This is a genomic window from Streptomyces sp. NPDC051664, from assembly GCF_044453545.1.
Classification (GTDB): Bacteria; Actinomycetota; Actinomycetes; order Streptomycetales; family Streptomycetaceae; genus Streptomyces.
The window spans coordinates 1-53,895 of record NZ_JBITCU010000032.1 but is presented as its reverse complement, the minus strand read 5'-3'; the positions used below and the strand labels follow the sequence as shown (position 1 = coordinate 53,895).

54 protein-coding genes and 9 pseudogenes (1 of these 63 only partly in view) are annotated in these 53,895 nt (G+C 69.0%); 35 read left to right on the top strand and 28 right to left on the bottom strand.

Going from position 1 to position 53,895, the window contains the following annotated elements:
* On the bottom strand, nt 1-215 hold the 5' portion of the coding sequence (locus ACIA8E_RS34860) for an RNA polymerase sigma factor (protein ID WP_399304305.1). The gene continues 376 nt to the left of window position 1, outside the view; only the first 215 of its 591 coding nucleotides appear in the window; its start codon is at nt 213-215; its stop codon lies off the left edge, out of view.
* A gap of 494 nt (nt 216-709) precedes the next feature.
* Here ACIA8E_RS34860 and ACIA8E_RS34855 point away from each other — a divergent pair, with 494 nt between their 5' ends.
* Nucleotides 710-1,369 carry a histone protein gene (locus ACIA8E_RS34855; protein WP_399304303.1) on the top strand — a complete coding sequence of 220 codons (660 nt, stop codon included), beginning with the start codon at nt 710-712 and terminating at the stop codon, nt 1,367-1,369.
* Nucleotides 1,370-1,375: 6 nt separating this feature from the next.
* Nucleotides 1,376-2,329 (top strand): SRPBCC family protein, encoded by a 954-nt coding sequence (locus tag ACIA8E_RS34850; protein ID WP_399304301.1) that lies wholly within the window; start codon nt 1,376-1,378, stop codon nt 2,327-2,329.
* Nucleotides 2,330-2,813: 484 nt separating this feature from the next.
* On the opposite strand, the pseudogene ACIA8E_RS34845 reads toward ACIA8E_RS34850, so the two are convergent.
* A pseudogene (locus ACIA8E_RS34845) lies at nt 2,814-2,969 on the bottom strand (IS982 family transposase); the annotation flags it as partial.
* A 135-nt stretch (nt 2,970-3,104) separates the two neighbouring features.
* Nucleotides 3,105-3,527, bottom strand: coding sequence for a VOC family protein (locus ACIA8E_RS34840; RefSeq protein WP_399304299.1), 423 nt, complete (start codon nt 3,525-3,527; stop codon nt 3,105-3,107).
* Between the two features lie 829 nt (nt 3,528-4,356).
* On the opposite strand from ACIA8E_RS34840, the gene ACIA8E_RS34835 reads away from it, so the two are divergent.
* The gene (locus ACIA8E_RS34835; RefSeq protein ID WP_351306744.1) at nt 4,357-4,713 is read left to right on the top strand and encodes a DoxX family protein; all 357 of its coding nucleotides are present in this window, start codon (nt 4,357-4,359) and stop codon (nt 4,711-4,713) included.
* A 408-nt stretch (nt 4,714-5,121) separates the two neighbouring features.
* A complete protein-coding gene (locus tag ACIA8E_RS34830; protein ID WP_078879319.1) occupies nt 5,122-5,295 on the top strand; it encodes a CsbD family protein in 174 nt (57 codons plus the stop codon).
* A gap of 738 nt (nt 5,296-6,033) precedes the next feature.
* On the opposite strand, the gene ACIA8E_RS34825 is transcribed toward ACIA8E_RS34830, so the two are convergent.
* Nucleotides 6,034-6,465: a nuclear transport factor 2 family protein gene (locus ACIA8E_RS34825; RefSeq protein WP_399304297.1), complete on the bottom strand. Its 432-nt coding sequence runs from the start codon at nt 6,463-6,465 to the stop codon at nt 6,034-6,036.
* An 86-nt stretch (nt 6,466-6,551) separates the two neighbouring features.
* Here ACIA8E_RS34825 and ACIA8E_RS34820 point away from each other — a divergent pair, with 86 nt between their 5' ends.
* The gene (locus ACIA8E_RS34820) at nt 6,552-7,121 is read left to right on the top strand and encodes a PadR family transcriptional regulator (protein WP_399304295.1); all 570 of its coding nucleotides are present in this window, start codon (nt 6,552-6,554) and stop codon (nt 7,119-7,121) included.
* Entirely contained in the window at nt 7,108-7,926 is an 819-nt protein-coding gene (locus ACIA8E_RS34815) for an SGNH/GDSL hydrolase family protein (protein ID WP_399304293.1), read from the top strand. Before ACIA8E_RS34820 ends, ACIA8E_RS34815 begins: the two co-directional genes overlap by 14 nt.
* A 504-nt stretch (nt 7,927-8,430) precedes the next feature.
* Here ACIA8E_RS34815 and ACIA8E_RS34810 read toward each other — a convergent pair.
* On the bottom strand, nt 8,431-8,781 hold the full coding sequence (locus ACIA8E_RS34810; RefSeq protein WP_399304291.1) for a VOC family protein: 351 nt from the start codon (nt 8,779-8,781) through the stop codon (nt 8,431-8,433).
* 224 nt (nt 8,782-9,005) lie between these two features.
* Between ACIA8E_RS34810 and ACIA8E_RS34805 the strand changes: the two genes are divergently transcribed.
* Entirely contained in the window at nt 9,006-9,284 is a 279-nt protein-coding gene (locus ACIA8E_RS34805; RefSeq protein WP_399304289.1) for a hypothetical protein, read from the top strand.
* Between the two features lie 291 nt (nt 9,285-9,575).
* On the opposite strand, the gene ACIA8E_RS34800 is transcribed toward ACIA8E_RS34805, so the two are convergent.
* The 4 genes and pseudogenes from ACIA8E_RS34800 to ACIA8E_RS34785 form a co-directional block, all read right to left on the bottom strand.
* On the bottom strand, nt 9,576-10,883 hold the full coding sequence (locus ACIA8E_RS34800) for an MFS transporter (RefSeq protein ID WP_399304287.1): 1,308 nt from the start codon (nt 10,881-10,883) through the stop codon (nt 9,576-9,578).
* Nucleotides 10,880-11,488, bottom strand: coding sequence for an ArsR/SmtB family transcription factor (locus tag ACIA8E_RS34795; RefSeq protein WP_399304285.1), 609 nt, complete (start codon nt 11,486-11,488; stop codon nt 10,880-10,882). The genes ACIA8E_RS34800 and ACIA8E_RS34795 overlap by 4 nt, the downstream gene beginning before the upstream one ends.
* A 95-nt stretch (nt 11,489-11,583) precedes the next feature.
* Nucleotides 11,584-11,673: pseudogene (locus tag ACIA8E_RS34790) on the bottom strand (AAA family ATPase); the annotation flags it as partial.
* Nucleotides 11,674-12,006: 333 nt separating this feature from the next.
* Nucleotides 12,007-12,537 (bottom strand): GNAT family N-acetyltransferase, encoded by a 531-nt coding sequence (locus tag ACIA8E_RS34785; RefSeq protein WP_399304283.1) that lies wholly within the window; start codon nt 12,535-12,537, stop codon nt 12,007-12,009.
* 347 nt (nt 12,538-12,884) lie between these two features.
* Between ACIA8E_RS34785 and ACIA8E_RS34780 the strand changes: the two genes are divergently transcribed.
* Nucleotides 12,885-13,370, top strand: a complete 486-nt coding sequence (locus ACIA8E_RS34780; protein ID WP_399304281.1) for a MarR family winged helix-turn-helix transcriptional regulator — start codon at nt 12,885-12,887, stop codon at nt 13,368-13,370.
* A 391-nt stretch (nt 13,371-13,761) separates the two neighbouring features.
* On the opposite strand, the gene ACIA8E_RS34775 is transcribed toward ACIA8E_RS34780, so the two are convergent.
* Complete coding sequence (locus ACIA8E_RS34775; protein ID WP_399304279.1) at nt 13,762-14,412, bottom strand: FMN-dependent NADH-azoreductase; 651 nt, start codon at nt 14,410-14,412, stop codon at nt 13,762-13,764.
* A 160-nt stretch (nt 14,413-14,572) separates the two neighbouring features.
* Between ACIA8E_RS34775 and ACIA8E_RS34770 the strand changes: the two genes are divergently transcribed.
* Nucleotides 14,573-15,241, top strand: a complete 669-nt coding sequence (locus ACIA8E_RS34770) for a nitroreductase (RefSeq protein WP_399304277.1) — start codon at nt 14,573-14,575, stop codon at nt 15,239-15,241.
* A gap of 101 nt (nt 15,242-15,342) precedes the next feature.
* On the opposite strand, the gene ACIA8E_RS34765 is transcribed toward ACIA8E_RS34770, so the two are convergent.
* Nucleotides 15,343-15,939 carry a GNAT family N-acetyltransferase gene (locus tag ACIA8E_RS34765; protein WP_399304275.1) on the bottom strand — a complete coding sequence of 199 codons (597 nt, stop codon included), beginning with the start codon at nt 15,937-15,939 and terminating at the stop codon, nt 15,343-15,345.
* A gap of 265 nt (nt 15,940-16,204) precedes the next feature.
* A complete protein-coding gene (locus tag ACIA8E_RS34760; RefSeq protein WP_399304273.1) occupies nt 16,205-17,329 on the bottom strand; it encodes a phosphatidylinositol-specific phospholipase C1-like protein in 1,125 nt (374 codons plus the stop codon).
* Between the two features lie 459 nt (nt 17,330-17,788).
* On the opposite strand from ACIA8E_RS34760, the gene ACIA8E_RS34755 reads away from it, so the two are divergent.
* The 3 genes and pseudogenes from ACIA8E_RS34755 to ACIA8E_RS34745 all read left to right on the top strand — a co-directional run.
* Nucleotides 17,789-18,613, top strand: a complete 825-nt coding sequence (locus tag ACIA8E_RS34755) for an endonuclease/exonuclease/phosphatase family protein (protein ID WP_399304271.1) — start codon at nt 17,789-17,791, stop codon at nt 18,611-18,613.
* A 397-nt stretch (nt 18,614-19,010) separates the two neighbouring features.
* Nucleotides 19,011-19,766 carry a nitronate monooxygenase gene (locus ACIA8E_RS34750; protein WP_399304269.1) on the top strand — a complete coding sequence of 252 codons (756 nt, stop codon included), beginning with the start codon at nt 19,011-19,013 and terminating at the stop codon, nt 19,764-19,766.
* A pseudogene (locus ACIA8E_RS34745) lies at nt 19,694-19,861 on the top strand (oxidoreductase); the annotation flags it as partial. The gene ACIA8E_RS34750 and the pseudogene ACIA8E_RS34745, both read left to right, overlap by 73 nt.
* 105 nt (nt 19,862-19,966) lie before the next feature.
* On the opposite strand, the gene ACIA8E_RS34740 reads toward ACIA8E_RS34745, so the two are convergent.
* The gene (locus ACIA8E_RS34740; RefSeq protein WP_399304267.1) at nt 19,967-20,767 is read right to left on the bottom strand and encodes an IclR family transcriptional regulator; all 801 of its coding nucleotides are present in this window, start codon (nt 20,765-20,767) and stop codon (nt 19,967-19,969) included.
* A 144-nt stretch (nt 20,768-20,911) separates the two neighbouring features.
* Between ACIA8E_RS34740 and ACIA8E_RS34735 the strand changes: the two are divergent.
* The 4 genes and pseudogenes from ACIA8E_RS34735 to ACIA8E_RS34720 all read left to right on the top strand — a co-directional run.
* A pseudogene (locus ACIA8E_RS34735) lies at nt 20,912-21,040 on the top strand (5-dehydro-4-deoxyglucarate dehydratase); the annotation flags it as partial.
* A complete protein-coding gene (locus ACIA8E_RS34730; protein WP_399304265.1) occupies nt 21,037-22,332 on the top strand; it encodes a glucarate dehydratase family protein in 1,296 nt (431 codons plus the stop codon). The pseudogene ACIA8E_RS34735 and the gene ACIA8E_RS34730, both read left to right, overlap by 4 nt.
* Before the next feature lie 80 nt (nt 22,333-22,412).
* Nucleotides 22,413-23,843 carry an MFS transporter gene (locus ACIA8E_RS34725; RefSeq protein WP_399304263.1) on the top strand — a complete coding sequence of 477 codons (1,431 nt, stop codon included), beginning with the start codon at nt 22,413-22,415 and terminating at the stop codon, nt 23,841-23,843.
* Between the two features lie 205 nt (nt 23,844-24,048).
* Nucleotides 24,049-24,522: a carboxymuconolactone decarboxylase family protein gene (locus tag ACIA8E_RS34720; protein ID WP_399304261.1), complete on the top strand. Its 474-nt coding sequence runs from the start codon at nt 24,049-24,051 to the stop codon at nt 24,520-24,522.
* Between the two features lie 323 nt (nt 24,523-24,845).
* Here ACIA8E_RS34720 and ACIA8E_RS34715 read toward each other — a convergent pair whose 3' ends face one another.
* Nucleotides 24,846-25,238: a hypothetical protein gene (locus ACIA8E_RS34715; protein ID WP_399304259.1), complete on the bottom strand. Its 393-nt coding sequence runs from the start codon at nt 25,236-25,238 to the stop codon at nt 24,846-24,848.
* 1,287 nt (nt 25,239-26,525) lie between these two features.
* On the opposite strand from ACIA8E_RS34715, the gene ACIA8E_RS34710 reads away from it, so the two are divergent.
* Nucleotides 26,526-27,509, top strand: a complete 984-nt coding sequence (locus tag ACIA8E_RS34710; protein WP_399304257.1) for a phosphotransferase family protein — start codon at nt 26,526-26,528, stop codon at nt 27,507-27,509.
* 1,362 nt (nt 27,510-28,871) lie between these two features.
* Here ACIA8E_RS34710 and ACIA8E_RS34705 read toward each other — a convergent pair.
* On the bottom strand, nt 28,872-29,030 hold the full coding sequence (locus tag ACIA8E_RS34705; protein ID WP_399304255.1) for a hypothetical protein: 159 nt from the start codon (nt 29,028-29,030) through the stop codon (nt 28,872-28,874).
* Between the two features lie 31 nt (nt 29,031-29,061).
* Here ACIA8E_RS34705 and ACIA8E_RS34700 point away from each other — a divergent pair.
* The 3 genes and pseudogenes from ACIA8E_RS34700 to ACIA8E_RS34690 all read left to right on the top strand — a co-directional run.
* Nucleotides 29,062-29,376, top strand: a pseudogene (locus ACIA8E_RS34700) (hypothetical protein); the annotation flags it as partial.
* 13 nt (nt 29,377-29,389) lie between these two features.
* The gene (locus ACIA8E_RS34695) at nt 29,390-30,682 is read left to right on the top strand and encodes a methyltransferase domain-containing protein (RefSeq protein WP_399304253.1); all 1,293 of its coding nucleotides are present in this window, start codon (nt 29,390-29,392) and stop codon (nt 30,680-30,682) included.
* 212 nt (nt 30,683-30,894) lie between these two features.
* Nucleotides 30,895-31,038 (top strand): annotated as a pseudogene (locus ACIA8E_RS34690) (aminopeptidase); the annotation flags it as partial.
* Between the two features lie 4 nt (nt 31,039-31,042).
* Here the strand turns inward: ACIA8E_RS34690 and ACIA8E_RS34685 are convergent.
* On the bottom strand, nt 31,043-33,757 hold the full coding sequence (locus tag ACIA8E_RS34685; RefSeq protein ID WP_399304251.1) for a molybdopterin-dependent oxidoreductase: 2,715 nt from the start codon (nt 33,755-33,757) through the stop codon (nt 31,043-31,045).
* Nucleotides 33,754-34,575: an FAD binding domain-containing protein gene (locus ACIA8E_RS34680; protein WP_399304249.1), complete on the bottom strand. Its 822-nt coding sequence runs from the start codon at nt 34,573-34,575 to the stop codon at nt 33,754-33,756. The genes ACIA8E_RS34685 and ACIA8E_RS34680 overlap by 4 nt, the downstream gene beginning before the upstream one ends.
* A gap of 231 nt (nt 34,576-34,806) precedes the next feature.
* Between ACIA8E_RS34680 and ACIA8E_RS34675 the strand changes: the two genes are divergently transcribed.
* Complete coding sequence (locus tag ACIA8E_RS34675) at nt 34,807-36,432, top strand: PucR family transcriptional regulator (RefSeq protein WP_399304247.1); 1,626 nt, start codon at nt 34,807-34,809, stop codon at nt 36,430-36,432.
* Here the strand turns inward: ACIA8E_RS34675 and ACIA8E_RS34670 are convergent.
* Nucleotides 36,371-36,787 carry a molybdopterin-binding protein gene (locus ACIA8E_RS34670; RefSeq protein WP_399304245.1) on the bottom strand — a complete coding sequence of 139 codons (417 nt, stop codon included), beginning with the start codon at nt 36,785-36,787 and terminating at the stop codon, nt 36,371-36,373. The genes ACIA8E_RS34675 and ACIA8E_RS34670 overlap by 62 nt on opposite strands.
* Nucleotides 36,788-36,833: 46 nt before the next feature.
* Here ACIA8E_RS34670 and ACIA8E_RS34665 point away from each other — a divergent pair, with 46 nt between their 5' ends.
* The gene (locus ACIA8E_RS34665; RefSeq protein ID WP_399304243.1) at nt 36,834-37,769 is read left to right on the top strand and encodes a LysR substrate-binding domain-containing protein; all 936 of its coding nucleotides are present in this window, start codon (nt 36,834-36,836) and stop codon (nt 37,767-37,769) included.
* Nucleotides 37,770-37,905: 136 nt separating this feature from the next.
* Entirely contained in the window at nt 37,906-39,066 is a 1,161-nt protein-coding gene (locus ACIA8E_RS34660; RefSeq protein ID WP_399304241.1) for an NAD-dependent formate dehydrogenase, read from the top strand.
* Nucleotides 39,067-39,212: 146 nt separating this feature from the next.
* Here ACIA8E_RS34660 and ACIA8E_RS34655 read toward each other — a convergent pair whose 3' ends face one another.
* A complete protein-coding gene (locus ACIA8E_RS34655; protein WP_399304239.1) occupies nt 39,213-40,148 on the bottom strand; it encodes a MerR family transcriptional regulator in 936 nt (311 codons plus the stop codon).
* Nucleotides 40,149-40,245: 97 nt separating this feature from the next.
* Between ACIA8E_RS34655 and ACIA8E_RS34650 the strand changes: the two genes are divergently transcribed.
* Nucleotides 40,246-41,754, top strand: coding sequence for an alpha/beta fold hydrolase (locus tag ACIA8E_RS34650; protein WP_399304237.1), 1,509 nt, complete (start codon nt 40,246-40,248; stop codon nt 41,752-41,754).
* A gap of 131 nt (nt 41,755-41,885) precedes the next feature.
* Here ACIA8E_RS34650 and ACIA8E_RS34645 read toward each other — a convergent pair.
* Nucleotides 41,886-42,173 (bottom strand): annotated as a pseudogene (locus ACIA8E_RS34645) (response regulator transcription factor); the annotation flags it as partial.
* Between the two features lie 5 nt (nt 42,174-42,178).
* Here ACIA8E_RS34645 and ACIA8E_RS34640 point away from each other — a divergent pair.
* Nucleotides 42,179-42,619: a phosphotransferase gene (locus ACIA8E_RS34640; RefSeq protein WP_399304235.1), complete on the top strand. Its 441-nt coding sequence runs from the start codon at nt 42,179-42,181 to the stop codon at nt 42,617-42,619.
* On the top strand, nt 42,616-43,416 hold the full coding sequence (locus tag ACIA8E_RS34635; protein ID WP_399304233.1) for an enoyl-CoA hydratase-related protein: 801 nt from the start codon (nt 42,616-42,618) through the stop codon (nt 43,414-43,416). Before ACIA8E_RS34640 ends, ACIA8E_RS34635 begins: the two co-directional genes overlap by 4 nt.
* A 66-nt stretch (nt 43,417-43,482) precedes the next feature.
* On the opposite strand, the gene ACIA8E_RS34630 is transcribed toward ACIA8E_RS34635, so the two are convergent.
* On the bottom strand, nt 43,483-43,653 hold the full coding sequence (locus ACIA8E_RS34630; RefSeq protein WP_399304231.1) for a hypothetical protein: 171 nt from the start codon (nt 43,651-43,653) through the stop codon (nt 43,483-43,485).
* Nucleotides 43,650-44,087 carry a hypothetical protein gene (locus ACIA8E_RS34625; protein ID WP_399304229.1) on the bottom strand — a complete coding sequence of 146 codons (438 nt, stop codon included), beginning with the start codon at nt 44,085-44,087 and terminating at the stop codon, nt 43,650-43,652. The genes ACIA8E_RS34630 and ACIA8E_RS34625 overlap by 4 nt, the downstream gene beginning before the upstream one ends.
* Before the next feature lie 113 nt (nt 44,088-44,200).
* On the opposite strand from ACIA8E_RS34625, the pseudogene ACIA8E_RS34620 reads away from it, so the two are divergent.
* The 3 genes and pseudogenes from ACIA8E_RS34620 to ACIA8E_RS34610 form a co-directional block, all read left to right on the top strand.
* Nucleotides 44,201-44,758 (top strand): annotated as a pseudogene (locus tag ACIA8E_RS34620) (phosphotransferase); the annotation flags it as partial.
* A pseudogene (locus ACIA8E_RS34615) lies at nt 44,737-45,552 on the top strand (alcohol dehydrogenase catalytic domain-containing protein); the annotation flags it as partial. The pseudogenes ACIA8E_RS34620 and ACIA8E_RS34615, both read left to right, overlap by 22 nt.
* Nucleotides 45,553-45,819: 267 nt before the next feature.
* Complete coding sequence (locus ACIA8E_RS34610; protein WP_399304227.1) at nt 45,820-48,039, top strand: FUSC family protein; 2,220 nt, start codon at nt 45,820-45,822, stop codon at nt 48,037-48,039.
* On the opposite strand, the gene ACIA8E_RS34605 is transcribed toward ACIA8E_RS34610, so the two are convergent.
* The 4 genes from ACIA8E_RS34605 to ACIA8E_RS34590 form a co-directional block, all read right to left on the bottom strand.
* Entirely contained in the window at nt 47,967-48,503 is a 537-nt protein-coding gene (locus ACIA8E_RS34605) for a phosphate-starvation-inducible PsiE family protein (RefSeq protein ID WP_399304225.1), read from the bottom strand. The genes ACIA8E_RS34610 and ACIA8E_RS34605 overlap by 73 nt on opposite strands.
* 347 nt (nt 48,504-48,850) lie before the next feature.
* On the bottom strand, nt 48,851-49,270 hold the full coding sequence (locus ACIA8E_RS34600) for a DUF2267 domain-containing protein (protein WP_399304223.1): 420 nt from the start codon (nt 49,268-49,270) through the stop codon (nt 48,851-48,853).
* Nucleotides 49,271-49,323: 53 nt separating this feature from the next.
* Nucleotides 49,324-49,746 (bottom strand): DUF2267 domain-containing protein, encoded by a 423-nt coding sequence (locus tag ACIA8E_RS34595; RefSeq protein ID WP_383979465.1) that lies wholly within the window; start codon nt 49,744-49,746, stop codon nt 49,324-49,326.
* Between the two features lie 86 nt (nt 49,747-49,832).
* The gene (locus tag ACIA8E_RS34590; protein WP_383373669.1) at nt 49,833-50,264 is read right to left on the bottom strand and encodes an Hsp20/alpha crystallin family protein; all 432 of its coding nucleotides are present in this window, start codon (nt 50,262-50,264) and stop codon (nt 49,833-49,835) included.
* Between the two features lie 126 nt (nt 50,265-50,390).
* Here ACIA8E_RS34590 and ACIA8E_RS34585 point away from each other — a divergent pair, with 126 nt between their 5' ends.
* Nucleotides 50,391-51,068, top strand: a complete 678-nt coding sequence (locus tag ACIA8E_RS34585) for a type III effector protein (RefSeq protein ID WP_399304221.1) — start codon at nt 50,391-50,393, stop codon at nt 51,066-51,068.
* A gap of 110 nt (nt 51,069-51,178) precedes the next feature.
* Complete coding sequence (locus ACIA8E_RS34580; protein WP_399304219.1) at nt 51,179-51,709, top strand: DUF6368 family protein; 531 nt, start codon at nt 51,179-51,181, stop codon at nt 51,707-51,709.
* Here ACIA8E_RS34580 and ACIA8E_RS34575 read toward each other — a convergent pair.
* Nucleotides 51,615-52,103 (bottom strand): transposase, encoded by a 489-nt coding sequence (locus ACIA8E_RS34575; RefSeq protein WP_399304217.1) that lies wholly within the window; start codon nt 52,101-52,103, stop codon nt 51,615-51,617. The genes ACIA8E_RS34580 and ACIA8E_RS34575 overlap by 95 nt on opposite strands.
* Nucleotides 52,019-52,510 carry a hypothetical protein gene (locus tag ACIA8E_RS34570; RefSeq protein WP_399304215.1) on the bottom strand — a complete coding sequence of 164 codons (492 nt, stop codon included), beginning with the start codon at nt 52,508-52,510 and terminating at the stop codon, nt 52,019-52,021. The genes ACIA8E_RS34575 and ACIA8E_RS34570 overlap by 85 nt, the downstream gene beginning before the upstream one ends.
* Nucleotides 52,511-52,575: 65 nt before the next feature.
* Between ACIA8E_RS34570 and ACIA8E_RS34565 the strand changes: the two genes are divergently transcribed.
* The 4 genes from ACIA8E_RS34565 (at nt 52,576) to ACIA8E_RS34550 (ending at nt 53,859) form a co-directional block, all read left to right on the top strand.
* Nucleotides 52,576-52,731, top strand: a complete 156-nt coding sequence (locus tag ACIA8E_RS34565) for a hypothetical protein (RefSeq protein WP_399304213.1) — start codon at nt 52,576-52,578, stop codon at nt 52,729-52,731.
* A gap of 77 nt (nt 52,732-52,808) precedes the next feature.
* Nucleotides 52,809-52,976, top strand: coding sequence for a hypothetical protein (locus ACIA8E_RS34560; protein ID WP_399304211.1), 168 nt, complete (start codon nt 52,809-52,811; stop codon nt 52,974-52,976).
* A 326-nt stretch (nt 52,977-53,302) separates the two neighbouring features.
* Entirely contained in the window at nt 53,303-53,758 is a 456-nt protein-coding gene (locus ACIA8E_RS34555) for a Ku protein (protein WP_399304209.1), read from the top strand.
* Nucleotides 53,674-53,859 (top strand): Ku protein, encoded by a 186-nt coding sequence (locus ACIA8E_RS34550; protein WP_399304339.1) that lies wholly within the window; start codon nt 53,674-53,676, stop codon nt 53,857-53,859. Before ACIA8E_RS34555 ends, ACIA8E_RS34550 begins: the two co-directional genes overlap by 85 nt.
* Nucleotides 53,860-53,895 lie beyond the last annotated feature (36 nt).

Genomic DNA, 53,895 nt, shown 5'->3' with positions numbered 1-53,895 from the left:
GTCAGGAACACCTCTTGCACCACGTCCTCGGCGTCACCACGGCTCGCGAGCATTTGCACTGCCAAGCGGTACGTTGGCCCCTGATAGCGGCGCACCAGCACTTCGAAGGCGCGCATGTCGCCGTCACGGGCGCGGACCACCAGCGTGGCATCATCCAGTCCCACCTCCGGGGCCGGGGAGGCGGGCTGTGAACCGGCACCGGCAGACGACGTCACCTGCACAACCTTCCTGCGCCGGGCAGGCTCTCGGGCCCTTCTCACGGACCTGCTGGCATACCGACAGAACCCGCCTCGCAGTAGAAGGACACAACTTCCGCGCCCGCGTCACGGCACATCAAGTATCCGCCACACACTGGGGCCACTGCAGTGGTCGGCGCTGACGCCGGCGACCGGCAACCGCCGATGACACAGCGGCCGGCACCCGCATCAGGAGGCAGAACATTCCAAGATGCGACTGCCACGATACGGGTGAGACTGGTGAGTACAGGACCGGCATTGAGTGATGGCTCTCGCGCCGAGGCGACTTTCCGTCGTGGCCAGAATCGCCGGGCTGTAGAGGGCCGGCCGCGCCCGAAGTGAGCAGTAGGTCCCCCCTTCGTTGCGCTCCCCAAATCGGCAGTGGCCGCCGTCAGCAGAGACCACTGGCAGCCACAGAGCGGCAGTTTGCGCGGCATGGGCGGGCCCGCGGGAACGATGAAGGTGACGTGCGCATGGACGATCAGACCAAGGTGACTCTCGCCGCGGCTCTTGTCGGCGGATACGTGTTGGGCCGCACGAAGAAAGGCAAGCTCGCGCTGAGCGTGGGGACTTATCTGGCGGGCAAACGGTTCGGCCTTGAGCCGCGCCAGCTCGCTACCGAGGGAATGCGCAGGCTGGGGGAGATCCCGCAGGTGGCCGAACTGCAGGACCAGCTGAAAGGGGAGCTCCTCGAGGCCGGTCGCAAGGCAGTGACAGCTGCTGCGACTCGCGGCATGGGGACGCTCGCAGACACGCTGCGTGACCGCACCGCCGCCCTGGGCGAGAAGGAAGAGGCTGAGCCGGAGGAGGAGTACGAAGAGGAGGAACCGGAAGAGGAGGAAGAGGAGGAGGAGGAGGAGGAGGAGCCTGAACCCGAACGCCCGCAGCGCCGTAGAAGCTCCCGGAAGCCGGGTCGGCCTGAGAGGGGCACCGCGTCACGGCGAGAGAGGGCCCCGTCTTCCCGGAGCTCTTCCGGGGCGGCGTCGAAGGAGCCATCCCGGAAGAAGAAGTCCTCCGCGACGAAGCCGGCCGCGAAGAAGTCTGCGCCCAAGAAGCAGGCTCCCGCAAAGAGGGCGGCGTCCTCAGGGCGGCCCGAGAAGAGGACATCCAAGCGCGCCGATCGCCGGAGGTAACCCGTCATGGCTGGGAAGGAGACGAAGCAGCAGGAGGCGCAGGGGTCGGGGGCGGACGGACTGCGTGAGGCACTGTCGGGCTTCGTCGAAGCGCAGGTGGGACGGCTCGCGGAGAAAGCCGGCGACAAGCTCACGGACGTCACGGGGCAACTCACCGATGTGGCCGACAATGGCGGGTCACTGCTCAAAGTCGGCTCGCGTGTCCTCGGGGGCGAATCCCCCGTGAAGGCGTTCTTGTCCGAGAAGGCCAAAGGCCTCAAGGACAGTGTCGTGGGCAAGGTGAAGGAGGCGTTCGGCGGCGGCAAGGGCAAGTCCGGCAGTAGCAAGAGCATGAACATCATTGAAGTCCTCGATGTCGGCGTGCCCCTTCGCACGGCCTACGACTACTGGACCCAGTACGAGGAGTTCAGCAGCTTCACCAAGGGCGTTCGCAGCGTCTCGATGGGCGACGAGATGTCCAGCGACTGGAAGGTGAAGGTCGGACCCTCTTCCCGCAGCTTCAAGTCGACTGTTCAGGAGCAGATTCCGGACGACCGAATCGTCTGGTCCTCCGAAGGCGCCAAGGGGACGACCAACGGTGCCGTAAGTTTCCACGAACTGGCACCGACGCTGACGCGGATCGTCCTGGTCCTGGAGTACTACCCGTCCGGGTTCTTCGAGAAGACCGGAAATATTTGGCGGGCCCAGGGCCGCCGGGTTCGGCTGGACTTCAAGCACTTCCAGCGGTACGTCACTCTCACCGAGGAAGAGCCGGAAGGCTGGCGGGGCGAGATCCGAGACGGCGAAGTCGTCATGTCACACGAAGAAGCCCTGGAAGAGGAAGAGGCAGCACAGGCCGAGGACTCGGAGAATGACGGCGAGTACGAAGACGTGGAAGACGGCGATGCTGAGGATGAAGGAGAGGACGTGGAGGAAGACGAATGGGAGGACGAGGCCGCCGATGAAGACCGGGAGGAATGATCCCGGCATGCGCGACATCGGGCCAAGTGGCCCGCATGGTGACGGTCCGTCTCCTGCCTTGCCTTGTCGGCAGGAGACGATGCCGCAGTAATGAGCTGCAAGGCTGGAACGTATCCAGCGTCCGCGGCGGGCGGCGCATAGCTGGGGGGCTTGTCGGGGAACAGGTGGTGCTCGATCTGGTGGTTGAGACCACCGAGGGCTTTGTCTGTGACCCGGCTGCCGCGCACGTGCAGCGTCAGGAAGGTCTCCATGAAGGAGTTCGAGATCCGTCCCCCGTGACACCGTCGGGAACACCAGCCGTCGCGGGGAACAGCGAGGCAAGGGCAGCGGTGAAAACGGGCATGCGCGACGAGGGCCCGGCGGCAGAGGTAGTTCACATAGTCCGAGCACAGCACAGGACGTCTTCGCCGCGACTGGTGTGGACACACCCAGGACCCGCCCGGCAAACGGAGCGCCGCTAGATGATCAATTCCAAGGGGTCAGTGGCCTGCATCATCGCAAGGGTGACCAGCTCGGCGTCGGTGAGCTGCGGCGCGATCCCCACGGCCGACCGCCACGGCGCCAAGTCCGGACGCTCCCTCAGCAGATCGTCAGTCGTCGCATAGGGTGCTGTCGCGAGGGTGTCCAGGTTGTTCGTCACAAAACGATCATGGACGTCCTCGTTCACGTCTCCGCGGGCACCCCTTGATTTGATCATGTAGCGAGAAGGGCATCCGCCGGGGCGGACGCCCCCTCGCCAACGCGGTATGAACCGAAGACCAGTGAACCTATTCGATTATGGGCGGGAGTAGGGCCTGGTCATAATCTCCATATTGTGGCGGTCCGGGTCAGCGAAGTACGCACCGCGGCCGCCGAAGAGGCGGTTGATCTCACTGGGCTGGGTGTGGTTGGGGTCGGCGTAGTAGGTGACCCCAACCGCCTCCAGGCGGGCGATCATGGCGTCGAACTGTTCGTCGGGCACAAGGAACGCGTAGTGCTGTGGCTGGATCGGCTCGTCGCGCTTCTCGTAGAAGTCGAGTGTCACACCGTTGCCCAAGTCGACGGGCAGGAAAGGCCCGATGGGGGAGGCGACTTCCAGGCCCAGGATCGCGGCGATGAACTCGGCCGACAGGTGTCGGTCCGTCGCATAGACGGCAGTGTGATTGAGCTGGGCGGTGGTGATGGGCGGCTCGTAGTGGTGCTGCTGGTTGTGCGTCATCTGCGGTGGCTCTCCGGTCTTGGGTTCCGTGGGATGAAGCGCCGTTTGCAGGCGCCGGAAGGAAGACGCGAAGGGAAGGCGGGGCTCGGGCCCGCCTCGTGCTCATGCCAAGGCCGGGTGCCTCACTGATACGTGGCCCATGGCCGACCCGGCAGTCACCCTGCAGACCCTAGGGTCAGCCCAAGGGCTGCTGCAAGACCCGGCCCCGGTCCTGCTTTGCACGCGCTGAGGCCGTTCGCCACAAAACGATCACCTCGTTCACGCACGAGCACGTACCCCTTGGAATTGATCATCCAGGGCGGGTGGTCAACCTGCGGATTCGCCCTTGTGGCGGGGTCTGATCGTTTAGATCGTCTCGCATGACGCGAGGGCAACTGTCGTATGTGGAGTGAGAGTTCATCGACCAGGGCTGAATGCCGCCCTCCCTGGACGCTCCAAGGGTGGGCAGACCGGCAATCCACCTCGCCGCCGACCGGAAGTGCCGCGCCTGCACCTGCACGCGAGCCTCGATGATCTGAATCAAAGACCTCGTCCAGGCCGGCCCTTGATCACAACGCCATGCGAGCTCCAGGAGTAGCGCTTACGGTCGGTTGGCTGCCTTGGGGTCGTGCCGGGGCGACCCGGGACGGCCATCAGCGCACAGGAAGCATCTCAGCCCCCGACAGCGCCATCGCGCGGTATTGCTCAACGGCTAACAGGCGTTCGAGACCACTGGCACGCCCGGCTGCCGACCGATGTCACAAATCGAGTCGCTGGCTCGTCGTCCAGGAGAACGGCACCCCACGACGGAGTGCTCAGTAATGCTATTCCCCACAGAAACGGAGAAATCGTGTTCGCAGCCTACGTCACGGTCACCATCCTCGGTGCGGTCTTCAACGGTGCCGCCGCCGTCACCTACCTGATAGGCCACGAATACCCCAAGACCCAGGCGGACATGAAGGGCGTGCCCCGGAAGTGGGTACCGGTGCTGGGCATGCTGCTGGCGGCGGGCACCGTGGGGCTGCTGGCCGGGCTCGCCGTGCCGCTCCTCGGGACCCTTGCCGCCTCCGGCCTGGTGCTGTACTTCATCGGCGCAATCATCGCCCACCTGCGGGTGGGCTCCCGCAACATCGTAGGTGGGATCGTGTTCCTCTCCACCGCGGCGGCCGCTCTGGCTCTGGGCCTGGTCTACCACGGCCCCTGGTAACCCGCGGGCCCAGAAGTTCCGCGAGCGTCACCTCTGTGGCCGCCGCCGTCCTCCCTGCCCCGCTTCATGGGCATGTGCGTGCGGCCCCTACAGGCAGAACGGGACGGTCGTGTGGACGACGAAGCCAGGCGGCCTCGATCGTGAGGCGGGCCGGGGTGTTCGGGGCGGGCCGGCGGTGGACGGCCTGCTCGTCGGCGGTGACTACCTGCTGGGTGGCCCATTGGGCCCTCAGGGTCGGGACAGGAAGCGGAACGGGGCCCTTGAGGGCCATGCCTGAGGACGTTCAATCTCATCCGGACTTCATATAATCCCGTTTCGGTCCGACCGGTCGGTAGATTGCGTCTACGGAGCCATTTACGGTTGACGTGGAAGTTCTCCATCGAGTTTGAGAAGCGGGATGTGAGTGTCGTGGCCAAGGACGAGAAGGCCAAGGCCAAGGTGGAACAGGCCAAGGGCAAGGTTGAGGAGACCGCCGGCCGCGCGGTAGGCAACGAGGGTTTGACGGCCAAGGGCCGCGCCGAGAAGGCCAAGGGTGACGTTCGTCAGGCGAAGGAGAAGGCGAAGGACGCCTTCAAGCGCTGAAATGGGCCCGGCAGGTCCGGTGCGAAAGGATAGTCGCGGGGGTCCGCCGTCACGGCCTGGCGGGGAATGCGTTGCCGTCCGGATACGGCAGATGTTCCCTCAGGCACGCCGACCCGCCGTCTACCGCCGTTTCGCCCAGTGGAGCCGGGCACGCGGTGCAGGCCCGGCTCCACTGCGTCATCCTCGACGCGCCCGGCGTCGGAGGAGAACCGGACTGGATCCGGTGCGCTCGAGGCGGTCGGCGTCCGGGCCACAAGGCGAGTTGTCCGGACCGAATCCGACGACTGCGGCAAGCCGGAATCGACCATCCACCCGTGATCACCGACGGGAACGGGCCCCCGTGCCCCGCGAAAGGGCGCTTGGGCTGCTGGACGGCCAGGGTCTGAGAGATCCGAGACCTGTCCCGAGCGGTCCTCGAATCTGCTCACATCCGCTGGTCACTCAGTACTGGAATGCGCCCGTCTGCTCTCAGCCCCAAAGGGCGATCTACCTCCTGGCGTCGGCTAACTACAGGGCCAGACCGCCTACCGGACCGTCGCCCACCGGCTTGAGTGAGGGCGGGAGGCAGCTGCGGCCACCTCACCTCTCCGGACGTCGTGCTCAAGCGGCTCGGGACCGCTCACCCCCGGGCGGAGCGGCCCGGAGGGCAATGTTGCGGGATCAGATATCGGCAGCAGGCCGCTGCGTAGGCCCCGTGCGCGTCGCCCCCGCTCATGACCCCTGCCCCATGCGTCCCATTCAGCGACCGTCGGGCTGGGGAATGAGGCCGTCCGCGACCAGGCCGGCGAGCACCGCCTCGCCCAGGGCGTGCACCGCGGACTGCGGGCGGACCATCACGGTGAACTCCTTGATCCGGCCCGTCTCGTCGAACTGAAGCAGGTCGATGCCGTGGATCTCCTTGCCGTGCACGGTGGCCCGGAAGAGGAGGATCGCCGACGGAGCCTCTTCACCGTCGGTGCTGGTCTCGGCCGCGCCCTCGAAGTGTCCGACGTAGCGGAAGTCCTCGAAGGTGCGCAGCAGAACGCCGAAGAGTCCCAGCACCATGGGCTTGCCCTCGAAGGGGGTGAACTTCACCGGGCTGTAGAGGCGGATGTCTTCGGTGAACAGGTCTTCCAGCGCCGCGAGCTCACGCTTCTCCACGGCGGTGCGGAAGCGTTCAGCAGTCTCCATGACTCCTCCTGATACTCAAGAATCTGACTAGTCACTTTCTTGAGTATGATGCAGTGGCGGACAAGGAAAGGGAAGGGGCTCCCTCGGTGGCCTTGCGACATGCAGTGCTGGCAGCGCTGCTGGACGGCGAATACAGCGGATACCAACTGGCCAAGGCGTTCGACGTCGGCGTCGCGAACTTCTGGCACGCCCTGCCCCAGCAGCTGTACGCCGAGCTCACCAAGCTGGAGAAGGAAGGGCTGGTCGCCGGTCGGCAGGTGGTCCAGGAAACCCGGCCCAACAAACGTCTGTTCCGGGTCACCGACGCCGGTCTCGCCGAGCTGGAAAAGTTTGCCGCATCCGTATCTAAGCCCTCGTTCATCCGTGACGACCTGCTCGTCAAGGTCCAGGCCGCCGATCACATCGGTACCGCGAGGGTGATCGAGCAGCTCGAAGAGCGAGCGTCCGCAGCCGAGGCCAGGATCGAGCTCTTCGGCAAGCTGCTGCGGCAGATGCGCGGCGAAGCGGACGAGGAAGAGTTCCTGCGTCGAGGCGAGCGGATCGGGCCGTACCTGACCTGCCTGCGCGGCCTGGCCTTTGAACAGGGCAACCGGGACTGGTGCCTGCGGATCTCAGCCGTTCTGCGGGAAAGGCGGACGTGTCATGAACCGCGGTGAATACCTGCGTTACGTGGCCCTGGGCGACAGCCAGACGGAAGGACTCGGCGACGGCGACGACATCATCGGTCTACGGGGCTGGGCCGACCGGCTTGCCGAGCGCCTCGCGGCCGTCAACCCCTCCCTCGAATACGCCAATCTGGCCGTGCGAGGACGTGTCGCCGGGCAGGTCCGCACCGAACAGCTGGAGCCTGCCCTGGCCCTGCGTCCCGACCTGGCGACCGTCGTCGCCGGGGTCAACGACCTGCTCCGGCCCCGGTTCAACGCCGCGGAGGTGGCCGGGCATCTGGAAGAAGTGTTCACCGCGCTCACAGCCACCGGGGCCCACGTGGTGACCCTCACCTTCCCCGACGTCGGGAAGATCGCGCCGCTTGCCCGGCCAGTCAGGTCCCGAGTGTTCGACCTCAACGCCCGCATCCGCGTTGCGGCCGCCCGGCACGGGGTCACGGTCGCCGAAACCGCCGGGCACGCCGTCACCACCGACCCACGGCTGTGGAGCGCTGACCGACTCCACGCGAGCCCCCTGGGTCACGAGCGGATCGCCGCAGCCGTCGCCCACGCCATTCATCTGCCCGGAAGCGACGACGCCTGGACGCTCCCGCTGCCTCCCCAGGCGGTCCCGGCCGGCTGGCAAGCCTCGACAGCCGAACTGCGCTGGGCGGCCGCGTTCCTCGGCCCCTGGCTCGCACGCCGTCTGCGCGGCCAGTCCTCCGGCGACGGCCGCACCGCAAAACGCCCCCAGCTCCTGCCCCTGAGCGCCACGCCCGACTCCCCGGCAGACACCGGTCCACGGGAACACCTGTAGGGCGGGCATCTGCCCGGGCGGGCTTCTCCCGAAGGGTTCCGCGCTGTGCTGTGCACCGGAGTGGGCACGTTCATGCGCACCCGGCTGGGCCCTCTTGTGAGTACGCCGACACTTGGCCGGGCGCCAATGGCTGAGGCCGGAGCCCATCAGCTCCGACCTCGGTTCGTGGAGAGCCTGCTTGCTGTTCCGGGAAACTCCAGGCTCCGCTGTATGTGCGATCGGTGCCGGAACGGACGCTCTCTCCGACCTGGGCCAACTGCGGTGCGTTGCACTGAAGCCAGCCTCTGACCCCGGCGTGGATGCCCATGGCCCCGGTCCCTTCGGGCACCGTACGGTTCGGAGCAGCTGTGACCCGGACCGGAACGGTAGGCCCGAGCCCGGCGCATCGCCAGACCCGACGGTAGGCGGACCCTGCAGTCCGCGTCGCGGGCGACGGCGAGCGGGCGTTTGACAGTCATCCCGTCGGTCAGTTCCAGCGAGCGCGGGGTGTGCGGCATGTGCGCTTCACAACTCGGTAGCTCGCTCGTGGCGGGGCTCGTACATGCCCACCTCGCCGCCGCCCGGCAGGCGGAACCTGGTCAGCCGCCCCCAGCGCGCATCGGTGACTGCCTGCGTGAACTCCACGCCCTTCGCGGCCAGGCTCTTCATCGTTGCGCTGATGTCGTCGCACATCAGGTAGAGCTCCTGTGTCTCCGGACCGTCCGTGGGATGCACGGCGATCTCGGTCGGCGGAAGCTTGAAGATCAGCCAGCCGCCTCCCGCATCGACGTGCGGATACTCCAGCACATCCCGGAAGAAAGCCCGGTCCGCTTCCGCGTCACGGCTGTAAATGATGAAGTGTCCACCGGTGATCATGTGGTCAGGGTATGCCCCGACGCGGACACCGCGCTGCTGCATCTGTTCCGCCGTTTTCCCGCCGTTCGCGGCTGCGTCCTCCTGGGCAAGTCGGGAACCCTCAGCGGCGTCGGGGTATTGACGGACAAGTTGAAGGATGTCGCGGGCGTCGTGGCGAGGGTGGTCCAAGCCGGTATGTCTTACGTCCCACTGCATGATCCGCTGTATCGGCTTACCGTCGGGACATGAGCGAGATCTTCGTGATGTACGAGCTCGATCAGCCAAGTGCAGCGCGATCCTTCACCGGTGCGTCACTGGTTGAGGGGCGGCCCGTCCGCTGCGTGCACGCAGCGCCCGCCGCTCCTGGGTCCACCACGACTCCAGGGCCGCGCACCCTCTGCGGTAAGGACACCTTCGCCATGGAGCCATCTCCCGGCCGGCCCACGGATCCCGGTTCCTCGTGGTACACGGCGGAGTACGCCCAGCTGGTCTGTGCGCAATGCGATGCGGTGCTGGAGGTGTGATCAATCCTCCAATCGGCGGTGCTCCTGCTGGCTCCAGCCCTGGAGGGCACAGGCCTGGCTTCGAACGATTCGGTTGGCCCCACGGGAACGAGTAGACAGCGATCTTCGGGCCATGATCTGAACGAGTATTTCGGCCCCGCCCTCGCAGCGGATCATGGATCCGATCCACAAGGGTGATGCCACGGGGCGCCCGAACACTATCCGCACTGAACCGACCCGCGACCTGGCATGCATGTGCCGGGCCGTTGGGTCCGGGAAGTCTTCGCTCGGACCCGGGTGGTTCCCCGGAGATCAGCAAGGTAACGGTCGCGCGTCCGTGTCGCTGTCCGGAGCCACCGGATGGTCCGGAGTCAGGGAGTGGATGCGTGGTATCGGCGAGGGCAGCAACCAGAGCAGGGACAGCGCTCCGCCGACGGCCCCGATGAGGAGGGTCGCCCGGAGGCCGATGAGGGTAGCGAGGAGGCCGCCGAATACGGCGCCCACAGGACGTAAGCCGTAATTGATCGTGCTGTACGCACCGGCGACCCGACTACGCATGCCATCGGGGATCACGTCCGCCTGAAGGGAGTTGAGGTTGACGTCGAACAACATGACGCCGACTCCGGAGAGGAACTCGGCCACGGCCAAGGCTCCGGCGCGAGCCCAGAGGGGGCCGTCCGCAGCAGCGGCGATGGCGATCGGTGCCGGGAACAGCACGGCGCCCACGACGATGCTGCGGCCCACGCCGAGTCTTCGCGAGATCTTCGGGGCGATCACCGCGCCAAGGAGCGAGCCGGTGGCGCCGATTCCGAACGCCATGCCGATGACTCCCGCGGTCAGTCCGAGGTTTCGGCTGGCAAATAGCACGATCAGCCCGCTGCCCGCGACAAAGGTGAAGAAGTTGACGGTCGCCGCGCACCCGAGGCTCGCCCGCAGCACCGGGTGACGGACGACGAACACCAGTCCCTCCCTGGCACGCCGAAGCAGCGAGGATGCCGCTTGGTCATGGGCTGCTGGCGGTTCGTCGATCGCAACCCGACCGACCAGAGCCGCAGACGCCAGGAACGTCAGGGCGTCGACGACCACGGCGACGGGAGCGGTCAACGCCTGGACCAGAGCACCACCGATCGCCGGTCCGGCGACGTACGACGCGGAACGGCTGGCACTGAGCTTGCTGTTCGCGTCGACGTAGGACGAGCGAGGCACCAGGTGGGCGAAGAACGGCGGATAGGCGGTGTTGAACAGCACCCCGGCCGCGCCCGTCAGCAAGGCCACGACATACAACTGGCCGAGTGTTACTGCCCCCAAGAGATGGGCAGCCGGGAGAGAGAGCAGCACTGCCGCCCGCACCAGGTCGGCGAGAACCATCAGGCGCCGCTTGTGGGCGCGGTGGTCGGCCCAGGCACCGAGGACGATCGCGAGCAGGTTCGGGGTCCAGATGAGCGCGGTCAGCAACGCCACCTGATTGGCCGAAGCGTGCAGCGCCCCCACCGCGATCAGTGGCAGGGCCAGTTCGGTGATCCGGTCGCCGAACTGCGAGATCGACTGGCCGGCCCAGAAACGACGGAACCGCCGATCACGCCACAGCGATATGGGTAAGGACTGGTCTGCAGCGCTCATGGCGTCTCGCCGGTCTGATCCGCGGCACCCTCCGGCAGGGAGTAGCGCAGCAGCCGGACACCACGGCCGTCGGCCGGACGCGCGGCCTCGTCGCGCATCACGTAGGGGGCGAGAATGCGCTCGATCGCGTCCTCGATGGCGGCGAGTTCGTCGGCGGAGACGACGACGCGGGTGTTGGCCAGACCTGCATGCCGTCGCCACACCGGTTCGAGCCCGGGTTCGACCTCGGCAGCCCACCGGTTCGGCAGCTCTCCCGAGCGCAGGAACATCTCCCGGGACAGGACCCGCGCAGCCGACCTGCCCTCCTCGTCGTCCGGATCCTCCGGCGCCTCGAACCGGAAGCCCCGCGCCACCGCCTCCCACCGCCTCTGGCGACGGTCCGGGCCGGGCTCGGCATCGCGGACCAGCCCGAAGCTCGCCAGATGCCGCAGATGCCAGCTGGTCACTGACGGGGTTGCTCCCACATCGGGCGCGAGTTGCGTCGCCGTCGCCGGCCCGTGCCGCTGCAGGCGTTCGAGGATCGCCAGCCGCACCGGATGCGCCAGCGCCCGCATCGCCTGCGGATCAGTGATCTCGATATCGCCCAGACGATTACCAGAATCCATGACGTGAGAGTCTCCTCTCACATATTGTGAGAGTCAAGTCTCACATCTCCTGTGCCGGGCGGCCACGCGATGTGCGTCCCGCGGAACAGGTGCGATCACGTGCTGGCGGCGGCCTGCTGGCGGGCTTTGGTACTGGCGAGGCGGTAGGAGTCGCTGCCGGTCTCGATGATGTTGCCGCCGAAGGATCAGCAACTCGGCCAGGACCCGCGGTAGGCCATCCGGTCGGGGGCCGCGGCGTCGGCGAGCTCGGAAAACTGGCCCCGCATAGTGGACTGGCGCAGGTTGCGGTATGCCCGTCGATGGCCGCGTCGGCGGCAGGTGCGGTCAATCCACGGGAACGGGTGGCGCTCATGGAGGGGCTCCCTTGACCAGTCGCATCCGCGTCGTGCCCAGAGGGCGACTCCTGACGCCAACGCGATACCGCGCCCTGATGCCCCGGCTCGATCGCGGCCGAGCCGGGCAAACTGGCGGCTGTAGTGGGTCTCGAAGGTGTCCATCACTCAAGCGGCTTGCTCGCCCTATGGGGCGAGGGGCGACTTGTGGCCTGCGGCCAGACGGCGGGCCAATACGTGGGTGCTGCTGCCGTCATTCTCTTTCATGTCCCGGACATGCTCGAAACCGATTCCGTCCAGCAGGGTCAGTGAGGCCTCGTTCGCTGGGTCCACCGTGGCGTACACCTGGGTCAGTCCAAGGGTGTCGAAACCATAGGCGACGATCGCCTCGGCCAACTCGGTCCCCAGGCCGGACCCCCATGCCGTCGGCGCCAGAGCGTAAATGATCTCGTGGCCTCCGACGACATCGTTCGGCTTGATCTCGGCATGCCCGACGAGGAGTCCATGGCGACGAACGGCCCAGACATCGAACAGGTCCTGGGCGTACACCTTCGTGAAGATGCGCCCGAACAGGGCACGGTCTGATGCTTCGGAAGCAGTGCCGTCACCCATCCACTGCGACACCCTGGTGTCCTGGAACAGAGCGACGAAGCCCTCTTCGTCCTCGGAGAGGTACGGCTCGAGGAGTAGACGCTCGGTGCGCAGAGTCGGGGGCACAAATGGCGACGCTACTCACGCGACATCCAAGTCGGCAAACCACTTTCGCCCGCGCGGACATCGCCCGTCCCTTCTCCATGCCGCACATCGCTTGGCGCCGCAGGCCGAGCTGTGATGCGGGCCCATCCGCGCGGCCGACTGTCCGAGCTGCGTCACTGGATGATCGATTTCCAAGGGGATCAGCGATCGTCCGTGGACAGGAATGCGAGCGCTTCGCGACGACCGCGAGACGCCACTGGACCTGCTCGCGGGCGAACAGGTCCTTCCTGTGTGAGCCGCGGCAGACGTAGAGCATTTAGTTTCATATGAGACCGTATCGAACGAATAGATGGCTGTAATGTGGCCTCATGACCGCCGACGTTCCTCGCAGAACCACCGCCTCGCGTGTGACCGACCGCCCCGGGGATGCCTCGCCTTTCGCTCTCGGCCTGCTTCTGCGCCGGGCGCACTGGCACGCGGCAGCGGTGATGGAGGAGGCGCTTCGGCCGCTCGGCATCGAGTTGCGGCATTTTGCTGTGCTGATCGTGCTGGTCGACCGCGGGCCTACGGTGCAGCGGGACCTGGTGGCGGCGACGGGGTCGGACAAGGCGGGAATCATGCGGGTCGTGGACGACCTGGAGCGTAGGGGGCTGGCTGTGCGCAAGACCGTTCCGGGGGACCGGCGGGTGCGGGCAGTGGAGATCACGCCTCAGGGCCTCGAGCTTTTCGATGCAGCTCATGTGGCGGCGGTGCCGCTGGCTGAGCGCCTGGTCACCGAACTGCGACCCGGCGAGCCCGAGCAGCTGACGGATCTGCTGACCCGGTTCGCCTATCCCGCAGGCGGCAAGGCGTAACGGCGTCCGCGCACCGGTTGCCTAGCGCGTGGGCGCGCTTCGTCTCATGCGCCTCTCGCGGCGAAACCGGCACTGAGCTGCGGCCATCGCTGCTGCGCGCCGGACCTGGCAAGCGGGGGCGGTCTGGGCTTCGTCGCCGACGGGGACCGAACTGTCCGCGCGGCTACCGTGCGGCATTCCTGGCCGACGGGGTGCTCGTCACCCTCGAACGCATCGCAGTCGTCTCGGTGTGCGGGCCGCCGGCAGGCCGAACGCCCCGGCCGTCCCGAGCGCAGGGCCACCGGCCTCCAGTGGCAGAGCGCACAAATGTCACCGGCGGAGAGGGAGCAGGCGACGAGGACGCCGTGTGACGTCCTGGGTAGGCGTCGCACGGCGTCCATGGCCCGGGGGGTTACGCCGCGAGGCGCTCCGCCAGTTCCTTGGCCTTGGTGGTCGCGTCCTCGAAGGCGCGCTTGCGGGAGGCCTCGTAGAGGGGTATCAGTTCCGACATGGCCGGGTTGCGGGGGGCCATGGTGAGTTCGGGGACGATGAAGTCGAGGTCCAGGCCGAGGGTGCCCTTGAGTACGGCCTCCAGGTAGTTCTGTACGAACTCATAGCCCTCGCGCGGGGTGCCCGGCGCGTAGGAGCCGCCGCGGCTGGCGACGACGGTGACCGGGGTGCCCTGGGCGGAGGGGGCCTCGCCCGCGGTGCGGCCGAGCAGGATCACGTTGTCCAGCCACGCCTTGAGAGTCGACGGGATCGAGTAGTTGTACATGGGGGCGCCGATCAGGACGACATCTGCCTGCTCCAGCTCTTCAATGAGCTTCACGCGCGCGGCGAACGCGGTGGACTGCCCCGGCGTGTGCTCGGACGGGTCGGCGAGACCGGCGGTGTGGGCGTCGGCGGTGATGTGCGGGACGGGGCTGGCGCCGACGTCGCGGTAGATCACCGTGCCTTCCGGATGCTGCTCCTCCCAGGCCTTGCGGAAGGCGTCCGCGACCGAACGGGACGAGGATGCCTCGCCGGGGAACACGGACGAGTCGATGTGCAGCAGCGTGGCCATGGACTTTCTCCAAAGAGCAGTGCCCGAGGCGGGAGCCAGGGGGCTGAGGATTCGTACGCGACGACAGTCAAACACAAGATAGTATTGAATGATACTGTCATGAGTAATACGATAGTGAGTGTAACGAAGCTGGTCACGTCGAGCAGGGAGATGCGCGTTCATGGACGTCTATGAGGCGGTCACGAGTCGACGGGCAGTGCGCGGATTCACCGACCGGCCTATCCCGAAGGAGGTGCTGGAGCGCGTGCTGTCCGCCGCGGCTTGGGCGCCGTCCGCATCGAACCTCCAGCCGTGGCGCGCCTACGTGCTGACCGGCGCGCCGCTGGCCGAACTCAAGAAACACGCCGGCGAGCGTATAGCCGCAGGTGACCCCTGGGACGAGCCGGAGTACGAGCAGTACCCGCCCGCACTGAAGTCCCCGTACCGCGAACGCCGATCCGCTTTCGGTGAGCAGCGCTACGGCGCACTCGGTATTCCGCGCGAGGACGTGGAGGCGCGCCAGAGGGCCGCTTCCGCGAACTGGGACTGTTTCGGCGCGCCCGCCGCCCTGTTCTGCTACATCGACCGCCACCTGGGCCCGGCCCAATGGTCCGACGTCGGCATGTATCTGCAGACTGTCATGCTGCTGCTCCGCGCCGAAGGGCTGCACAGTTGCACGCAGATGGCATGGGCGAAGTATCGCAAGACGGTCGCGGAGGTCCTGTCACCCCCGGACGAGCTCATCCTCTTCTGCGGCATGTCGATCGGATTCGAGGACGTCACGGTGGGTTACACCCGTACGGGGCGGGCGCCGCTCGACGAGACAGTCACGTTCGTCGATGGTCACTGACACCGCCTCCCCGCGCGTTCGGCGGGGAAGCGGTGTCAGGTGTGACACCCGGGCCGCGCGTCCGAACTGCCTGATGCTGCAAGCGGGTCCGTCCTGTGGATCTACGTCTGATCGAATGTCCAGACGAGCACCACTTGCTCCTCTTCAGGTACGCCTCCGGCGTGTCTGTACGTCGCCAGTGCCGCCGCGTTGTCCCGGTCCGTGATCACCCACATGCCGTAGCAGTCGCGTTCGCGTGCCAAGTCCGCAAGTGCCGACACCAGAGTCCGGCCGACGCCCTGCCCACGGAACGGCTCGTCCACACCCAGCTCGTACAGGAACATCTCGGTCCCCTTGTCCGGATGCATCATCTCGACACCGGTGACCATGCCTGCCGGGACGTTGTCCACGTAGGCGATCAGCAGGTGGTGACGCTCGTCCGCCAGAAATCTCTCAGTCGCTCCCTGCTGAGGGGAGTCATCGAACAGGTGCCCAACTGTCTTGACGGCCTCGACCTGAGTGATGCGACGGATCTCCACGCCGCAATACTGGCAGGTTCCGCCCTTGAGAGCTCCGGTTCTTCTCTGCCATGTGGTGTTGCGGTCGACGAAGCGCAGGCTGGTAGCACCCGACACCAGGGCCGTCCGGCGAGAGGCGCCGCCCGGCGGCTTCACCAGCACGACGTCAACGTCGAGATCGGTGAGCCGCCGGGTCCACATCTTGCTGAAGGTCGCCGGGTCGTGCCCTTGCGGGTCACGCAGTACACGAAGAGTGGCTCCACTCGCCACTCGATGTACCGCCCCCCGATTAGGAGCACGACTTCCGGCAGAGCCGGCAAGCCTGCCCCGCAGTCCGCCTGAACCATTCGGGATCGGGCTCTGCAAAGGCTTGGGGCAGCTCAGGCGCTCGACCTCTTCCAATGCCCCTGGCTACCCGCCGCACCCGGCGACAACCCACCCCCGGGCAGCCCCAAGGCGTAGTCCGTCAGTCTTCGACGGTGTGGCAGGACCTCGGTGCATCGACGGGGTTGCACCTGGCGGGGCCGCCGCCGGGGAGCTGTGCGACATAGTCGCTGCCGTAGCGGGCGGCGAGCCCGGGCACCGGGAAGTCGGTGCTGATGATCTGCGCGCCGCTGGCCAGCGCGGCCTCGAGCTGCTTGGTGTCACCGGTCCTGGCCGCACCGAACGGAACGTCGCTGCGTGTCCGGACGAAGTATCCCTTGCGCACCCAGTCCTGGATCTTCGCGGTGTTCGCGCCGGTTGGGTCGTTCTCCTCGAGGAATGCGGCGTCAGCGCGGCCAGGGGCGGAGTCGGTGAACAGCACACGGCCTTCGAGATTCGGCCGGCCGCTGAGGTACGGCGCCTGCAGCTTGGCGTCCTTGTTGTCCATCAGGAACACGAACTTGCCGCGCGCCTGTGCCAGGCTCGGCCAGCCGTGGCGCAGTACGGACTCCTCGAGCGTCAGGCCCCGGTGGCGAATCGTGTCCGGTGTGATGAGTTCGTCGTCGTCGAACACCGAGCGGATCTCGGTGTCGAGCCGGTCGAACTGCATCGCATCCCAAGGCGGGCTCTTCGGGCCTCCGAGCTGCTCCATCTTCGGGTCCGTCGCCTTGAGCTCGAGCAGGATCGGGATCGGCACATGGTTCGGATTCGCGTCCGACCAGGTCTTCACCTGTCGCAGGCACTTCACCAGCGTCGAGCACGTCGTGTTGTAGTCGTGGTCGGCCCAGTGCATGACCTTGAGGCCGGGTCCCGCGAGGTCGGTGTCGTCGAGCGGAGGGAGCCCGGCCTTCTGGCGGATCAGCGGGTTGGTGTAGAGCCCACCCCGGTCGCTGTCGGGCATCACGTCGAGTTCGAGCTGGCGCACCGGCTGCTGGTCGAGCTGCACCGGCAGCGACGCGTGCGAGTACCACAGATTGTCGGGATCGGATTCGCCCTGAATCTTCTTCTCGGCGAAGGACAGTTCGCGGTGGTAGCTGTTGTGCGTGCCCAGCGTTTGGATCTGGTTCATCCGGACCGGGGCGTGGTCGCTGGCGTCCGCGCCCGAAGTGAGCGTGCCAAGGCCGAGGACAACTGCCGTGCTGATGAGTGCAAGTTGACGTATACGCATGCCCCACACCCTCGCCGGTGGTCATGGTCATCAAACGAAGACCGACCAACCTGACAGGGAATGCCTCCCCAACAACACCGTGACTCCGAGGGCGTGTTGTGACCGGCGCCGGCGTGCACGTACGGGCGCCGTCAGCAGACACGGGGTCTTTCCCGGGGCGGCCCGCGCAACCGTGACCGCTCCATGCGGACTCGCCCGCACGAGCGACATTCCCAGCACTGCAGAGTCGGGAATGTCGCGCGGAGGCAGCCTGCAGTCATCGGCCGGTGGCGCCATGGCCGGGTGGGCGCAGCCCAGCCGGACGGCGCGGGCGTACCGTCAGGCCTCGGCCGGGCTCGGTGCGCGTCTGACTCCCGACATCGGGAGCGGAGCGACTCTTCACCCCCCGGCCACGAACCCGCCAAGGGGCCGGATCATGATCGTGATTGTCTTTGATACCTGTCGCAGGAGGACCACACCATGTTGCGCCGTACCTTGTCCGCACTTGCCGTCGTCTCCGTGCTCGCCACCACGGGGATCGCCCAGGCCTCGGCCGCCGAAGGCACCGGTGCCCGTGTGCTGGATGTGATGACGTTCAACATCCACCACGCGCAGGGCACCGATGATGAACTCGACCTCCAGCGGATCGCCGACGTCGTCAAGGCAAGCGGCGCCGACGTGGTCGGGCTGCAGGAGGTCGACAACCACTATTCCGGGCGCAGCGATTGGGCCGACCAGCCCGCCGAGCTGGCCGCCATGCTGGGATACCACGTGGTGTTCGGCGCCAACATCGACAACGACCCGCCGACTGCCGATGGGCACCGGATCCAGTACGGCACCGCGATCCTCTCCCGGTACCCGATCACCGAGTGGGACAACACCTGGCTGTTCAAGTCGCCCGGGCAGGAGCAGCGCGGGCTGCTGCACGCCACGCTCGATGTCCGTGGGAAGGCCGTGCACTTCTATTGCACCCACCTTGCCGCCAGTTCGCAGACCGACCGTCTCCACCAGGCCCCGCAGCTCGTCGACCTGATAGGTGACACCGATCCGTCGATCCTCGTGGGCGACTTCAATGCGGTCCCGTCCGCGCCCGAGTCCCAGCCGTTGCAGACCAGCTACACCGACGCGTGGACAAAGGCCGGTCACGGGGACGGGATGACCTTTCCCGCCGAGGGCCCGACCGAGCGGATCGACGACATCTACACCACCGGCGAGGTCAAGCCGGTGATGACCCGCGTCCTGCACGCCGACCCCACGGCTTCGGACCACCTCCCGGTGATCAGCCGGGTGGTCGTCGCCCCCTGACGAGGCTTCCAGTCGAGTTCGAGGCGGCCCCGGGCTTCACGGGAGTGCGGGGTCGCTTCGAGCATGCATGGCACGTCGGCCGGGCCGGGGCGGGTCGTGGCGCGCGGGTATCGGCATCGCACCACTTGCAGCTGGCCGGCTCGGGAGACTTGCGGGCTCTTCCATCCCGTGCAGTGCGCGGGTGGTGGGCCCGGTGTGCCGGGCTCGCCTGCACCCGGCACACTGCGTCGCCCTGCTGCAGGCCGCCGGGTTCACACAGGTGACCGACCGGAGCGGGCGGCTGCGGTATGTGCCGCTGGGCGGGCAGCCTCCCGGGCACGGCAATCCATGACCATGCGGAGGGCGCCGCCCGAGCGAAACCTGATGGCCAGGCCGGCCGAGGCCGCCGGGAGGCGCTTTGCTGCCGATCGTTGCCGGAGGCGGGAGGCCGTGGGGAGTTGGGTTTCTGAGCTGGGCGGCCGGTGTCAGCGCGGTCGAGCAGGCACTGGACTGCGGCCCGGGGGCTGTGATGGTCTCCTTCGGAGATCCGGGCCCGTTCGTTGAGCGAATCCGCGCGTCCGGTGCGGCGGTGACCGTTCAGGTCACTGATCTGGAGGAGGCCCAGCGGGCGGTGGATCTGGGGGCCGATGTCGTCGTGGCGCAGGGCAGCGAGGGCGGCGGCCACGGGGCCCGGCGCGGTAGGGCCACGTTGCCGTTCGTACCGGTCGTGGTGGACTTGGCGGCACCGGTGCCGGTGCCGGCGGCCGGTGGGACCGCCGACGGTCGTGGCGTGGCGGCCGCCTTGGCTCCGGGGGTCGCCGGGGCGCTCATCGGCACCCGATTCCAGGCCACGGCCGAGGCGCTGGTCGATCCCTCGATCGCCGAGGCGATCGTCCGCGGGCGCGGGGAGGATACGGAACGCAGCGGCGTCGTTGACATCGCCCGGGGGGCCCGATGGCAGACGACGAAGTACACGGCTCGCTCCCTCGGTCGTCCCTACCTCGACCGCTGGCGGGGCCGGGGGGCGGAACTTGCCGCGGATGCCCAGGCTCGCCGTGCCTACCAGGTCGATGTGCCACGAGGTGATGTGCCACCACTGCCGTGCCCTACGGTTTCTCCAGCACGGCCGCACAGGTCGCGCAGGGCATCGACCTCACCGGCCGCCGTGCGCTGATCACCGGCGCATCCTCCGGTCTCGGCCCGGAGACGGCTCGCACCCTGGCTGGTACGGGGGCGGCCATCACCCTGGCCGTCCGCGACGTGGCGGCCCGCCCGGCTTGCTGCCGCTCCTGGTCGCCGTCGTCGTCGCCGAGGATCTCTTCCAAGCCGCTTGACTCGATATGGCAACCTCGGGGGGCGCTCCCCGAGGCGATGTCAGCGCCAGTGCGGGGCGCCCGCACCGCCTGGCGTCGTCGCCTCGATCTTTGTGCGGATTTCGCGCATGACCCTGATGATCTGGGACTCATGGGCGGGGGTGAGGCGGGCCACGGGGACCGAGCAGCTGATGGCGTCCTGGGCGGGGGCGTCGTAACGGAGGGCGAAGCCGAAACCGATGATGCCGAGGACGCCCTCCTCGCGGTCGATTGCGTAGCCGCGGGTGCGGGTTGCACCGAGGTCGGCCGCCAGGGCGTCGCGGTCCGTGTGGGTGTTGGGGGTGGCCGGGGTGTACGGGCCCTCGGGGAGCGAGGAGTCCGGGCGTTCGGCCAGGAGTGCCTTGCCCAGCGCGCCCGCGTGGGCCGGGAGGCGGCGTCCGACCCGGCTGATCGTGCGCAGGTACTCGTGTGATTCGCGTGTTGCCAGGTACGCCACGTCTCCGGCGTCCAGGCGGCCCATGTGGATCGTCTCGCCGAGTGCCTCCGACGCCTCGTCGAGGTACGGGCGTACGGCCCGGACGCAGGGGTCGGAGTCCAGGTAGCTCGTGCCCGTGAGCAGGGCGTGGATCCCGATGCCGTAGAGGGACCCTGTCATGTCCGTGCGGACCCAGCCCCGGCCTATGAGGGTTTGGAGCAGGGCGTACATCGAGCTGCGGGGGACCTGGAGTTCGGCCGCGAGTTCCTGGAGCCGGGCGGGGCGATCGCCGCGCTCCGCCAGTACTTCCAGCAGCTCGACCGTGCGCGCGGCGGACTTCACCTCGCGCACTCCACGCTCCTCGTCCGTGTTCATGGGGTCCGGCATGTGCTGATCGTAGGCGAGGGCCGCCGAACCATTGACGGCCCCTGTTTGCGTATCTAACCTTCATCTTCATACGTAGATAGCGTCTACATACGGAGATGGACAGGAATGAGCACGGACAGGGAGACGGAGGCCGTCGTCGGGCAACGTCCTGTCGGGCCCGTACGCGCCCCGCTCACCGATCCCTCGGCGGCCGACCTCGCCGAGCTGGAGCGCCTGCTCACCGTCGGCCTCGACCTCGCATCCGCACTCACTCCCGTAGGAGCCGCCCTGTGACTCGCGATCTGACCATCACCGAGGTTCGGCTGACCCCGATCCTCGTCGCCGACCCGCCACTGCTCAACACCCAGGGCGTGCACCAGCCGTACACGCCGCGACTGATCGTGGAGGTCGTCACGGCAGGTGGAGTGACGGGAGTGGGGGAGACGTACGGCGACAGCAAGTATCTGGAGCTCGCCCGGCCCTTCGCCGACAAGCTCGTCGGGCGCCAAGTATCCGATCTCAATGCACTGTTCGTCGTGGCCGACGAGGTCGCCGTCGATCGGGGACGGATCGAGAACCAGGTCGACGTGGGTGGGCTGCGGGGAGTGCAGACCGCCGACAAGTTGCGGTTGTCCGTGGTGTCCGGCTTCGAGGTCGCCTGTCTTGACGCGCTCGGCAAGGCGCTCGGGCTGCCCGTGCACGCGCTGCTCGGCGGCAAACTGCGGGACTCCGTGGAGTACAGCGCCTATCTCTTCTACAAGTGGGCCGACCACCCGGCGGGTGTCGCCTGCGAGAAGGACGACTGGGGGGCCGCCGTCGATCCGGCCGGCGTCGTCGAGCAGGCGCGGAAGTTCACCGAGCGGTACGGGTTCACCTCGTTCAAGCTCAAGGGCGGTGTCTTCGCACCGGAGGAGGAGATCGCCGCCGTACGGGCACTCGCCGAGGCCTTTCCCGGGCATCCGCTGCGGCTCGACCCCAATGGGGCCTGGTCCGTGGAGACTTCGCTGAAGGTTGCTCGGGAACTGGGCGACGTACTCGAATATCTGGAGGACCCGGCACTCGGTACGCCGGCCATGGCCGAGGTCGCCGCAAAGACGGACGTGCCGCTCGCCACCAACATGTGCGTGACCACCTTCGCCGAGATCCAGGAGGCCTTCACCCAAGGGGCCGTACAGGTCGTGCTGTCCGACCACCACTACTGGGGCGGGCTGCGCAACACGCGTGAACTGGCCGCCGTGTGCCGGACGTTCGGGGTCGGGGTGTCGATGCACTCCAACACCCACCTGGGAATCAGCCTTGCCGCGATGACCCATGTCGCGTCGACCGTGCCGAATCTCCACCACGCCTGCGACTCCCATTACCCCTGGCAGTCGGAGGACGTGCTCACCGAACGCCTCACCTTCGAAGACGGGTCGGTCAAGGTGTCCGACGCGCCCGGGCTCGGCGTCGAACTCGATCGCGACAAGCTGGCGTTCCTGCATCAGCGGTGGCTCGATGACGACGGCTGCCTCCGGGACCGTGACGACGCGGCTGCGATGCGGATCGCCGACCCGGAGTGGGTCACGCCGACCGTCCCTCGCTGGTAACTGCATGCGCGGGACCGGACGTTCGCGCGACCCGGTCCCGCTCACCCCTCTCCCCGCCCTGCCCACGATCGGAGCCGCTCGTGTCCGCAGTACCACCAGCACAAGTCCCCGTCATTGAGCACCCGCCCGCCGTCCAGTCCGCCATCCGTAAGATCTTCCGGCGCGTCGTCCCTCTCTTCTTCGTGATGTTCGTCGCGAACTACATGGACCGCGTGAACCTCGGCTTCGCCCAGGACCAACTCCGCGCGGACGTCGGGTTGTCCGCCGCAGCGTTCGGGCTCGGCGCCGGGATCTTCTTCATCGCGTACGCCATTTTCGAAGTGCCCTCCAACATGATGATGGAGCGCTTCGGGGCGAAGATCTGGCTCACCCGGATCATGATCACCTGGGGCGTCGTGGCCACCGCGATGGCCTTCGTGTCGAGCGCGGAAATGTTCTACGCGCTGCGGTTCCTGCTCGGCGTCGCGGAGGCCGGGTTCTTCCCGGCCGTCATCTACTACTTCTCACGCTGGCTGCCGGACTCCCATCGAGGGCGGGCCACGTCCATCTTCCTGATGGGCTCGGGCACGGCGACCGTCATCGTCGGGCCGATCTCCGGCGCGCTGCTCGAAATGCACGGCCTGTGGGGGCACTCCGGCTGGCAGTGGATGTTCTTCATCGAGGGAGTCTTCTCGGTGGTGCTGGGATTTGTCGTCTACCGGTTCCTCGACTCCGGTATCGAGCACGCCACTTGGCTGACTGACGAGGAGAAGCGCGGGCTCGTCGCCGTCATCGACGCCGAGCAGGAGGAGCGGGCCGGGGAGCGTGCGACCGCGCAGGTGTCCCGGTGGAAGCTGCTCGCCGACCCGCAGATGCTGCTGTTCCTGTGGATCTACTTCGCGATCAACGTCGCCCTGTACGCGGTGACGTTCTGGCTGCCGTCGATCGTGGACGACATCGGCGGGCTGAGCGAGTTCCAGGTCGGGTTGCTGACGGCGGTGCCATGGCTGTGTGCGATCGCCGCCGTGTACGTGAGCGGGCGGATCTCGGACCGTATCGGCAAGCGGCGTCCGATCCTGGTGACGCTGCTGGTCATCGGTGGCTGCGGCACCCTGCTCGCCGTGTTCGTGTCGCCGTGGGTCGGGCTCGGCGCCCTGTGCATCGCCGCCGTCGGTTTCAAGCCGGCCTCGCCGATCTTCTGGACGATTCCCCAGAGCTACCTCGACGCACGGGCCGCGGCGCCCGGCATCGCGCTCATCAACTCCATCGGCAACCTCGGCGGCTTCGTCGCGCCCACGGCCTTCGGACTGATCGAGGACGCGACGGGTTCGACCAAGGGCGGCCTGGCGGGCCTGACGGTCGTCGGTTTCCTGGCCGCGTTGAGCGTTCTGCTGGTGCGAGGTGGCGGGCGCAATGACCGGATTCGTACGAAGCCCGTGACGGCCCCCGTGGCCACAGCACCGGAGGCCACCCCGGGCACGGCGCAGGGCGTGGACTCCGGACCAGTGGGAACGGCTCCGGCCGGGGCCTGACCCGGCGGTGTAGCGAACATGACGACGGCGTCGGCCCGCCTCGGGCCCAGGACCTGCGCTGCGGCGGTCCGGCCACTACGCCGTCCTGGATGGTCCCTGCCGGGGTGCGACAGGGGAGACGCAGGTCACATGGGTCCATGTCACAACTTGCTGGGGCTGTTCCGTCCAAGAGGTGTAGCCACCAACAACGACACAGGAGTGCACCATGGAAGCTCGGTTGAACCTCTACGCCAGCCCGGTCGCAACCAAGTTCGGGAAGCACATCGTCGCTGCGGGCAAGGCGCTGGCGGACTCGACGCTGCCGGCCGCGACACAGGAACTGGTGAAGCTCCGCGCCAGCCAGATCAATGGCTGCGGCTTCTGCACCGACATGCACACCAAGGACGCCGCCCACGCAGGCGAGACCTCGACGCGCCTCAACCTGGTCGCGGCCTGGCGCGAGGCCACAGTGTTCACCGACGCCGAGCGCGCCGCCCTGGAGCTGGCGGAGCAGGGCACCCGCATCGCCGACGCGGCCGGCGGCGTCACGGACGAGGCCTGGGCGAATGCCGCCAAGTACTACGACGAGGAACAGCTCGCCGCCCTGGTGTGCACCATCGCCCTCATCAACGCCTTCAACCGCGGGAACGTCATCGTCCAGCAGCCGGCCGGAGGCTACCAGCCCGGCCAGTTCGCATAACCAGGAGTGCCTGGCTGGGACCGCCGGTGCCCGGCACCTGTATCAGCACACGCCCCCGGGCGCCCTTCACCGGGGCCCCGGGGCGTTGCCCGGGTACCGCCCGGCAGTCAGACCGACCCAGCGAGTCGGCCCGGCCAAGACGTTCGTTTCCAGGCCACGCATTGGACGTTGCTCGGCGTCGACACCCACTGCCGGTCATGGAGACTCCACCGCCCGCGCCGACACACTCCCACTGGCGTTCCTAGCCGCCGTAACCCGGTCGGCATACCGTTACGGCGCCGGCGACCAGCCGGGTCCCGCTCCCTCTGCCAGGGGCGAGTGGGCTATGGCTGATCTCTCGTCAAAACGTATGTACTGCGGGAGTCGGGGTCGCCGAAGAAGAAGTAGAGTTCCAGCTGTTCCCTGTTGTCGCGCCGCAACTCGAAAGTCCACGTGTAGGCCTCAGGCGCCGGGGCGCGTTCGGCCGGCCCGTCGAGCGGCTCAGTCGGATCCGGCGCGCGAATGGCCGATGCCGTGCGCGAGGCGAGAGCCACTCGAACATGCTGACCGTCGTTCCATCCCATGCGTTCGTCGGTCAACTCCCACGTCCCCGTGCCCGACAGCCGCCACCTGTCGTCGAAGTCGAACTCCTGCCCGTCCAAGAGGTGGATGAGGGCCTTTCCATCAGACCGGAGAGTGACCTCGATGCAGAGCCACGAACCTGCAATGAGAGCCACGAACCTGCAATGTCCGCACGCTTCGCGTCACGCAGCGCGGATACCTCGTCGTACATGTGTGGATTGCATCCCACCAATGCGAGCAGGCAGACGACAGGACTCACGGCCCGGCGCCTTCCCAGGACAGGTGACTTGGTCTTCACGATCCGGCCCCCGTCGTGGCATGACGAATGAATGCGGTTCGACCAGTGGTCGAGCACGTGCTCGATATCCTGTCAGCATTAATGAACATGTTCAACTTCTTCGTCAGGCTGTTCGCGTGAGCGCGTGCGGCTGGCCGTCCGCGCGAAGGTTGTGCGGTGCTCCGAGCTGCAACCGGGCTGGATCGGACGGGAGTTCAGGGGGAGTTGCGACAGCTGACGGAGAGCGTGTCCAGTCGCGGTCGGAGTCGGCGAGCTACGGGTCGGCGCCCAACTCGTCCCGCCTCGCCCCTAAGGCGCTGTATTTCGCGCCTTCCTGCGCCGCACTGCCTCGCCGGTATGGGATGTTGCTGGTCGAAACAAGGTTGAACGTGTTCAAATTCGATGAGAACATCGTGCTCAACTGCTCTGGGGGCGACGATGAAGCACAAACCGATGCGTCGGCGAGCGACGACTGTGGGGAGGTCGGCTGGACTCCTCCCAACGTCTCTGCTGTGGGCGACCGCGATTGCTGTCAGTCCTTGGCTGCCAGGGGCCGTGGGCGTCCTGGATCTTACAGGCGTAACCGTCATCCTGAGCATGCTGATCTGTGGTTTTGTGCCTTCCTTGTTGTTGGGGGCGCTTCTCGGGCGTGCTCGTGCCTGCTGGCTGCTGGCAACGTGTGGCGCTGTGGGGCCGTGCCTTTGGATTCTCGACTTCACGGTCATGAGCGATCCCGATGTCCATTCATCTGACGCGGTGGCAGTCGCCTCGATGGGAGCTTTGGCTCTGGTGCTCATCGTCGCCCCCCTCATGGGGGGTGCTGTGGCAGGTCGGAGTTGCGGGCGCGCCAAAGCGCCTCGGTGAGGTGAGGTGAGCAACGACCCTGCGGCGGGCTTGCCTTGACATTGAGTCATTCGCTGAGTCGGCGAAAGCAGATGAGGGTTGCGGCTATACCGACGAAGGCGAGGACGTTGCTCTTCCTTACGTTCGTAGCGGCGGTGGAGTCGGCGGCAGCCGGCCAGTCAGGAGACTGTTCGCTCGACGACCCATCGGCGGCTGGGTCCTGATCGGTCAACACACGTCGTGGGGGCGCGAGTAGTTGTCAACAGTTGTGGGTGGGAGGCCCACGGGGTGAGTCCGCTGGGTGGTCGATAGCCTGCTTCTCATGGGTAAGGGTGAGGGTGCAGAGCGTGTCGGTGGAGATGTCGATGGCCGTGGTTGGGCCGCGACGCGTGCCTGGGTCGAGAAGGGACTGCTCGAGTCGGAGCGCATCGAAGATGTCACGCGGTTGCGTGGTGGGTGGACATCGGAGATGCGGCGTCTGGACATCTACCGGCCGGGTGGCCGGCGGTCTGTGGTGCTGCGGTCCTTCGTCAAGCCGTTCTTCGTGCGGCACGCGGAGGGTCTCCTGACGCGGGAGGCGCGTATTCTGCGTCAGCTCGGCGACACGGATGTTCCCGCCGCCACGCTCATCGACGTGGACGCGGCGGCGGAGTACTGCGACTACCCGTCCTTGCTCATGTCCCTACTGCCCGGGACCGTTCGTCTGACCGACCAGGAATCCGATCGGCGCGTCGATCTGCTGGCTCGCCAGCTGTTGCTTATCCACCAGGTGCAGGTGACTGCCGGGGCCCAGCCGCGCACCTATCAGGCGTGGACAGGGCCCGAGCGGGTAAGTCCGCCGGGAGCCACCGAGCGGTCCGAGCTGTGGCAGCGGGCCGTGGACGTCATTCGACGTGACCCGCCCGAGTACGTGCCCTGTTTCCTGCACCGGGACTTCCACCCCGGCAACGTCCTCTTCGAAGGCACTGACGGCGACCTGCGGATCAGCGGCGTCGTCGACTGGGTGGAGACCTCTTGGGGTCCGGCCGACCTGGACGTGGCCCACTGCTCGACCGCCCTGGCTCTGCTGCACGGCGTGCCTGTGGGCATGAGCCTCGCCGACCGATATGCCGCAGCGGGAGGGGCCTTGACCGAAGATCAGGCCGCGCATCTCTACTGGCGGTTGTTGGACGCCCTCGCCTTTGCTCCGGACGCTGAGAAAGTTGCCGTCCCCTGGCGTGAACTGGGCCGTACTGATCTGACCCCTACCGTGCTGACGAATAGGTTGGAGGACTACATCCAGGCCCTCTTCGACAGGTACGCGTAATCCAGCTCGGCACCGGCTGGCTGGAACCGCAGGTCAGTGGGCGCATCTTGTGGAGCTTGGCGAACATGATGTCCTGCGGAGCCGTCTTTGCCGGGAGCCGTGCGGACTTGGGCATGGAACGATCACGTTGGCGGTCCTGTGGATCCAGCACCCTTGTTCGCGGGTGGTCGAAGGGCGTCCGTCGAAGCGGAACAAGCTCAAGCTCAGAAGATCCTCAAGACTTTCTCCTTGGATGCTACGAGCACCGGACGGCATGGCATGGTCATCTCACGCGAGAACCCGAGCGCGTATCTGCAGACGATTGCAGCCAGCCAATCAACGAGGGAGACGCACGTGTTCGGAGCAATGCCCCTGGGCGCCGGGATCGCCGCTGCTGTCACGATCGCCGCTGTCGTCGGTCTAGCCATCATGGCGATCCGCTGGTTCAAAGCACAGCAGCGGTAGGCCGCGGTTCGCCTCCCGGCCGTGATCGAACGTACAAGGCACGTGTCGGCGGCGCCGCGCGTGCCGGATCCGTGCCGGATCGAGCAGTCATTCACGGTCAATTGGGGCGCGAGGCGGTGCAGGCACGCGCCGGCAGGCTTGGCGCTGTCCTGCATCTGTTGACCGGCCAAGACCGTCCTGTGGCCGACACCAGGCTTGCAAGGCGGCAATCCTGCGGTCATCGAGAGATCGGGCTGAGATGAGATGTGGCTCAGACCGAGATCATCACCACCCCTGTCTGCCCGCAGCCGTCGGCAGCTCCAGACCAGAGCCGCTTCGCCGACCTACGGCTACGGCCTGCGTCGCACTCGGCGCCGCTCACCTGCGCCCAGGGCTCTCCCTCCTCATCCCGGGCCGTCCCTGGGACGTGCGAAATGAACCGACGTCGCCGGACAAAGACAACCGTCGACCACTGCCCCGCAGCAGGAGAATGATCGGCGGTTGCGTTGCAGGTCAGAAGAGCGGCGTGACTGGTTCGGCTACTGACCGAGCCTTGACTTCACATATTCATCTGGTGGAGGGCGCAATCGCCTGTCAGGATCACGCTGTGCACGACTCTTCGACTGCCACGAGATTGAGCAGAGCCCTCGACTGGGCAGGGCTGATCCCGTCCGCCCTCCTTCTTGCGGGTGGCATCAGGGACTACCGCGACGGTGGGTCCGTGGGCTGGCCAATCGGCGGAGCGCTCCTGGTTCTGGTCAGCCTCTGGGTGATCTATCGCGGGAGTCCTCGCCGGAGCGGCAGGACCCCCGAGTTGCCGTAGACGTACAGCGCAGTCGTACCGCACGCCCACCAATGGCAGCGGTGATCGCCCTGAGTCCGAGGCAGCGGCTCCGGGAACACCGTTCCGTCCCGGAGCCGCTGTCCGGTGCCGGGTTGTCAGTCCGACTGGACGTCCTCGGCAAGCCGTTCTTCGAGCGCGGTGGTATCGAGGATCTCGACGCCGATGCCCGCGAGTTCGGACAGGGCCGAGTCCGTCACCTGCGAGACCGCGTCTTTCACCAGCGCAACCCGGAAGTCGCGCTCCGACGCCTGCACGATGCTCGCCCGCGGGCAGTTGGGCAGGTTGCACCCGGCGACCGGACCGCTGCTGCACGACGTCCTCGCGGCCGCAGGACCCGGATTCGACCCCGCCCGCCGCAAGGACCGCCTGCGCTTCCTGATCGCGGTGTCCGGCAGGGACGGCCACCACGCGCTGCTGTCCTGGGGGGAGATCGACCCCGACTTCGGCCGCGCACCTGTACTGCTCGCGGTCACCATCGACGGCACCCCGCTCGACCGCGACGGCCCCCAGCTCGTCCTGCCCCAGGACCGCTGCGGAGCACGGCACATCAGCAGGATCGACGCGATCCGCGTGGACGGTGGCTACCCCGCGTGGACGTGACGGGAGGAACCGAGTGAACCCGACTCCCACCGCGGACGTCCTGGTCGTCGAACACGCGCCGCAGGAAGGCCCGTACGTCATCGGTACGGCGCTGGAGGCAGCCGGGCTGCCGGTGCGGACGTGCCGGACCTGGGCGGGGGATCCGGTGCCCGACTCGCTCGGCGACGCCGCCGCCCTGGTGGTGATGGGCGGGCCCGCGTCGGCGTGCGAGGTTCCCGGCCGTACGGCGGAGCTGGCCCTGCTGCGGGCGGCGCTGGAAGCGGAGGTTCCCGTGCTCGGCGTCTGCCTCGGTGCCCAGTTTCTCGCGGAGGCGGCGGGTGGCAGGGCTCGCCCCGGTTCGGGACCGCAGATCGGCTGGGGTGACGTACGAGTTGCCCCGGCCGCGCATACCGATCCGCTGTTCGCCGATGTCCCCGGACGCCTGCGCGTCCTGCACTGGCACGGCGACACCATGGACCTGCCCACTGGGGCGACGCTCCTCGCCTCCTGCGACCGGTACCCGGTTCAGGCGTTCCGGATCGGCGGCTCGGCGTGGGGCCTGCAGTTCCATCTGGAGGTCGACAAGGCGGCCGTGGACGCCTTCGCCGCGGCCTTCCCCGATGAAGCCGCCACCGCCCCGGACCTCGTCGCGTCCGCCCCCGGGCACCTGGCGGCTCTCGCCCCGCACCGCGACGCCTTCTTCGAACACTTCGCGGCACTGGTCACAGCCCGTGCGGCGCGCAGCGCGACCCGGACGTTCTTCACGCCGAGGGCGGCGACGTGGGAGGAGCGCTTCGCCGCCGACGGCCCCCGGTACGCGGCGGCCGTCGCCCGGATGGGGCTCCGCCCGGGCCGACGGACCCTGGACGTCGGCTGCGGCAGCGGGCGCGCGCTGCCGGCACTGCGTGCGGAAGTCGGCGCCGAGGGCCTGGTCCTCGGTGTGGAACTCACCCCGGCGATGCTCACCGCCACGGCCAAGGAGGGCCGCGCGGACCTCGCCGGGCTGCTGATGGCAGACGCCTGCCGACTGCCCCTGGCCGCCGGGGCGGTGGACGGCATCTTCAGCGCCGGCTTGATCAACCACATGTCCGACCCGGCGGCGGCGCTGCGCGAGTGGGCCAGGGTGACCGCCCTGGGAGGAGTGCTCCTGCTCTTCCACCCCTCCGGCCGCGCCGAGCGGGCTGCCCGCCACGGCCGCCCGCTCGACCCGGACGACCCGCTGGCCGAGGAGAACCTACGGCCCGCGCTGAACGCCGCCGGATGGTCCCTGGACTGCTACGAGGTCGCCTCCCGCCACTTTCTGGCCCGCGCCGTGCGCGTCCGCTGACGTGTGGGCGGAACATTCCTGAGCATGAGCCGAGAGGAAGACCGCATGCCGCACGCGATGGGCGACATGGACCACAGCCGGGTCGGCGCCGGTTGCAGCCGCGGCCGCCGCACCGACCCGCGGATCGCCGCCCTGGTGCACGCCGCCCTCGGCGACGCTCGCACGGTGGTCGACGTCGGCGCGGGAGCTGGGTGCGAACGCGCCGACGGTGCTCGTACGTTGCTCCTGCCAACGACACCCTGGGGCGGCGCACCGACAAGGCCGGGCGCCGCTGCCACTGGATCCTGGAGATCCATCTCGTCGACCGCGCACGGGAGTTCGGCGGCTTGTACGAGGAGTTGCTCACCCCGGGTTGATCCGTCAACCGGCTCTGTGGAGGGCGAGCCAGACGCGGTCGCGGGTCAGGGGGAGGTCGGTGAAGCGGATGCCGGTCGCGTCCCGTAGGGCGTTGGCGAAGGCGGGGGCGACCGGGTTGAAGGGGCTCTCGCTCATCGACTTGGCGCCCAGGGGGCCGATCGCGTCCGCCGTTTCCATGAAGTGGACCTCGGTGCGCGGGATGTCCGCGTACTGGGGGAGCCGGTAGCGGCGGAAGGCGGCCGTGTCCACCGCGCCGTGTTCGTCGATGCGGACGTTCTCGAAGAGGGTCGCGCCGAGCGCTTGGGCGACGCCGCCCTCGACCTGGCCTCGGCATTGCATCGGGTTCATGACCTTGCCCGCGTCGGCCGCGTGCACGCTGCGCAGGATGCGGATCTCGCCGGTTCCGGGGTCGACGGCCACCCGGAACCATTGTGCGTTGAAGGCGACCGAGCGTGGGGTGCCGCCGAAGTGGCCGTCGGCGGCGAACTCGACCCCGACGGCGCGCCCGGCCGCGTGCAGTTCCTTCAAGGGGAGACGTCCGCCCGGGTGCAGCACGGCCTCCTCTGTCAGTTGGCAGTCGGCGCGCGGCACGCGCAGGTGGGCAGCGGCAAAGTCCAGGAGCAGGTCGGCCAGGGTGCGGGAGGCCCGCAGGGTGGCCTTGCCCGCGACCACCACGCCAGTGGAGGCGAAGGCTCCGGTGTCGTGGCGTATGACGTCCGTGTCGGACTGACGGACGGTGATCCGCTCGACGGTGGTGGCGAGTTCCCCCGCCGCGATCTGCCGGTGCACAGTGGTCGTACCGTTGCCGAACTCCGCGGTGCCGACAGCGAGGTCGAAGCTGCCGTCCGGCAGCAGGGCCGCGCGGGCGTCGGCGATGTGGCCGCCGGGCGGGCCGGTCGCGATCATCGCAAGTGCGGCGCCCTCGCCGACCAGCCAGCCGTCGGGGACGGGTCCGGTGACCGGTTCGGTCCGGGCACGTCGGACGATGCCGAGGCACTGGTCGAGGCCGTAGCTGGCGATGTGGAGGTCTTCTTCTTCGCCGCCGGGGGACAGCATGGGCTCGCCCGGGCCGATGATGTTCTTCGCTTTGAACTCCAGTGGTTCCAGACCGAGTCGGCGGGCGAGTTCGTCGAGCGCGGACTCGACGGCGAACATCACCTGGCCCAGGCCGTAGCCGCGGAAGGCACCGGCCGGGACGGTGTGGGTATAGACGGAGTAGGCGTCGACCTTCTTGTGCGGAGCGCGGTAGACGGCCGTCGACTCGCCGATGCTGTGGAACATCACTGCCGGGCCGTGGTTGCCGTACGCACCCGTGTTGGACACGACGCGCAGTTGCAGGGCGGTCAGTGTGCCGTCGCGGCGGGCACCGATCTTCACGCCGATGGTGAAGGGGTGCCGGGTGGTGGCGCCGTAGAACTGCTCGGCGCGGGTGTACTCCAGCTTCACCGGGCGGCGCAGTCGCAGGACGGCCAGAGCCACTACGTCCTCGACGAGCATCTCCTGCTTGCCGCCGAAGCCGCCGCCGACTCGGCCCGCGACGACCCGGACTTTGTCGTGGGGCAGGTCGTAGAGGGCGCACAGGGCGCGGCGGGTCAGGAACGGGGTCTGCGTGCTGGAGCGGACGACCAGCCGCTCGTCCTCGTCGAACCAGGCCACGGCACCGTGCGTCTCCAGGCTGGCGTGCTGGACGCGCTGGGTGCGGAAGGTCTCCTCGTACACGGCGTCGGCCTCGGAGAAACCTGCCTCGACGTCGCCGATCTCGCCGTGCGCCTCGCCGACGACGTTGGCGAGCGGCCGGGAGATGCGGGCCGTCGCCGCGTCCTTGTCGTGGACGACAGGCGCGCCCGGCCGCATCGCCTCCTGGGGGTCGAGGACGGCGGGCAGTACCTCGTACGTCACCTCGATCCGCCGGCAGCCCTCCTCGGCGGCGGCCTCGCTGTCCGCCACGACGGCGGCGACGCGCTGACCTACGTAGCGGACAGTGTCGTCCAGGACGCGGGTGTCGGCCGGGTCCTCCTCGGGATGTTCGTGGCGTGCGGTGGAGAAGTGCCGTTCGGGGGCGTCGTGGTGGGTGAACACGGCGTGGACGCCGGGGACGCGCAGGGCGGCGGAGGTGTCGACGTCGACGATGCGGGCGTGGGCGTGCGGGGAGCGCAGTAGCTTCATGTGCAGCAGGCCGGGGACGTCGAGGTCGAAGGTATAGCGGGCGGTTCCGGTCACGACCTGGGGGCCGGCGGGGGCGGGCAGGTTGCGGCCGACGCTCTCACCGGCCTCGGGCGACTCGACGTGGCACACCCCGCGTACCGCGTCCTCGATGGCCCGGTAACCCGTGCAGCGGCACAGACTGCCCTTGAACGCCCGGGGCAGATCGGCCAGTTGATCCTCGTCCAGAGCTGCCGTCGTCATCAGGAACCCGGCCGTGCAGAAGCCGCACTGGAAGCCCTGTGCATCCAGGAACTTCCGCTGTACAGAATGGAGTTCGCCACCGGGGGAGGCTAGACCCTCAACCGTGGAGACACGGCGGCCGTTGGCGCGGAAGGCCGGGTAGAGGCAGCTGTGCACGGGCTCGCCGTCCACATGGACCGTACAGGCGCCACAGTCGCCGGCGTCGCACCCCTTCTTCACGCCGAACCAGCCTCGCTCGCGCAGATAGGTGCGCAGACACTGGCCCGGGCGCGGCTCCTCCGCGTGCGCACGGCCGTTGACATCGATTCTCACCGCGTCACCTCTTCGAGCTCTTGGCGGATCTCCTCCGCGAACCGGAACGTCATGTGCCGCCGCCACTCCGGCAGCCCGTGGATGTCGTCGAACCACTCGCCGTCGGTGACGGCCGCCTCGATGGTCGCGTGCAGGGACTGGGGCGTCGGGGGCAGCGGGAACCACAGCCGTACCGGACGGACCGTGGCGGCGGTGACGGTGACGGTCAGCGAGCAGTCGGCCGGGTCCAGCGTGCCGATGACCAGCACTCCGGACCGTCCCAGCCCGTACAGCGACGCCTGTCGGAACGCCGTGCGGCAGCCCAGCGCGCGGGCGGGCAGGGTGACGGATCGCAGCAGCTCGCCCTCGGCGAGGTCCTTGCGCCCGGCGCCGGTGACGAATTCGGCGACGTGCACCCGGCGCCGTACGCCGTCCTGGGCCAGCAGAAGGCACTCCCCGTCGAGCGCTGCCGTGAGGGAGATCATCGGGCCGGCCGGGAGGGCGTTGCAGAGATTGCCGCCGACCGTGGCCATGTTCCAGATCTTGAAGGAGGCCAGAAACGCCCGGCAGCACTGCTCGAACAACGGGGCCGCCTCTGCCGCGAGTCCCTTCGCGAAGCGGGACAACTGGGCGACCGTGCAGGTCGCAGCGATCTCGAGCGAGCCGTCCGGCAGCAGCTCCACCGGTGTCCAGCCGGTCAGGCTCAGGTCCACCAGACGCCGCAGGTGCGGCTGCTGCTCGGAGAAGAGATACGTACCACCGCCCAGCCAGGCGTCGCCCGGCCGCCAGGGCGCGGGCAATCGGGCGTCCCGTATGTCCACCACCGTGTTCAGGTCCATGACCATCAGTGAAGCAACGAGATCAGGGCCCGCACGACTGGTTCACCACACGGAAACGCCGACGTTTCCCGCATGCATTCTGGAGGATCAACCAAGAGCCATTCCGCTCGCATCACCTGGCACTTACGATGCAATGACTCGCAGGCACCTGGTGAATGTGAGATGCCGATGTCAGACTCCTGGACGCCCTTGAGGGGCGTATCCGGCAGCCGTTACGAGGAGCCGGAGCACATGCACGTCGAACACCTGCTGGAGGACGAGAGCCTCGGCCTGCGCCTGTTGTGGGTTGAGGACACGCTGCTGCGGCGGGAGATCACCGGGGTGACCGTCACCGACCTGGAGGACCCCGCCCGTTTCGTACGGTCGGGCGAGGTCGTGCTCAGCGGACTGGTGTGGTGGGCGGCGGAGGGCGGTCAGGACAAGGCCGAACGCTTCGTCTCCGCGCTCCGGGACGCGGACGCCGCCGTCCTGCTGGCCGGGGAGGAGACACATGGCTGCGTCCCAGATGAACTGATCGAGGCGTGCATGCGGCATGGCATCCCCGTGGCGGCCGTCCCGCCACGCGTGATGTTCCGCGCCGTAACCGACACGGTCTACCTTCAGCGGTGGGGCGAACTGAGCCGCCACCACGCGCTGCCGGAGTACGTACGCGGCCGACTCAACCGCCTCCTCGCCCAGAACGCCGGCCCGGACACGATCCTCACGACCGCCTTCGCTCACCTCCGACGCCCGGCCGAGGCCCACGTCCTCACCCCCGCCGGCCGTACGGTCGCGGCCACGGAGGGCGCGCCCGTCCTGACCGCGCCCGAAGCGGCGTCGCTACTACGGGCAGACGCCGACGGCGCGACGGTCCCCGTCGACGCGGACGCCGCCTCCTCGTACGGGCGCTGGTACCTGTACCTGCCCGATCCCGAGGTCGCACCGCCGCGCCTGCTGCACGAGGTGGCCGCGATTCTGGGCCGCTGCCAGAAGCTGATCGCCCACCGCCGGGCCGCCGCTCAGCAGGCGGCGGACGAACTCGGTGTACTGCTCATCGGAGCCGGGACCGGTACCGGTCCCGACGGCGAGGCCGAGAACGCCGCCGTGGCAGCTGCGTTGCGGAGCTGCGGGCTCCCGGCCGAGGGCCCGTACCGAGTGATCACCGCGGACGCCGGTGTGCGGCAGCCGGGACCGGCGGAAGGAGCTCTCGCGGAGGCGGTGGCCCTTGCAGGGGCCGGCGCCGCAGCCCTGGGGCGACTTCCGGACGGCACCGCGTTCGCGGTCCTCTCCGAGTCCGACGTTCCACAGGATGCCGTGCCGGTCACGCTCTCCGAGGCATGGGCGCTCGTCGCCGCGTGCGATCCGGCTGTACCGCTGCACAGTGGGACGGGATCACCGGCTGCGGGCCCCCAGCAACTTGCCGGGGCGCTGGCGCAGGCCCGTTACGCCCTCGACTCGGCCCGCAGCACTGCCCCGGACGCCTCACTCCTCACCGATGCCACGACCCTCACCAGCCTCGGCGCCCTCCTGACCGGCGTCCCGGCCGAGGTCCGCGCCGCCTTCAGCCGAACCGTCCTCGGCCCGCTTCTCGACACCGGGAACGCGTCCGCAGCCCTGATGCTTGAGACCCTGCGGGCCTTCCTCGCCTGCGACGGATCGTGGGCGCGCACGGCCGAGGCCCTGCATCTGCACGTCAACACCGTCCACTACCGCGTCCAGCGCATCGAGCACTTCACCGGCCGGAACCTGTCCAGCCTCGCCGACCGCCTCGACCTGTGGACCGCTCTGCTGTGCCGGGGTACCCCGACCCCGCCGACTACGGACTCGCCCGCCGCCGGCGATCGACGTGCACGCTCGTCGACTTCACTCGCGCGGTGACCGTGACGCCGACCGCGAGGTCCAGTTCCTCGACCGCCTCGCGGGTCACGAGCGACACCACCCGGTGGGGCCCGGCCTGGATCTCGACCCGGGCCACGACATCGTCCACCGCCAGGGCGGTGACGATGCCCGTGAACGCGTTGCGCACAGAGGTGGGCGGCGCGTCGCCGGGGTCACCGTGCACATCGCCGGGAGCACGCTCCTTCGCGAACCGGGCCAGCCCCACCCCGTCGATCACCCGGTTCCCCGAGCCGTCACGCCCCATCGGCAGCCGACCACCGTCCGCCCACCGGCGCACGGTCTCCGGACTCACCCCCAGCAGGCGCGCGGCCTGCCCAATGCTGTACATCGGCACACCGAAACCCTAGGCCCTGCCCCGCAGTCTCCCTCGGAGGTCGTGCATGCTGCTGCGTCAGCTGGAATACCTGGTCGCTCTCGCCCGCGAGCGCCACTTCGTCCGCGCGGCGGCCGCCTGCTATGTCTCCCAGCCGTCGCTGTCCGCCGCGATCCGCCGTCTCGAACACGAACTCGGCGTGCCGATCGTGCGCCGGGGGCGACGGTACGAGGGGCTGACGCCGGAAGGTGAGGTGGTGCTGGCGTGGGCGCACCGCCTCCTCGCCGAACGGGACGGGCTGCGGCAGGAGTTGTCGGCGTTGCGGGACGGCCTGTCCGGCACCCTGCGCCTCGGCGTGGTCCCGACCGCCCTGCCCACCGCCTCCCTCCTCACGAACCCCTTCTGCGAGCGTCACCCGCGGGCCAGGGTGAGCATCGAGTCGCTGTCCTCGGCCGAGATCACGCACGGGCTGGCCGAGTTCGAGCTGGACGCGGCGATGACGTACCTCGACGACGACACCCGGGGTGGCGGTCTGCGCCGGCAGCCCCTGTACGAGGAGCGGTACGTCCTGCTCACTCCCGTCGACGGCCCGCTCTCCACCGCGGCCACGGCCCGCTGGGCGCAGGCCGCCGCGCTGCCGCTGTGCCTGCTCGGCCCGCGTATGCGCAACCGTCGCATCATCGACGAGTGCTTCGCCGCCGACGGCGCCACCGCCGCGCCGGCGATCGAGTCGGACAGCGTCGCCGGGCTGTACGCGCACCTGCCCGGTGGCCGCTGGTCGAGCGTGATCTCGCACGCGTGGCTGCACATGTTCGGGGTGCCGGACGGCATGCGGGTGGTTCCGCTGGAGGGGCCCGCGCACGGACCACGGGTCGGGCTGGTCACCGGCCCCGACGACCCGCCCTCGGTTCTCGCCGCGGCCCTGCTGACGGTGGCCCGGGCGGCTGACGTACGACAGGCGCTGGACGAGCTCCTTCGCACCTACCTCGGCGGACACGGATGACGACGGGCGGGCGGCCGGTGGCCGACGGTGATAGCCGTCGGCTATACGGGCATAGCGAGGTTCGCTTTGACCAGGGCGTGCGACCCCGAGGATCGTGAACTCCACCTACTGGCAATGCAGTTGAGGAGCCGTGACCATGGCCAAGGTGCTCTGCGTCCTGTATGACGACCCCGCCGACGGATATCCGACCTCGTACGCCCGTGACGATCTCCCCGCCATCGACCACTACCCCAGCGGCCAGACCACTCCGACCCCCGAGGCGATCGACTTCACGCCCGGTCGTCTGCTCGGCAGTGTCTCCGGCGAACTCGGTCTGCGTGGCTTTCTGGAGAAGGCCGGGCACACCCTCGTCGTCACCTCCGACAAGGACGGCGCCGGTTCGGTCTTCGATCGGGAGCTGCCCGACGCCGATGTCGTGATCTCGCAGCCGTTCTGGCCCGCGTACCTGACTCCGGAACGCATCGCCGCCGCCAAGAACCTCAAGCTCGCGATCACCGCGGGGATCGGATCCGACCACGTCGACCTCGACGCGGCGATCGCGCACGGTGTGACGGTCGCCGAGGTGACGTACAGCAACAGCATCAGCGTCGCCGAGCACGTGGTGATGATGACGCTGTCGCTCGTACGGAACTACTTGCCCTCCCATCAGGTGGTCCTGGACGGCGGGTGGAACATCGCGGACTGCGTGGCCCGGTCGTACGACCTGGAGGGCATGCATGTCGGCACCGTCGCCGCCGGACGCATCGGGCTGGCCGTACTGCGCCGCCTCGCTCCCTTCGACGTCAAGCTGCACTACACCGACCGGTACCGGCTGCCCGAGGACGTCGAGCGGGAGCTGGGGCTGGTCTTCCACGAGAGCGCGGCGGACATGGTGCCCCACTGCGACGTCGTCACGGTCAATGCGCCGTTGCACCCCGAGACCGAGGGGCTGTTCGGCGACGAACTGTTGGCCACGATGAAGCGTGGCGCGTATCTGATCAACACGGCACGGGCGCGCATCGTCGACCGGGACGCCGTCGAACGTGCCCTGCGCAGCGGACAGTTGGCGGGTTACGCGGGCGACGTCTGGTACCCGCAGCCGGCCCCCGCCGACCACCCCTGGCGCACGATGCCGCACCACGGCATGACCCCGCACATCTCCGGGTCCTCGCTCTCCGCGCAGGCCCGGTACGCGGCCGGTACCCGAGAGATCCTGGAGTCCTGGTTTGCGGGCCGTCCGATCCGTGACGAGTACCAGATCGTCGATGGAGGAGCCCTGGCCGGAGCCGGCGCCCACTCCTACTCGGTGACTGGGTGACTGGGTGACTCGGTGAATTGGTGAAGTGGTTGGAGACTGCCGCCCGGCCCGCTCAGGCACGATCGATGCGCAGGCGCGTCGACTGCACCCGGGCGGTGGCCTCCATACCGACCTTCAGAGCGGCCGGCTGAGCGGACGCGCCCCGCTCAGCCGGCCGCTGCGGCGACGTCGGTCTCCAGCGAGGCCCGCATCCACTCGTGGGCCGCCCCGAGTGTCGGTTCCGGCGAACCGGTCAGCTCGCCGGTCAGCTCCCAGTACCGGTCGACCATCGGATCGGCGGCCAGCGCCAGCAGCCCGCTGAGCCTGCGGCGGAACTCCGGGCTGTCCCGCAGGCCCCGCGAGTCGGCGTGGGCCGAGACGAAGCAGTCGAGTGCCTGCCCCCGCTCCGGTGCCCGGTTCGTCTTCAGCTCAGCCGCCGCCAGCGTGTACGCATCGAAGAGGCCGTCGTACAGCACGTCGGGGCGGCGGACCTCGTCGGTCCGGTTGCCCGCCGGCCGGCGGGGGTCGATGGCCGGGCAGGGCGCGGTGGCGATGGCGTACAACCGGGCGAAGGTCAGCACCTGGGCCGGCGTCGGATCCGCCGGCGGCTGCGGCACCGCGTACTCGAGGATCGAGGAGACCAGCCGGGACGACAGCCGCACGGGCAGCGCCCCCCGCCAGAAGCGCGCCAGCGGCGCCGTACTGGGCGGGGTGGACACCCTGCCGACCAGCCGCAGGCGGTCGGCGCGCTCCTCGGCCGGGCAGTCCCGGATCAGCTGCAGGGCGGCCTCCCGCCAGCGCAGCGCGGCCAGTTGGGAGCCGAGCTCGCGCAGCTGTCCGTCGATGGCGTCCTCCAGGGCGTCCGCCAGACCGTCGCCGTGGTCGAGCACCCGGCCCACCTCCGGCACCGGCAGATCGAGGGTGCGCAGCGAGCGGATCAGCCGCAGCCTTTCCAACGCGTCGGGCCCGTACCGCCGGTGCCCACCGGAACTGCGGGAGGCCTCGGGCAGCAGACCGCGGTCGGAGTAGAAGCGGACGGTCTTCACCGTGACGCCCGCCTGCTCGGCGAGCTCGCCGATGCTCCACATTCCGTCAGGGGACAAGACTTGAACCTCCCTCAGGGGGAGTTCCTACCGTACCTGCGAGCGCGGACGACCGATACGGACGGCCGCGCGGACCGCGGCACGCAAGGAGGCGATCATGACGGCGTTCGTATTGGTTTCCGGACCTTTCACCGGTGGCTGGATCTGGCGGAAGACCGTCGAACGGTTGCGCGGTTCTGGGGCGGAGGTACACCCGCTGACCCTCACCGGCCTCGGGGAGCGCCGCCACCTGGCCGGGCCGGGCACCGACCTGGAGACGCACATCAAGGACGTGGTGCAGCTGATCGACCACCTCGACGCGCCGGAGCTGGTGCTGGTCGGCCACGACTACGCCATCCATCCGGTGCTGGGAGCCGCCGACCGCCGTCCGGAGCGGATCAGCCGGGTCGTTCACCTGGACGCCGGCCTGCCGCAGGACGGCGACGCCGCCCTCGCGCTCGTCCCGGACCAGGAGGTCCGTGAGCGGCTGCTGCGCCAGGACGGGCCGGCCGAGCACGACTGGCGGATCCCCGTGCCGCAGCCCGACGAGTGGCATCGCTGGGGCAGCACCGCGGGCCTCACGGCTGAGGCGCTGGCCCAACTGGACGGCTACGCCGCGCCGCAGCCGTCCGGCACCCTCGTCCAGCCGTTGCGGCTGTCCGGGGCGCTCGCCGGATGGCCCACCACCGGCGTCTTCTGCACCGCCGGCGGGGTGACCATCGCCATGGTCGAGACGCTGGTCCGGAGCGGGCCGCCGCAGTTCCGGGCGCTTGCCGACCCTCGGGTCAGCTTCTTCGAACTCGCCACCGGGCACTGGCCGATGCTCTCCGCCCCCGACGAGCTGGCCAGTGTCCTGCTCCGGGCGGCCGCCGGTGAGGGGCACCGGATCACCGCGAGCGGCGACGAACAGCCCTTCTACCTCAAGCCGTTCGTGCTGGACGTCCCTGAGCGGCCGTGCGAGCGGGTCGGTTCGGTCGACCTCCATCTGCCGGACGCGGACGGGCCCCGGCCCGCCGTCGTGTTCGTTCACGGCGGCCCCGTAGCTGCCGAGCTGCGGCCCACGCCGCGGGACTGGCCGGTCTACACCGGCCACGCCCGGTACGCGGCGAGCCGGGGCGTCGTCGGCGTGACCGTCGACCACGCCCTGTACGCCCTCACTGACTACGCGCAGGCCGCCGAGGACATTGCCGCGGCCGTCGAACTGGTCCGGGCCGACCCTCGGGTGGACGCCGACCGCATCGCCCTGTGGTTCTTCTCCGCCGGCGGGCTGCTCTCCGCCGACTGGCTCGCCGCGCCGCCACCGTGGCTGCGCTGCGTCGCCGCGAACTACCCGGTCCTCGCGCCGCTCCCCGGCTGGAGCGCGGTGGACGCGCGGTTCCGACCCGTGGCCGCGGTGCGGACGGCCGGGGAGCTGCCGATCGTCCTCACCCGGGCCGGCCTGGAACACGCCGAGTTCGCGGCCACCGTCGAGGATTTCCTGGCCGCCGCCAAGACCGTCGACGCCCGGATCGAGACCATTGACGTCCCGGCCGGCCACCACGGCTTCGACGCAGCGGATCACACCGACGACTCCCGCCACGCCGTGGCAGCAGCCCACAACGCAGTCCTGGCCCACCTCCAGGCCTGACCGCTACGTGAGGAGGTCGACCGGCAGTACACCGACACGTACGGCGCGTCGATCGTCGGGTTCGCATTCGCCCACAGGAACTACCGGGACAGGCGCAGCTCCGGCTGCTGATCCCAAGTCTCGGCTTCGGTCTACGTCTGCTCGGTGGGCTGCTGGGCGGCCTCGCGTGCGCCGGCGCTGATCAGCCCTGTCTCGTAGGCGACGATGACGGCCTGGACACGGTCACGGAGTCCGAGCTTGGCGAGGATGCGGGCGACGTGCGTCTTGACGGTCGCCTCGGCCAGGTGGAGGCGGGGGGCGAGTTCGGCGTTGCTCAGCCCTCTGGCCAGCAGGCCGAGGACCTCCAGTTCGCGCGGGGTGAGCGAGGCGAGGTCGCGGTGGAGGGCGGCGGTGTCGCTGCCGCGCTGGGCGAACCGCTGCCATCGTGCACGGCGACTACCGGCTCGACAACGTCATCATCGACGCCGACGACCTGGGCAGGGTGGCGGCGGTGCTCGACTGGGAGATGGCCACGCTGGGCGATCCGCTGGTCGACCTCGCCAACGCGCTGGTGTTCTGGGACGGTCTGAAGGACCTGCAGCGTGTGATCGCCGCACCGCCCTCGGGTCATGAGGCATTCCCCGGCAGGGATCGGCTCATGGCGCGCTATGCCGCCGGAACCGGCCGTGAGCTGGACGAACTCCCCTGGTACCTCGCATTCGTCCAGTACAAGTTCGCGGCGATATGCGAGGGAATCCACTATCGCCACACCCGCGGCGAGACGGTCGGCGAAGGCTTCGATCGCATCGGGCAGATGCTCCCCGACGTCGTGGCCCTGGGTCATCTCTCCCTTGCCGACCTGCCCAGGATGCAGGACGCGCCATGAGCACCGCGGCCGGGCGGGTGGACCACCGCGCCGACTGGAGCGAGGAGGACGGGGGTGGCGCCGGATTCCGACTCACCCGCGAGGGCCACGTACTCCGCATCGTGATCAGTCGGCCTGAGCGCAGGAACGCGCTCGATCCGGACAGCATGGTGGAAATGGCCCGGGTCATCGGGGATGCCCACACGGACCCCGACATCCGCGTGATCGTGCTGACCGGAGCTGGCACTGCATTCTGCGCCGGCGGTGACCTGGTGGCCGTCGCCGGCCGGCCGCCCGAGACCGTCATGGAGGCGGCCAACGCGCTGATCCGGGCCATCGTCTCCTCACCGATCCCGGTGGTGGCCGCCGTCAACGGACCCGCAATCGGGTACGGCGTCGCCCTGGCCTGCGCGGCGGACCTCACGTACGTCGCTCGCGAAGCCCACTTCGTGATGCCCCTCACCTCACTAGGGCTCATGCCTGACGGCGGGTCCAGCGCCCTGGTGGCCGCGACGGTCGGGCGGGCCCGGGCCGCCGAGCTGGCTCTTCTCGGAAAAGCTGTTTGCGGGGCCGAGGCCCAGGCGATTGGCCTGGTCGCCCGGGCTGTGCCCGGGGCGGACCTGGACGCCCATGTGCAAGCGGTGGCTCACTGGTTGAGCGCTCGGCCCCGCCGGGCGATCGAGCTGACGAAGCAGGCTCTGACCGCTGCGAGTCTGAGCGCCTTCGAAGACACGCTTGCCAGAGAAGGGAGCGGGCAGGGCGAACTTCTCGCCACTGCCAACTTCGCAGCGGACCGTGCCGCTTCGGCAGGCACGTGAAACGGGCCTGCCGAAGCAACTGCAGGTGGGAACCTGCTGTCCGCTCTCGCGCCGTCCGGGCAGGCACTACGGCCGCTTTGTTGTTGCCGACAACTGGCGGCGCGAGGAGGGCCTGGCCGGGTTGGCGTTGAAGGGATCACCCGGCCGGCCTCGACTGTCTCCCGTCGCTTCTACGAGCGCAAGCGCGCCGAAGGCAACCGCGATGAGCTTGTCGATCTCGGCGATCTGCTCGTTCAAGGGTAGTGCCGCAGCGGCGCCACCTCGACCTCGCCCCAAACCGTGAGCGCGTCATCCAGCTCCGCGTACAGATCCCGCAGACACTCCGGCACAAGGCCGACACCCGCCGGCGGAGGAGCCATCGGTGCCGCCGGCACGCTGCCGACCGCCGTGTCCCGCTCCCGATTTCGCCGGGACGAAGCGGCGGTCGGGAAGCCGGGCGAGGAGTCGACGAGCAACAGGCCCAGCAGGCCAGCGCACCAGGTCGATGCGCTCGGGCGCTGCACGGCTACACGGTCGTGGGGGGAGAAGCCGGCCGCGATGCAGACCATCCGCGGACGCCGCCAGTCGATCGACTCGGCGGCCTCCGCGCCCAGCATCTTCCGGACGAGCGCCTCGAACTCGTGGTGCGCCGACTCCAGCCAGGACAGGTACGAGACGGCCTGGGACAGCACCCCTTCTCTGAACTGTGCTGCAGGAGCAACATCCAGACCTTGCAGGGCTGGCCATCCGCGAGGTGCCGGGCGGCTGGGGCAACCAAATGTGGCGCCTCGGGGATGAGTTGGCCGTGCGCATGCAGCGCATGGACCCCACCCCGGAGCTCCAGCTCAAGGAGCGGCGGTGGCTACCCGTGCTGGCCCCGGGCCTGCCTCTCCCGGTGCCGGCTCCGGTGCGGTTCGGTGAACCGTCCGAGCGCTTCCCCAAGCACTGGACCGTGATGACGTGGGTTCCCGGCGAGCCGCTGGACCACGGCTCGATCAGCCGCGGCGCCCACGCGGCCGACACGCTGGCGGGTTTCCTCCGGGTGCTCCATGTGGAGGCGCCCGCCGAGGCGCCGATCGCTACGGACCGCGGTGCCCATCCCAGGAACTGCCCGGACGGCTTCGAGAACTTCTTCCAGGCCGTTGCCCCCGACGACATCGCTGCCGACGTGCGGGCCGTCTGGGACGACGCGGTTGCGGCCCAGACGTGGGAGGGCCCGCCGGTGTGGGTGCATGGCGACCTCCATCCTGCGAACGTCGTCGTCTCGGACGGAACGCTCTCGGGCATCGTCGACTTCGGTGGCATGTGCGCCGGTGATCCGGCGTGGGACCTCGCCGCCGCATGGGTGCTGCTACCTGCGGGGGTTCGGACCTGCACATGTACGAAGGCCGCACCTCGTTCGAGTCTGGCCGCACCCTGGGGCACGAGAACCTGGGCCAGGTCGTGGAGGTCGGCTCGGCCGTCCGCAAGGTCCAGGTCGGCCAGTATGTGGTCCTGCCCTTCAACATCGCCTGCGGCTTCTGCAAGCAGTGCGAGCGGGGTCTGACCAACTACTGCCTGACCATGCAGCCGGAACCGGCCCTCGCCGGAGCCGCCTACGGATTCGCCGACATGGGCCCCTACCAGGGCGGCCAGGCGGAACTGCTGCGCGTGCCCTACGGCGACTTCAACGCGCTGCGTCTTGGCGAGGACGCCGCCGACCGGCAGACCGACTATGTGATGCTCGCCGACATCTTCCCCACCGGCTATCACGCCACCGAGATGGCCCACGTCAAACCGGGCGACCAGACGATCGTCTTCGGGGCCGGTCCCGTCGGACTGATGGCGGCCTATTTCAGCCCTCCTCAAGAGCGCCGGCCGCGTCTGGGTAGCCGACCACCAGCCCGACCGGCTGCGCAAGGCGGTGTTGATCGGGGCCATCCCGATCAACACCGCCGAGCAGAAGCCGGCAGAGGTCGTCAACAGGCGCCGGTGAAGAAGTACAACCGGGCGCTGCGGGATCTGATCGCCGGCGAGAAGGCAACGCCGAGTTTCGTCGTCTCCCACGAACTCAGCATGGACGAGGCCCCCACAGCCTACGAGCACCTCGACGCCCGTGACGAGGGCTGGACCAAGGTGGTCCTGCATCCGAACGGACACGGCAACGGCCACAGGCGGGACGGCGGCCCGGCTCCGGCCGAGGCTGGACGGGCGACGATCGCCTGCGCTCCGGTCGGACCTGAACCAGCGGCAATCGCCCGCGCTCCGGCCCGGTAGGACGGACGGTGGACGCCCAACGGTGTCCGCAGTGGTAGCACCCCGTCCCAGCGGCTGCGGCCACCAGCCTGTTCCTGGGCCCGTGCCGGAGGCTTCCTTGCCCGACGGCTCCCGCAGCTCAACCAGGCCGACGCGACCCGGCAGGGCGTTCCGGCTAGGCTCACACCCGTGACGTGGCTGCGGGCCTTCGGGGAGGTCGTGCGCTCCGGCCTCAGGATCGAGGAGACGCGGCTGGAGCCGCTGCTGGCGCTGCGCACGGCTGCTGGGGTGGCGATCGTCCTCGGGCTGGCGCTGTGGCTGGTTTCCCCTGCGTACGCCGCGTCCGCCGCCCTCGGTGCCTACTCCGCGGGTGGGGCCACCTTCCAGCGCACCTGGCGTCCACGCAAGGTGATCGCGCTCGGCGCGGGCGCGGGTCTGGCGCTCAGCACCTTCGTGGGCTACCTGGGGGCGGGGCGACTGGTGACGTTCCTCCCACTGCTGACCGTATGGGCCTTTGCCGCGGGGATGGCGTGGGCCGTCGGATCGACCGCTGGGATCGTCGCAGCGACGACTGTCGGCAGCATGCTGGTGACCATCACCCTGCCCACGAGCGTCGGGCGAGCCCTGGAGCACGCCGGGGTCATCGCGCTTGGAGGCGTGGCGCAGGCCGTGCTGATCTTGCTGTTCCCGATCCGCCGTTGGGGGGCGCATCGTGACGCGCTCGCCGATGCCCTGGCCGCCGTGGCGGACTACGCCCGCCGGCTGCGGCACGACCCGACCGCCCCGTTCGACCCGGAGCCGTTGATGACGGCCCGGGACGCGGCCGCCGTGACGCCATCACAGGCCCGCACCCGGCCCCCCGTCCTCCACGGTCCCCGGGGCCTCGCCGAGCGCATTCGGCCGGTCGTCGCCGCGCTCGCCGACCCGGACGTCGGCGCCCCGGCGGAGGGACCCGGGCGGGACCGCGCGCGGGAGTTGCTCGACGCGGCCGCCGACGTCCTGGATGCGGCCGCCCGTTCGATCCGCCGCGGCGCTCCCGTCGAGGTGCCGCCCGGGAGCGCGGACGTCCTGCGCGTCGACGAGGAGCACGAGGTGCTGGAGGGGCCAGCCCGGCAGACTGCCGAGCGGCTCGTGGAACTGCTCGGCGAGGCGGTGGAGACCGCCGGGAGCGGAGCGCGCGGGAAGACGCCCACGCAGCCCGGCCCCGCGGGCGCCCAGTTCCTGGTGCGCCCGACAATGTTCCGGCTGGTACCGGTCGTCGTCCGGGCGGTCCGCCGTGAGCTCCGCCGGGACTCGCCCGTGTTCCGGCACGCCGTCCGCCTGGCGGCGGTGGCCACGCTCGGCTATCTGATCGCCGACCGGCTACCCCTGGGCCACGGCTACTGGGCGCCCATCGCCTCGGTGATGGTGATGCGGCCGGACTTCCACCGGACGTACGCGCGTGCGGTGGCCCGTCTCGCCGGGACCCTGGCGGGGGTCGCGCTCGCCACCGGGATGGTGCGGGCCCTGGGCCCGGACGCCCATGTGTTCGGCGCGCTGGCGGTGGTCTCGGCGGGCCTGTCGTACACGCTGATCCGTACCGGCTACGCCTACTCCCAGTGCTTCACTGCCGCGTACGTCGTCTTCCTGCTCGGCATGGGCGGCCAGGCATGGGAGCAGACGGTCCCGGAGCGGGTGGTGCTCACGCTGCTCGGCGGGGCCCTGGCAATGCTGGCGTACGTGGTGTTCCCGGCATGGGAGACGCCCCGGCTGCCGGGCCGGCTTGCGGACTGGCTCGCCGCCAACGGCCGCTATGCGGCCGCGGTGCTCCGCAGCTACGCGGAACCGACCCGGGAGCATCGCGCCGACATGCGCAGGGCACTGCTGGCGAGCAGGGAGGCACGTGCCGCCTGGCAGGAGGCCTACGATCGGGCAAGGCAGGAACCGGTCCGCCCCAGGGGCCTGACGTCGCGCGAGGCGGAGGAGGCGCAGGAGGCGCTCAAGGGGTTCGGCCGGGCGGCGATGCTCATGGAGAGCCACGTCCCGCGGGACGACAGCCGTTTCGTCCCCGAGGCGGAGCGGCTTGCCGAGGCCCTGGAGGCGGACACCGCGCAGGCGGCAGTCGACGTGCGCGAGCACAGGAATCCGGACTGGGGGCGCGTGGAGGACGCGCTCCACGCGTGGGAGGGCGCCGCCGCCGGGGACCGGAGCCCGGTGATGCGGCGCGAGGCGGAACTACAGAAGCGGGCCTTGGAGGACCTCGCGACGGCCGTGAGCCGCACACCCCTGGAACGGGATGTCGGCTCCGCTCGCGAGGAGCAGCGGGTGCGGGCGGCCGTGGCGGCGGAAGATGACGATCAGGACCCGCGCCCCGGGGTGGGTGACGGCGCTGGCGACGGGGAGCGCCGCACCTCCTGGAGCGGGAAGTAGTCTCCCGGCCGCGTCGAGCGCCGCCATACGTACGCCGCTGTCGCCATCACGAGGATCAGCCCCGCCAGGATGAGCAGTTCGATCCCCTCGACGTTCCACCGGAAGGACTTCTCCGCCTCGGCCGTCACGATGAGCACCTTGCGGATGCCGGCGATCAGGCCGACGACGAGGAACGGCTCCGCGTCGAGGGTCTGGTTCCTGATGGTGAGGCGGACGGTGTGGAGCAGCTCGGCCACGATGAACAGCACAAGGCCGTTGTCCAAGGCGGAGAGAACGACCGTATCCTCGCGGTACGGCCCCTGGATCGACCTGATGACGTCGTGGACGACCCCGACGGTAAGGAGCCCCGCGAGCAGTACGAGGAGCGCCGCGACGACGAGATGGATGCCGTCCTCGATGAGTTGCAGGAGGCCCTGTACCCGGCCGCCCTCGATCTTCGGGAGAGTGGGTCGCACAGTCAGCATGCTAGGGCCTGTTGCGAAAATGCTGGTCACAGACATGCGGGGTCGGACGTGTTGTGCTGTCATGCTCCGGTGAATCGACAGGGTGCTCCTACGGCCGACGAAACTCCGACCTGCCGCATCCGGCGGCCCGACGCGTCTGATCTCGATGAGTGCGTCGACGTGCTCGCCGAGGTCCATGATGGTGACGGCTATCCGGCGAACTGGCCTGAGCGTCCCAGCGAGTGGCTGGTGCAGCCTTCCCTTTCGCGGCCTGGGTGACGGAACTGAACGGACACGTGGTCGGTCACACGGTCTGTCACGCAGCGGGGCGGGCGATACCCGCCGGGCGCCGGATGGACACGGCGCGCTCAGGCGGCGGGTGCGAGTTCGGCGCGGCCGAACAGGAGCGCGAACCCGGAAGGGAGCTGGAGCAGGATGCGGGTGAGGAGGTCGGGGCCTGCCAGCTGGGCGACCGGGGCGAGGACGGAGCCGGTGTCCCAGCGTGCGGTGGCGGGTGTTCCGCCGGTGCGGGCGGCGAGGTCTTCCACGAAGTCCCAGCCGGTGAGGGGCTGGGCGCCGGGAGTCTGGGCGGAGAAGACGAGCCCGGCCTCGACGGGCAGACGGGACGCGAGTTCGACGCGCTCGTCGCCGGTCAGCTGCCGGCCCAGCGCGGCGAGCACGGCGTGGGTGACTTTCTCTGCTCGTTCGCGAGTCGGGTACGCGCCTTCGTACCGCACTCGCTCGAGCAGCTGGTCGTACGTCATCTGTGGTTCAGTCTTGGGGAGCATTGCTGGAGAGGTCCTCTCTCGTCGCAGTTCCGGTCGGTGAGGGTGCGGGATGTTCAGGGGTGCCCCGTCTCCTGGAGCGGTGAGGCCGGCCGGGGGTGGCCACAGAGCTCGTCGTAGCCCGGCGGCAGCTGGAGCAGGATGCGGCTCATGAGGTCCTCGCCCGCCGCGTCAGCGGTCGTGCTGAGCACGGCGCCGACATCCCACTTTGCGGTCTCCTCGGTCGCCCCCTCGATCCATGCCGCGGTGGCGCGGACGAACCGCTCGGGGGAGAGCGGTTCAGCGGCCTGCAAAGGGTTGAGCAGGATCAGGGCGTAGTTTTCGGGAAGCCGTGCGGCCAGTTGGGCGCGCTCCTCGCCGACGAGGTGCGCGCCGAGCAGGGCCAGGACGACCCGGGCTGCCCGGTCGGCTTCCTGTGGTGTGTCGTACGTGCCGCGTTCCTGGACTCGGGTCAGGAATGTCTTCGCTTCGAGGGTCACTTTTGCTGTCCCCTTTCCTGAAGCGTGGAGGGCGGGGCGAGGGAGGAGATCCGTCCCGCCCTCCACCGCCGAGATACGGGAGTGACTCAGCCGCTGATCTCCTTGCGCGTGGCCTCCCCGCCGATGGCGATCTTGCGGGGCTTGGCGCGCTCGGCGATCGGGATGCGCAGGGTCAGAACACCCGCGTCGTAGTCGGCCTCGATGTGCTCCGTGTCGAGGGTGTCGGCCAGCATGACCTGGCGGGAGAAGACACCCAGCATCCGCTCGGAGAGTTCCATCTGTACGTTGTCCGACTTCTCGACCGGCCGCCGCTCGGCCTTGACGGTCAGCATGTTCCGCTCGACATCGATGTCGATCGCGTCCGGGGAGACGCCGGGGAGATCGAAGGTGACGACGTACTCGTCACCGTCGCGATAGGCGTCCATCGGCATTGCGGACGGCCTCGACCAGGTGCCTGGCCCCATCAGCTGCTGGGCGATCCGGTCGAACTCACGGAACGGGTCGGTGCGCATCAACATCACGAAACACCTCCAGTTGGTTCAGGCAGTACCTGCCAATGCGCTTCACCTGATTTCCCTTGTAGCATGTCATCCATGCGATGACAAGTGGCGTGTCGTCGAAAGGATGACAGACAGGAGATCGCCGTGGCCACAGCCGACCAGCGCAGCCCGTCCGCGAACACGAACGTCGGCCCGGCTTCCTTCGTCGCTGCTGAGAGGGCCCTGGACGCCATCCGCGACGTCCTCAGCGCCGCCCGCACCGCACAACCCGGCGAATCGCCCGGCCGCGGGGCAGGCCCCGACCAGGCCCTGGCCTCCCTTCTTCTGCTGCGCGAGGTGCGCGAAGAGCTCGCAGCCTGGGAGACGGGCCTGATCGAAGCGGCCCGGGAGGCGGGCGCCAACTGGGCCGACCTTGCCCACCCTCTCGGTGTCGCCAGCCGCCAGGCCGCCGAACGCCGCTACCTGCGCCTGCGCCCCGGTGGCTCCGGCACGACGGGAGAACAGAGGGTCAAGGCCACCCGTGACCTGCGTGCCGCCGACCGGAGTGTCGGCGCCTGGGCGCGTGGCAACGCGGCCGATCTGCGGCGGCTCGCCGGCCAGATCACGGCACTCACGGACCTCCCGGCCGCGGCCCGCACCCCCCTCGGCAACCTCCATCACGCTCTCGCCGACAACGACGCCGCCGCCTTGGTCGGCCCCCTGACCGCCACCGGGCCGCACCTGGAAGCCGGCCACCCCGACCTGGCCACCCGCATCGATGCCATCACCCGCCACACGAAACATCTTCGGCAGGACAGCATCGACAGGCGCAACAGCGTCTGACCCGCACGGCTGGCTCTGTTCGCGTGTCCTGGCTCTGGCTCGACTTCTGTGCGCGGCCACGCTGAGTAATGAGGTAAGGAGGACGGTCCCGGCTGGTCAGGCTCCGAGCTATGGGTGGACCGGTGTTGGTGAGCGAGTTGGCGAAGGCCGTCCCCGGCGCGGTGATTCAGCGGCTCCGTGACCTTCTGATTCGCTCCTCGGCACGGTTTGAGGAGAAGCGGGTTGGCGAGTATGACCTGAACATTCACGCGGAGAGCCTCGGCATCTCGGACACCGGGGGTGTCGACGGCCAGCGGCCAGTCCTGGTCTCTGTCATGGGGCCCGGCATCGGCGACCGGTCCATCTTCGAGGCCGAGCACGCCGACGAAGTCGATCAGGAGCCTCTCATCGGCTTCACGCCGACCCAGGCCGTCGACGTCGTCGCCTTCGCAACCGTCCAGTCGACGAGTCGTCACGGCCCTGCTGGCCGCCGCCGCTATGGACGTGGTCAGTGGCCTCGTCAACGCCGAACTAATCGGTCGGCTCCGGAAGACCTTCGGGGGTTGATCAAGCTGCCGGCGCGACGGAGGATTCTTCCTGTCGATCGGCGGGTGTGTGCCGGTCGAGTCTGGCCAGCAGATCGTTCTGGTCGGAGGTGGTGAACCTCCACTGGAACGGCTGTGTCGTGGCGTTGTAGCGGTCTTCGAATGCTCGGAGCCGGTCCCGGACCTGGGTCAGGTCGGTGAAGTCGTTGGGCGAGACGACCTTGCGTTGGACGATGGAAAAGAAGATCTCGATCTGGTTTGTCCGGGAGGCGTGGACGGGGGTGTGGACCATGATCGCGTTCGGGAACGCTGTGGTCAGGCGGTCGATGGCTTTCTTCCCCCGGTGGGAGGAGCCGTTGTCGACGATCCAGAAGACGCGTCTGGCACTGGCGTAGGGCTCGGTGCTCATGATCTGGGTGACCAGGTTCATGAAGGGCACGATGCCGGTCTTCGGCTCGCAGCGGCCGAAGACCTTCGCCTGATGGACGTCGTAGGCGGCCAGGTAGGCCAACGCGCCGCCGGGTCGTATTCGTGGTTGACGCGCATCGCCCGGGCCTGCCCCGGCGCCAGGGTCGGGTGGCAGCGGCAGCGCGCCTGAATGGAGGTCTTCTCGTCGCTGGAGATGACGTACTCGTCCTCGCCCAGCGGTTCGCCGTCGAAGGGACGGGCGTACAAGTCCAGGACCCGCTGGGCCATGGCGCGGAAGTTCGGGTCGCGGATGAAGATCCAGGACCGGTACTGCCAGGGCTTGTTCGAGTCCTGGTGCAGCCAGCGGCGCACCGTGGACGCCGAGATGCTGTCGGTGATCCCGCGTGCGGTCAGCTCGGCGGCCAACTCTGGGCACGACCAGCGCGAGAGCGGCACGCCGGTCTCGGTGGGGAGTTGGCAGGCCAGTGCCTTGGCCTCGGCGACCTGCACGGGGGGACCGTGCGGGGCGCCCGCTGCGCTTGCGGTCGGCCAGGGCCGGCAGCCCGCCGTGGGCGATGCGTGCGTTGGAACACCCGCGGGACGCCTGGCAGCGCTTCGCCGACCAGCAGGCCGCCGTCCTGGCCGCCCTGTCGGAGTCGGGCCGCGCCCCGCACGTCGTCGCCCGCCTCGCGGAGTTCCAGGCCGCCATCACCGACTCCAGCAGCGCGTAGACGCCGAAGCCCGCGCGTTCGTCACCCGCCAGCTGCCGCTGCTGTACGAGCAGGGGGCGCAGCAGGCCGCGAAGACGGTGGGTGGCCGGTTCACGTGGACGCTGCTCCACACCGAGGCCTTGCAGTCGCTCGCCGCCGACTCCTACGCCGACTTCCTGCGCCGCTCTCAGGAGGAGCAGCGCATGGCGGCCGCGTTCTACCGGGCGGTGCGCGAGGCGGCACGCGCTGGTTCTTCTCGTTCTTGATGGTGTAGCGAGCCTCTGCCCCGTTGCCCTCGGCACGCTCGATCCGGCCCTGCGCCTGCTCGTCCTTCTGGTTCCCTCCAAGTTTGCTTGTAGGTCGGCGGGGGGACTCGCCCCACTCGTTCGGCGGGGGACTCCCCTCATGGCGCCCGTGACTATGGCTAGGCGCACTGACAGCCCACCCCCGCCTCCGCACCACAGCAACCACTGCGGGCCGAATGGACGACGTCTCGCCCCCGGCCCCGACACCGCGTTGGCGTTGTATCAGTGATCACTGGGCCGGAGCAGTACCCCGCGCGCTGGGCCGCCCCGGCCTGCAGGGTGTTCGTATGAGGGCACTGTGGTCGGGTTACGTCTCGTTCGGCCTGGTCACGCTCCCCGTCCACCTCTTCGCCGCGACCGAGGAGCACGGCCCCGGGTTCCACCAGGTCCATGCGAGCGACGGCGCCCGTATCCGGCACCGGCTGGTGTGCGAGCTGGAGGACCGGGAGGTGCCGCGGTCGGAGATCGCGCACGGCTGGGAGGGGCCCGACGGCCGCACGGTCGTCCTCCTCGATGAGGACCGGGCGGTACTGCCTCTGCAGACGCGTAAGACCGTCGACGTCCTCGGGTTCGTCAGCGAGCGCGACGTCGACCCCGTGCTGTACTCCAAGCCGTACTGGGTCGGGCGGATGGCGAGGCGGGGCAGCGGCCCTATGCGCTGCTTGTCGAGGCGCTGGCGCGGCACGGCACCGTCGCCGTCGCGAAGGTCACCCTGCGGACCAGGGAGCGGCTGGCGGTACTGAGGCCGAGGCACGGGATGCTCGTGCTGCACACGCTGCGATGTTCACTAGGCACTGTTTCTCGGATCATGTTCGGAGCCAGATCACGAGGGCTGCGAGGGTGACGGTGCCGAGGTAGATGTAGGCGCGCTTCTCGTAGC

Excerpts from the sequence above, each read along its gene's own strand:
- ACIA8E_RS34855 (WP_399304303.1), top strand. The coding sequence starts at position 710 with ATGGACGATCAGACCAAGGTGACTCTCGCCGCGGCTCTTGTCGGCGGA.
- ACIA8E_RS34850 (WP_399304301.1), top strand. The coding sequence starts at position 1,376 with ATGGCTGGGAAGGAGACGAAGCAGCAGGAGGCGCAGGGGTCGGGGGCG.
- ACIA8E_RS34840 (WP_399304299.1), bottom strand. The coding sequence starts at position 3,527 with ATGACGCACAACCAGCAGCACCACTACGAGCCGCCCATCACCACCGCC.
- ACIA8E_RS34825 (WP_399304297.1), bottom strand. The coding sequence starts at position 6,465 with ATGGAGACTGCTGAACGCTTCCGCACCGCCGTGGAGAAGCGTGAGCTC.
- ACIA8E_RS34815 (WP_399304293.1), top strand. The coding sequence starts at position 7,108 with ATGAACCGCGGTGAATACCTGCGTTACGTGGCCCTGGGCGACAGCCAG.
- ACIA8E_RS34810 (WP_399304291.1), bottom strand. The coding sequence starts at position 8,781 with ATGATCACCGGTGGACACTTCATCATTTACAGCCGTGACGCGGAAGCG.
- ACIA8E_RS34805 (WP_399304289.1), top strand. The coding sequence starts at position 9,006 with ATGAGCGAGATCTTCGTGATGTACGAGCTCGATCAGCCAAGTGCAGCG.
- ACIA8E_RS34800 (WP_399304287.1), bottom strand. The coding sequence starts at position 10,883 with ATGAGCGCTGCAGACCAGTCCTTACCCATATCGCTGTGGCGTGATCGG.
- ACIA8E_RS34795 (WP_399304285.1), bottom strand. The coding sequence starts at position 11,488 with ATGGATTCTGGTAATCGTCTGGGCGATATCGAGATCACTGATCCGCAG.
- ACIA8E_RS34780 (WP_399304281.1), top strand. The coding sequence starts at position 12,885 with ATGACCGCCGACGTTCCTCGCAGAACCACCGCCTCGCGTGTGACCGAC.
- ACIA8E_RS34775 (WP_399304279.1), bottom strand. The coding sequence starts at position 14,412 with ATGGCCACGCTGCTGCACATCGACTCGTCCGTGTTCCCCGGCGAGGCA.
- ACIA8E_RS34770 (WP_399304277.1), top strand. The coding sequence starts at position 14,573 with ATGGACGTCTATGAGGCGGTCACGAGTCGACGGGCAGTGCGCGGATTC.
- ACIA8E_RS34765 (WP_399304275.1), bottom strand. The coding sequence starts at position 15,939 with ATGTGGACCCGGCGGCTCACCGATCTCGACGTTGACGTCGTGCTGGTG.
- ACIA8E_RS34760 (WP_399304273.1), bottom strand. The coding sequence starts at position 17,329 with ATGCGTATACGTCAACTTGCACTCATCAGCACGGCAGTTGTCCTCGGC.
- ACIA8E_RS34755 (WP_399304271.1), top strand. The coding sequence starts at position 17,789 with ATGTTGCGCCGTACCTTGTCCGCACTTGCCGTCGTCTCCGTGCTCGCC.
- ACIA8E_RS34740 (WP_399304267.1), bottom strand. The coding sequence starts at position 20,767 with ATGCCGGACCCCATGAACACGGACGAGGAGCGTGGAGTGCGCGAGGTG.
- ACIA8E_RS34720 (WP_399304261.1), top strand. The coding sequence starts at position 24,049 with ATGGAAGCTCGGTTGAACCTCTACGCCAGCCCGGTCGCAACCAAGTTC.
- ACIA8E_RS34710 (WP_399304257.1), top strand. The coding sequence starts at position 26,526 with ATGGGTAAGGGTGAGGGTGCAGAGCGTGTCGGTGGAGATGTCGATGGC.
- ACIA8E_RS34680 (WP_399304249.1), bottom strand. The coding sequence starts at position 34,575 with ATGGACCTGAACACGGTGGTGGACATACGGGACGCCCGATTGCCCGCG.
- ACIA8E_RS34675 (WP_399304247.1), top strand. The coding sequence starts at position 34,807 with ATGCACGTCGAACACCTGCTGGAGGACGAGAGCCTCGGCCTGCGCCTG.
- ACIA8E_RS34665 (WP_399304243.1), top strand. The coding sequence starts at position 36,834 with ATGCTGCTGCGTCAGCTGGAATACCTGGTCGCTCTCGCCCGCGAGCGC.
- ACIA8E_RS34660 (WP_399304241.1), top strand. The coding sequence starts at position 37,906 with ATGGCCAAGGTGCTCTGCGTCCTGTATGACGACCCCGCCGACGGATAT.
- ACIA8E_RS34650 (WP_399304237.1), top strand. The coding sequence starts at position 40,246 with ATGACGGCGTTCGTATTGGTTTCCGGACCTTTCACCGGTGGCTGGATC.
- ACIA8E_RS34635 (WP_399304233.1), top strand. The coding sequence starts at position 42,616 with ATGAGCACCGCGGCCGGGCGGGTGGACCACCGCGCCGACTGGAGCGAG.
- ACIA8E_RS34605 (WP_399304225.1), bottom strand. The coding sequence starts at position 48,503 with ATGCTGACTGTGCGACCCACTCTCCCGAAGATCGAGGGCGGCCGGGTA.
- ACIA8E_RS34600 (WP_399304223.1), bottom strand. The coding sequence starts at position 49,270 with ATGCTCCCCAAGACTGAACCACAGATGACGTACGACCAGCTGCTCGAG.
- ACIA8E_RS34590 (WP_383373669.1), bottom strand. The coding sequence starts at position 50,264 with ATGTTGATGCGCACCGACCCGTTCCGTGAGTTCGACCGGATCGCCCAG.
- ACIA8E_RS34580 (WP_399304219.1), top strand. The coding sequence starts at position 51,179 with ATGGGTGGACCGGTGTTGGTGAGCGAGTTGGCGAAGGCCGTCCCCGGC.
- ACIA8E_RS34565 (WP_399304213.1), top strand. The coding sequence starts at position 52,576 with ATGCGTGCGTTGGAACACCCGCGGGACGCCTGGCAGCGCTTCGCCGAC.
- ACIA8E_RS34555 (WP_399304209.1), top strand. The coding sequence starts at position 53,303 with ATGAGGGCACTGTGGTCGGGTTACGTCTCGTTCGGCCTGGTCACGCTC.